This is a genomic window from Methanoculleus methanifontis (assembly GCF_030464365.1).
Classification (GTDB): Archaea; Halobacteriota; Methanomicrobia; order Methanomicrobiales; family Methanoculleaceae; genus Methanoculleus; species Methanoculleus methanifontis.
This window is the reverse complement of record NZ_VCYI01000001.1, coordinates 221,744-274,653: the sequence shown is the minus strand read 5'-3', so window position 1 is coordinate 274,653 and position 52,910 is coordinate 221,744. Positions and strand designations below refer to the sequence as shown.

41 protein-coding genes, 1 tRNA gene and 1 CRISPR repeat array (1 of these 43 cut by a window edge) are annotated in these 52,910 nt (G+C 61.5%); of the genes, 16 read left to right on the top strand and 26 right to left on the bottom strand.

Going from position 1 to position 52,910, the window contains the following annotated elements; genetic code table 11:
• Nucleotides 1-1,015: 1,015 nt before the first annotated feature.
• The 3 genes from FGW20_RS01385 to FGW20_RS01375 are packed head-to-tail and all read right to left on the bottom strand — an operon-like array spanning nt 1,016 to nt 5,967.
• Complete coding sequence (locus FGW20_RS01385; RefSeq protein ID WP_301676317.1) at nt 1,016-1,768, bottom strand: segregation/condensation protein A; 753 nt, start codon at nt 1,766-1,768, stop codon at nt 1,016-1,018.
• Nucleotides 1,761-5,207: a chromosome segregation protein SMC gene (gene smc / locus FGW20_RS01380; protein WP_301676316.1), complete on the bottom strand. Its 3,447-nt coding sequence runs from the start codon at nt 5,205-5,207 to the stop codon at nt 1,761-1,763. The genes FGW20_RS01385 and smc overlap by 8 nt, the downstream gene beginning before the upstream one ends.
• A gap of 25 nt (nt 5,208-5,232) precedes the next feature.
• A complete protein-coding gene (locus FGW20_RS01375) occupies nt 5,233-5,967 on the bottom strand; it encodes a DUF7518 family protein (RefSeq protein WP_301676315.1) in 735 nt (244 codons plus the stop codon).
• Nucleotides 5,968-6,220: 253 nt separating this feature from the next.
• On the opposite strand from FGW20_RS01375, the gene glyA reads away from it, so the two are divergent.
• From glyA to cofE, 4 genes are read left to right on the top strand one after another with little or no spacing between them, the layout of a single operon-like run.
• Nucleotides 6,221-7,492: a serine hydroxymethyltransferase gene (gene glyA / locus FGW20_RS01370; protein WP_301676314.1), complete on the top strand. Its 1,272-nt coding sequence runs from the start codon at nt 6,221-6,223 to the stop codon at nt 7,490-7,492.
• Nucleotides 7,489-8,340 (top strand): bifunctional methylenetetrahydrofolate dehydrogenase/methenyltetrahydrofolate cyclohydrolase FolD, encoded by an 852-nt coding sequence (gene folD / locus FGW20_RS01365; protein ID WP_301676313.1) that lies wholly within the window; start codon nt 7,489-7,491, stop codon nt 8,338-8,340. The genes glyA and folD overlap by 4 nt, the downstream gene beginning before the upstream one ends.
• A complete protein-coding gene (gene folP, locus FGW20_RS01360; RefSeq protein ID WP_301676312.1) occupies nt 8,334-9,131 on the top strand; it encodes a dihydropteroate synthase in 798 nt (265 codons plus the stop codon). The genes folD and folP overlap by 7 nt, the downstream gene beginning before the upstream one ends.
• Nucleotides 9,128-9,934 carry a coenzyme F420-0:L-glutamate ligase gene (gene cofE, locus FGW20_RS01355; RefSeq protein WP_301676311.1) on the top strand — a complete coding sequence of 269 codons (807 nt, stop codon included), beginning with the start codon at nt 9,128-9,130 and terminating at the stop codon, nt 9,932-9,934. The genes folP and cofE overlap by 4 nt, the downstream gene beginning before the upstream one ends.
• Here the strand turns inward: cofE and cofC are convergent.
• Nucleotides 9,860-10,507, bottom strand: a complete 648-nt coding sequence (gene cofC / locus FGW20_RS01350) for a 2-phospho-L-lactate guanylyltransferase (RefSeq protein ID WP_301676310.1) — start codon at nt 10,505-10,507, stop codon at nt 9,860-9,862. The genes cofE and cofC overlap by 75 nt on opposite strands.
• Before the next feature lie 454 nt (nt 10,508-10,961).
• Between cofC and cofG the strand changes: the two genes are divergently transcribed.
• The 4 genes from cofG to FGW20_RS01330 all read left to right on the top strand — a co-directional run bounded on the left by cofG (nt 10,962) and on the right by FGW20_RS01330 (nt 13,448).
• On the top strand, nt 10,962-11,957 hold the full coding sequence (gene cofG, locus FGW20_RS01345) for a 7,8-didemethyl-8-hydroxy-5-deazariboflavin synthase subunit CofG (protein WP_301676309.1): 996 nt from the start codon (nt 10,962-10,964) through the stop codon (nt 11,955-11,957).
• 43 nt (nt 11,958-12,000) lie between these two features.
• The gene (purC, locus tag FGW20_RS01340; protein WP_301676308.1) at nt 12,001-12,726 is read left to right on the top strand and encodes a phosphoribosylaminoimidazolesuccinocarboxamide synthase; all 726 of its coding nucleotides are present in this window, start codon (nt 12,001-12,003) and stop codon (nt 12,724-12,726) included.
• On the top strand, nt 12,723-12,965 hold the full coding sequence (gene purS, locus FGW20_RS01335) for a phosphoribosylformylglycinamidine synthase subunit PurS (RefSeq protein ID WP_301676307.1): 243 nt from the start codon (nt 12,723-12,725) through the stop codon (nt 12,963-12,965). Before purC ends, purS begins: the two co-directional genes overlap by 4 nt.
• A 204-nt stretch (nt 12,966-13,169) precedes the next feature.
• Nucleotides 13,170-13,448 (top strand): ferredoxin-thioredoxin reductase catalytic domain-containing protein, encoded by a 279-nt coding sequence (locus tag FGW20_RS01330; protein ID WP_301676306.1) that lies wholly within the window; start codon nt 13,170-13,172, stop codon nt 13,446-13,448.
• A 592-nt stretch (nt 13,449-14,040) separates the two neighbouring features.
• Here the strand turns inward: FGW20_RS01330 and FGW20_RS01325 are convergent.
• From FGW20_RS01325 to ppsA, 7 genes are read right to left on the bottom strand one after another with little or no spacing between them, the layout of a single operon-like run.
• A complete protein-coding gene (locus FGW20_RS01325) occupies nt 14,041-15,690 on the bottom strand; it encodes an ABC1 kinase family protein (RefSeq protein ID WP_301676305.1) in 1,650 nt (549 codons plus the stop codon).
• Between the two features lie 43 nt (nt 15,691-15,733).
• Nucleotides 15,734-16,903, bottom strand: a complete 1,170-nt coding sequence (locus FGW20_RS01320; RefSeq protein WP_301676304.1) for an MFS transporter — start codon at nt 16,901-16,903, stop codon at nt 15,734-15,736.
• 5 nt (nt 16,904-16,908) lie between these two features.
• Nucleotides 16,909-17,520, bottom strand: coding sequence for an METTL5 family protein (locus tag FGW20_RS01315; protein WP_301676303.1), 612 nt, complete (start codon nt 17,518-17,520; stop codon nt 16,909-16,911).
• A complete protein-coding gene (dph2, locus tag FGW20_RS01310) occupies nt 17,517-18,470 on the bottom strand; it encodes a diphthamide biosynthesis enzyme Dph2 (protein ID WP_437178566.1) in 954 nt (317 codons plus the stop codon). The genes FGW20_RS01315 and dph2 overlap by 4 nt, the downstream gene beginning before the upstream one ends.
• Nucleotides 18,448-18,999, bottom strand: a complete 552-nt coding sequence (gene hpt, locus FGW20_RS01305) for a hypoxanthine/guanine phosphoribosyltransferase (RefSeq protein ID WP_301676301.1) — start codon at nt 18,997-18,999, stop codon at nt 18,448-18,450. The genes dph2 and hpt overlap by 23 nt, the downstream gene beginning before the upstream one ends.
• Nucleotides 18,992-20,089, bottom strand: coding sequence for a tyrosine decarboxylase MfnA (gene mfnA / locus FGW20_RS01300; RefSeq protein WP_301676300.1), 1,098 nt, complete (start codon nt 20,087-20,089; stop codon nt 18,992-18,994). Before mfnA ends, hpt begins: the two co-directional genes overlap by 8 nt.
• Complete coding sequence (gene ppsA / locus FGW20_RS01295) at nt 20,082-22,370, bottom strand: phosphoenolpyruvate synthase (RefSeq protein WP_301676299.1); 2,289 nt, start codon at nt 22,368-22,370, stop codon at nt 20,082-20,084. Before ppsA ends, mfnA begins: the two co-directional genes overlap by 8 nt.
• A 94-nt stretch (nt 22,371-22,464) precedes the next feature.
• On the opposite strand from ppsA, the gene serA reads away from it, so the two are divergent.
• On the top strand, nt 22,465-24,048 hold the full coding sequence (serA, locus tag FGW20_RS01290) for a phosphoglycerate dehydrogenase (protein ID WP_301676298.1): 1,584 nt from the start codon (nt 22,465-22,467) through the stop codon (nt 24,046-24,048).
• Between the two features lie 132 nt (nt 24,049-24,180).
• Nucleotides 24,181-24,254 (top strand) — tRNA-Val (locus FGW20_RS01285).
• A 345-nt stretch (nt 24,255-24,599) separates the two neighbouring features.
• A CRISPR array of direct repeats spans nt 24,600-30,183; the repeat unit is 32 nt; unit sequence ATTTCAATCCACGCACCCGCGAAGGGTGCGAC.
• Between the two features lie 291 nt (nt 30,184-30,474).
• Here the strand turns inward: FGW20_RS01285 and cas2 are convergent.
• The 12 genes from cas2 to FGW20_RS01230 form a co-directional block, all read right to left on the bottom strand.
• On the bottom strand, nt 30,475-30,765 hold the full coding sequence (cas2, locus tag FGW20_RS01280) for a CRISPR-associated endonuclease Cas2 (RefSeq protein ID WP_301676297.1): 291 nt from the start codon (nt 30,763-30,765) through the stop codon (nt 30,475-30,477).
• A 10-nt stretch (nt 30,766-30,775) separates the two neighbouring features.
• Complete coding sequence (gene cas1c / locus FGW20_RS01275) at nt 30,776-31,807, bottom strand: type I-C CRISPR-associated endonuclease Cas1c (protein WP_301676296.1); 1,032 nt, start codon at nt 31,805-31,807, stop codon at nt 30,776-30,778.
• Between the two features lie 67 nt (nt 31,808-31,874).
• Nucleotides 31,875-32,558, bottom strand: a complete 684-nt coding sequence (gene cas4, locus FGW20_RS01270; protein WP_301676295.1) for a CRISPR-associated protein Cas4 — start codon at nt 32,556-32,558, stop codon at nt 31,875-31,877.
• Nucleotides 32,555-33,406 (bottom strand): type I-C CRISPR-associated protein Cas7/Csd2, encoded by an 852-nt coding sequence (gene cas7c, locus FGW20_RS01265; protein ID WP_301676294.1) that lies wholly within the window; start codon nt 33,404-33,406, stop codon nt 32,555-32,557. The genes cas4 and cas7c overlap by 4 nt, the downstream gene beginning before the upstream one ends.
• Before the next feature lie 2 nt (nt 33,407-33,408).
• Nucleotides 33,409-35,298, bottom strand: coding sequence for a type I-C CRISPR-associated protein Cas8c/Csd1 (cas8c, locus tag FGW20_RS01260; RefSeq protein WP_301676293.1), 1,890 nt, complete (start codon nt 35,296-35,298; stop codon nt 33,409-33,411).
• On the bottom strand, nt 35,295-35,963 hold the full coding sequence (cas5c, locus tag FGW20_RS01255) for a type I-C CRISPR-associated protein Cas5c (protein ID WP_301676292.1): 669 nt from the start codon (nt 35,961-35,963) through the stop codon (nt 35,295-35,297). The genes cas8c and cas5c overlap by 4 nt, the downstream gene beginning before the upstream one ends.
• Nucleotides 35,964-35,967: 4 nt before the next feature.
• Entirely contained in the window at nt 35,968-38,160 is a 2,193-nt protein-coding gene (gene cas3, locus FGW20_RS01250) for a CRISPR-associated helicase Cas3' (protein ID WP_301676291.1), read from the bottom strand.
• A gap of 379 nt (nt 38,161-38,539) precedes the next feature.
• The gene (locus tag FGW20_RS13315) at nt 38,540-38,761 is read right to left on the bottom strand and encodes a putative dsRNA-binding protein (protein ID WP_367617910.1); all 222 of its coding nucleotides are present in this window, start codon (nt 38,759-38,761) and stop codon (nt 38,540-38,542) included.
• A gap of 342 nt (nt 38,762-39,103) precedes the next feature.
• On the bottom strand, nt 39,104-40,723 hold the full coding sequence (locus tag FGW20_RS01245) for a hypothetical protein (RefSeq protein ID WP_301676290.1): 1,620 nt from the start codon (nt 40,721-40,723) through the stop codon (nt 39,104-39,106).
• Nucleotides 40,724-40,790: 67 nt separating this feature from the next.
• Nucleotides 40,791-41,984 (bottom strand): hypothetical protein, encoded by a 1,194-nt coding sequence (locus tag FGW20_RS01240; RefSeq protein WP_301676289.1) that lies wholly within the window; start codon nt 41,982-41,984, stop codon nt 40,791-40,793.
• Nucleotides 41,985-42,102: 118 nt separating this feature from the next.
• Nucleotides 42,103-42,903 carry a hypothetical protein gene (locus FGW20_RS01235; protein ID WP_301676288.1) on the bottom strand — a complete coding sequence of 267 codons (801 nt, stop codon included), beginning with the start codon at nt 42,901-42,903 and terminating at the stop codon, nt 42,103-42,105.
• Between the two features lie 775 nt (nt 42,904-43,678).
• The gene (locus FGW20_RS01230; protein ID WP_301676287.1) at nt 43,679-44,809 is read right to left on the bottom strand and encodes an acyltransferase; all 1,131 of its coding nucleotides are present in this window, start codon (nt 44,807-44,809) and stop codon (nt 43,679-43,681) included.
• Between the two features lie 130 nt (nt 44,810-44,939).
• On the opposite strand from FGW20_RS01230, the gene FGW20_RS01225 reads away from it, so the two are divergent.
• Nucleotides 44,940-45,389, top strand: a complete 450-nt coding sequence (locus FGW20_RS01225; RefSeq protein ID WP_301676286.1) for a PPC domain-containing DNA-binding protein — start codon at nt 44,940-44,942, stop codon at nt 45,387-45,389.
• The gene (locus FGW20_RS01220) at nt 45,386-47,185 is read left to right on the top strand and encodes a YgiQ family radical SAM protein (protein ID WP_301676285.1); all 1,800 of its coding nucleotides are present in this window, start codon (nt 45,386-45,388) and stop codon (nt 47,183-47,185) included. The genes FGW20_RS01225 and FGW20_RS01220 overlap by 4 nt, the downstream gene beginning before the upstream one ends.
• A gap of 5 nt (nt 47,186-47,190) precedes the next feature.
• Here FGW20_RS01220 and FGW20_RS01215 read toward each other — a convergent pair whose 3' ends face one another.
• Complete coding sequence (locus FGW20_RS01215; protein WP_301676284.1) at nt 47,191-47,463, bottom strand: hypothetical protein; 273 nt, start codon at nt 47,461-47,463, stop codon at nt 47,191-47,193.
• Nucleotides 47,464-47,485: 22 nt separating this feature from the next.
• Entirely contained in the window at nt 47,486-47,773 is a 288-nt protein-coding gene (locus FGW20_RS01210) for an HNH endonuclease (RefSeq protein ID WP_301676283.1), read from the bottom strand.
• Nucleotides 47,774-47,973: 200 nt separating this feature from the next.
• Here FGW20_RS01210 and FGW20_RS01205 point away from each other — a divergent pair, with 200 nt between their 5' ends.
• From FGW20_RS01205 to FGW20_RS01195, 3 genes are read left to right on the top strand one after another with little or no spacing between them, the layout of a single operon-like run.
• On the top strand, nt 47,974-48,660 hold the full coding sequence (locus FGW20_RS01205) for a TIGR00266 family protein (protein WP_301676282.1): 687 nt from the start codon (nt 47,974-47,976) through the stop codon (nt 48,658-48,660).
• Nucleotides 48,661-48,691: 31 nt separating this feature from the next.
• A complete protein-coding gene (locus FGW20_RS01200; RefSeq protein WP_301676281.1) occupies nt 48,692-49,723 on the top strand; it encodes a DUF2117 domain-containing protein in 1,032 nt (343 codons plus the stop codon).
• A gap of 2 nt (nt 49,724-49,725) precedes the next feature.
• On the top strand, nt 49,726-50,874 hold the full coding sequence (locus FGW20_RS01195) for a hypothetical protein (RefSeq protein WP_301676280.1): 1,149 nt from the start codon (nt 49,726-49,728) through the stop codon (nt 50,872-50,874).
• Nucleotides 50,875-51,013: 139 nt separating this feature from the next.
• Here the strand turns inward: FGW20_RS01195 and FGW20_RS01190 are convergent, their stop codons facing one another.
• The gene (locus tag FGW20_RS01190; protein ID WP_301676279.1) at nt 51,014-52,660 is read right to left on the bottom strand and encodes an ATP-dependent DNA ligase; all 1,647 of its coding nucleotides are present in this window, start codon (nt 52,658-52,660) and stop codon (nt 51,014-51,016) included.
• 104 nt (nt 52,661-52,764) lie between these two features.
• Here FGW20_RS01190 and FGW20_RS01185 point away from each other — a divergent pair, with 104 nt between their 5' ends.
• Nucleotides 52,765-52,910, top strand: partial view of a hypothetical protein gene (locus tag FGW20_RS01185; RefSeq protein WP_048114358.1) — the 5' portion only. 88 nt of this gene lie beyond the right edge of the window; 146 of the gene's 234 nt are visible here — the first part of the coding sequence; it begins with the start codon at nt 52,765-52,767; its stop codon lies off the right edge, out of view.

The following is a 52,910-nucleotide window of genomic DNA, read 5'->3' as shown; positions in this document are numbered from 1 at the left end:
AACTTGGGAGGAATTAGCGGTTACTGAACAAATTTCCGCATTGCCAATGCCAACGTCAGAACCAACCCGCGTCACGGCACGGTCGTGTTGGTTCCCCATCAACAGGAAAACAATGTTTATTTTACAAATATTTAACACATGTTTCCTGTATCGGATCCGAGAACGAGTCTCGAACCTTCATATCCGTTTTTGAATACAGGGAATGCTGACCCGAACAAGGCCAAAGGATTTCACCCGTGCAAGGATTAATGTTTGTGCTTCAACACATATAAACATTCTCCCCCGCCCTGGAATCCGTCCCGGAGATCCCGAGAGGATCTCCAGCCCGATCGAGGAACTGCCCGGAAATTTGCGTTCCGGGTTCCCGGATGCTTCACCTGTGCAGGAACTTATGTTTGCGAGTCATCACATATAACCATTTGTTCCCACCCAGATTCCAGGCCGGAAATCAAACACATATTCCCGACCCGATCGTCCCGATACGCCCGCATCGCGGGCACACAGGGACATCCTGCGAGAATATATATTGGATCTCCCGACATATAAACATTGTCAACCCGTATCAGACCCGACTCGATTGTCGGGCCCTCACAGCGGTTGAGGGGACACGAGATCAGACCGCCCTTGAAGGGCTGCACGAACCGACGTCCTGACAACACAGCCTTACTATGTTACCATCAATGCCATATAAACATTATCCTGCTTCGTCGGATCCAAGCACCCGGCTTCGACCCCCATAACCGTTGAGATATTCGGACATTCTGCACATTCGTGCAGAATTCGCACGGATTTTGCTCTCAACCTGGCTACTACATGTTAACGGCGGAGGTATTTATACATTTACCCCACACCCGTTCAAAAAAGTGGAATCGCGTCGCGAAATCACCCGGATTAACCACTCAGAAGACTTCACCGGAGGCCCGGAGCGCAGGAACATCCCATGCGCGCACCACCACCGATCCTGTATCCGGCAGAATTGTCGCGAAAAAAGGGATAAACGGCCTCATCCAGCCGTTTACAGATCCTGGCCGGCCTCTCCGGCTTCGTTGTCGGGGATATGCTCGCCGACATAGATCTCACCGAAGAACTCGTCCTGCCAGAGCGCGAGTTTGCCCTCGAGCATCAAGAACAAGAGCGGGATGTAGACCTCACGGCGGCTCCTCCCGATAGCGCCGGAGAGATCGTCAAGCGTCAGAATATCGCCTTTCTGGGCGGCGCGCTGAAACTCCTGCATGACGACATCGACCGCACCCCGGTATCCCTCATCGTGCGCCACCGCCACCACGTCTCCGGCGCTGAGATCGAGCTCCGGCTCTCTCGCCACAGGAACCCGTTTGCGCTGCCTGCGGCGTTGCTCCTTCTCCGCAGTCTTCAACTGCTTGATGAGTTCATAGAGCGTGACCGGCGGGCGTTTCCGCAGCTTCTTCCGTCCCAGGCGACGCTGGATCTCCCGCTCCAGGCGATCCATCGGCTCCAGATCCCCGGCAGACTCGAAGTCGAACCCGAGATCCTCAAACGATTCATCCTCATCGTCGGCAAACGACTCCTCGTCCTCTTCTTCGCCCCAGCCGTCAAGGTAATCCGACTTCAGGCGTAGCAGGCACGCGGCATAAAAAAGCGTCCTCCCCGAGATCCGCAGGTCGAGTTCCTTCCTCCGGTCGAGTTCGGCGAGGAACCGGTCGGTCACGTCCACGATATCGATGTTCCAGGGATCGACCTCCCCCCGCTCGGCCATGCCGGCCAGGATCTCGACAGGCTCCTCATCCATTGTTCTGCACACCGGTCACGTAGGTGCTCTTGTCGGCGCGGATCGTCACGCCCACGATGCGGTCGGCGCGCTCGATCATCGGTTTTCTAAGCGACACGATGATCGACTGCGCATTCCCCGAGAGGTCGCTCATCATGGCGGCAATGCGGCCGACGTTGTTCCCATCGAGGAACATATCCACCTCATCGAGCGCGTAGAACGGCGCGGGCATGAACTGCTGGATAGAGAAGATGAACGCGAGCGTGGTCAGCGACTTCTCGCCTCCTGAAAGCGAAGAGAGGAGGTGAACCTTCTTGTCGCGCGGCTGCACCGCAAACGTCATGCCGCCGGCGAAGGGATCCTCCTCGTTATCGAGGATGAGCCTCCCGCTCCCGTCGGTCAGGCGCGCGAAGATATCGCGGAAGTTCGTGTCGATCGCAGTAAATGCGGTCATGAAAGCATCATACTTCATCTTCTCGTACTTCTCGATCCGCTCGAGAAGCATCATCCGCTCCCGCGAAAGCACCTCTTTCTTCCCCGTCCGCTCCTCCACACGGGCAGCGACCCGGTCGCACTCCTCGATCGCGAGCATGTTCACCGCACCGATCTTCTTCAACGCCCGCTCGGCCTCCGCAATCCCGGCGTCGATGGCAGCGAGATCGAGATCGGTCTCCACGTCGCCGGCCTGCTCCCGGAGCACCGCAAGTTCCGCCAGGAGCGACTGTTCCCGCTCGTTGAGCGCATCGATCTGCATCCGGATCCGCTCCATCGCGCCCGAGAGTTCGAGAGCGCGCTGGTCGAGCACCCGGATCTCCGTAAGGATCCGGTCGCGTTTCTCATGCAGACCGGCAAGTTCGTCGGAGAACTCCTTCTGGCGCGCCTCGAGCTGCACGATCAGACGGTGCTGCTCCCCAATCTGCTCCTCCGTGGCCGTGATCTCACCGTCGATCTCCCGGTTCTTCGCCTCCAGGCGGCCCCGTTCCGCAGAAAGTTCCTCGATGCGGTTCGCGAAGTGCTGGCGTTCGCGTTTCGCGTCGGTGATGTCGGCGTCCTTGTTCCGGAGCCGCCGCTCGATATCCTCGACCGCCTTACGGATGCCCTCGTACCGCTCGGTGAGCACCGGAACCTCGGTGTTGTCGAGTTTCTTCTTGAGATCGTCGATCTCCGCCGAGACCTGCGCGATCTCGCCGGTTATCCGTTCGAGATCATCCTCGAGTCGCGCAAGTTCCTCGCCGCCGTTCTTCGCGGCATCAAGCATCTCGCGCAGACTCTCTTCGAGCGTCTGCTTCTCGCCGGAAAGCACCTCGATGCGCTTCTGGTACTCGTCCACCAGCATGCGGTAGCGCGCAACCTGCTCTTCGATCGAACTCCGCTCAGCCCGCTTCGTCTCCGCGGCCACGGCAAACCGGCCGATGGACGCCTCGATCTCGCCTGCCTCCGCCTCGAGTTCGGCAAGCTTCGCGCGGACCTGCGCGATCTCGTCGTCGACCGCCACCCCGAACCCGCGAACCTTCTTCTTTCCCTGGGACCCGCCGGTCATGGCACCGCTCCTCTCGACGAAATCACCCTCCAGGGTGACCATCCTGTACCGGCCCATCAACCGCCGCGCCCGCTCGATGGTATCCACCACCACCGTCGCGCCGAAGACCACCCGGAACGCGCGGTCGAACGCCGGGTCAAACTCCAGGAGATCGACCGCGTAGCCGACGATGCCCGGATCGGCCTCGAGCGGCGAGAGGATCGGGGGGCGGAGTTTGTTGAGCGGCAGGAACGTGACTCGTCCAAGCCGGTTCTCTTTCAAGTAGCGGATTGCATCGGACGCAACCGCATCGGTATCGACGACGACCCACCTGAGCCGGCCCATCGCCGCCACATCGAGCGCGGTCGCATACTCCGGCGGCGCCCGGCCGAGCTGCGCAACGGCGCCGTGAACGCCGTCCATCCCGAGCACGAAGTCCATCGCCTTCCCGCCGGCATCGCCGTGCGCCTGCTGCTGCGCCTCCAGGCGCATCAGGCTCTGCTCGTTCTCCCGGATCTCCTTCTTAAGCCGATCGAGCGCCGACCGCCGCGCAAAGAGCGTACTCTCCGCCTCGGAGAGATTTCGTTCGACCTGGCGTTTCTGCGCCTCGCAGTCGGCCATGCAGGAAGAGTACTCCGCGACCTGCTCCTGCTTGTTCGTGAGTTCCTCCTCGATCTGGACGATACGGGCGTCCAGGCGTTCCCGCTCCGACGTCCGCATCCGGCTCTTCTCGATGAAGAGGTCCTGTTCACGGAGGATCTTCGACCGGAGTTCCTTCTTGCTCTCGAGATCCTGCATCTTTGCGAAGAGCTGGTCTTTTACCCCTTCGACCTCCTTGCTCTCGCTCGCGATACGCTCCTCGACCTTCTTCATCTCGTCCTGCTGCGTCGCGAGTTCCATAGCAAGGTTTGCCCGGTCGATCGAGAGGTTGCGGATCTGCGCGGCGCATTCCTCGACTTTCGCCTCGGCGCGTTTCCCGTCAAGGTAGATCCGCTGGACAGCCTCGGCATTCTCGTCCCGGTTGACCTTCAGTCGCTCGATGTTCTTCTCGCCGAGCTTGATCGCGCTTCGCGCCTCTTCGAGTCGTCCGACGAGTTCGAGATACTCGGGACCGCTTTTGCGGTTTATCTCCTCGTCGACAGCCTGCTGGCGTCCGCGCGCCTCCTCGATCTCGCGTTTGACGGCCTCCACCTCGCCTTCGGTGCGTGCGACCGCCGCTTGCTGGTCGTGCATGAGACCGTGAAGGGTGCCGAGCTCCTGCTCTTTCTGCCGGACGAGCGCCGACCCCCGGCACTGCCCGAGGTGCTCGAGTTTCTCCTGCCACTGCCGGTACTCCATCGCCTGCTCGCGCTCGTGCTGGAGCGCGTCCAGCCGCGCTACGAGCTCGTTTAAGAGGAGTTCCTCGCGCTCGAGCCGTTCCCGCACCACCTCAAGCTCCGAGAATGCCTGCCCACGCTTGTGATCGAACTCGGCGACACCCGCTATCTCGTCGATGATTTTGCGCCGTTCACCATCGGTCATCTCCATGATGCGGGTGATATCACCCTGCATCACGACGTTGTAGCCTTCCGGCTTGATCCCGATCTTCGCGAGGAACTCGATGACGTCGGCCTGCTTGCAGAGACGGTTGTTGAGATAGTTGTAACTGTAGTATCCCGTCGCCGTCCGCTTGATCCGGCGGCGGATCGTCGTGCCGTCCGAGAACGTGACCGTCACCTCGGCGGTGTTCTTCCCGGAATTGACGTTGATGAGATCCGTCAGCTTCTCGGCCCGCAGCCCCCGCGCACCCGAAAGGGCCAGGACGAAGAGGATACTGTCGATGATATTGCTCTTTCCGGAGCCGTTCGGACCCGAGACGACGGTAAATCCTTCAAAAAAAGGAATTTTCGTCTTTCTGGCGAAAGACTTGAAGTTGTCGATCTCAAGCTGCGTGATATACAAGGACGGGACTCCCTTAACCTACCGATCAAAGGTCGACCGTGTCGTCCTCTTCAGCCTGGATGACATCATCCACCGGCCGTTTCTTCTGTTCGACGAAGAGCTTGCGTTCAGACGGCTTGCCGCCTTTCCCCCGCCCCTTCGTCGGTACGCCCCTCGAACCGGTGCTGGCGACGATGTACTCGGAGGACCTCCTCGGCTCCGGTTTCAGCGTCCCGTCATTCTGCATGATGAGTTCGAGATCCCGATCATCCTCCGGAGCGGGCGCAGGCGGTTGTTCCTCCACCGGGCGCGCAGGGGTCTTTCGCTCCGCGGCACGCACGGGGCGTGGTTCTGCCGCAGGACGGGGTTCCGCCTCGGCGCGCGGTTCCGCCTGGAGCGAAACGGGGCCCTTCTTCGCTTCTACCGGCACCGGCGGCTTCCGGCACTCGTCCGCATCCCGGGCGAGTTTCATCACGATCGACTTGATGTCCAGGATCTCTTCCGTCAGACCTTTCACCACGGCTTCGAGCTCCCGCACCTTCCGCTCAAGGTCGCGCAGGCGCTCGTCCCCCGCCTCTGGCGCCCGGGACTGCCCGCGATCTTCTGCCAGGCCCCTCATCATGTCCTCGAACTCCCGCACTTTCTGCTCAAGGTCGCGCAGGCGCTCGTCCCCCGCCTCCGATACCGGCGGCTGCTCTCGCTCTCTCATGGTCTCCATCTCCTTCTCGCGCTCCGCAAGTTCCCGCTCAAGAAATCGTATTCTTGCATCTTTCTGCGCCATTATCTCCCTCAAACTAATCCTTGATAATAATTACGTAATAATATTACTATAGATTCCCCAAATGAAGAAGTATTACATTTAATTCAGGATGCCGCCGGGGAAATCCCGGCACCCGTCACGCCTGAACCCCGCAACCATCACCCGCCCGGGCGCATACCCGCGCCTCCATAGGCCGTACAACGACTTCCAGGCAGCCTTGAGAAGCCCCCTATAAAGAAAGCATATTACCTCAACGGAGCAACCCTTTTTCTGCATGTCTAGTCTGGCAAACTTCGATCCTGAAGTCGCAGGCCTCATCGAGAAAGAGCGCCTGCGTCAGATCAACGGGTTGGAATTGATCGCCTCCGAAAATGTCGTCAGTAAGGCGGTTCTCGAGGCGATGGGTTCTATCATGACCAATAAATATGCCGAGGGATACCCCGGCAAGCGTTATTACGGCGGTTGCGAGTTCCATGATGTCGTGGAGAATCTGGCGCGCGACCGGCTCTGCGACCTCTTCGGGGCCGAGCACGCGAACGTCCAGCCCCATTCGGGGAGCCAGGCGAACCAGGCGGTCTACTTCGCCTACCTCGGCTACAAGGACAGGATCATGAGCCAGAGCCTCACCCAGGGCGGCCACCTCTCTCACGGCTCACCGGTCAATATCACCGGGCGCTGGTACTCCATCTTCCATTACGGTGTCGATTCCGAGAGCGAGACGCTCGACTACGCGGCAATCGAGGACCTGGCACGGACGGTGAAACCCCAGATGATCGTCTGCGGCGCGAGCGCCTACCCGCGCGAGATCGATTTCAAGGCCTTCCAGGAGATCGCCGATACCGTCGGCGCGAAGTGCATGGCCGATATCGCCCACATCGCCGGACTCTGCGCGACCGGACACCACAACTCCCCGGTCGGGGTCGTCGACATCGTGACGACGACGACGCACAAGACCCTGCGCGGCCCCCGCGGCGGCGCCATCATGTGCAGCAACGAAGACGCCCAGGCGATCGACAAGTCCATCTTCCCGGGAATGCAGGGCGGCCCGCTGATGCACACAATCGCGGCGAAGGCGGTCTGTTTCAAGGAAGCCCTGACCCCCGCGTATAAGGACTACTGCGGGCAGGTCGTCAAGAACGCAAAGACGATGGCCGACGTCCTCGCAAGCGAAGGGCTCGATCTCGTCTCCGGCGGCACCGACAATCACCTCATCCTGCTCGACCTGACCGGGGTCTCTACGAACGGCGAGCACCTCACGGGTCTTGCGGCCGAGGTCGCGCTCGGCGAAGCCGGCATCACCGTGAACAAGAACACCATCCCCCGCGAACAGCTCAGCCCCTTCGTGACGAGCGGTCTCAGGATCGGTACGCCTGCCGTCACCTCCCGCGGTATGAAAGAGGAGGAGATGAAGCAGATCGCTCACTGGATCGCCCGGGTCGTCAAAGACATCGCGCAGGACAAGACCTCTAAGAAGGCGATCACCGAAGTGAGAGAAGAAGTTATAGCCCTCGCGAGCAAGTATCCCCTCTACCCTGAAGTAGCATGATACTCGACGGCAAAGCAGTCTCGGAGAAGAGGCTCGAGATTCTCAAGGAGAAGATAGACGAGTCCGGGCTCTACCCGCGCCTCGCGACCGTCATCGTGGGCGAAGACCCTGCGTCGCAGATGTACGTCCGCATGAAGCACCGGGCGTGCGAGCGCGTCGGGATCGGATCGGTCGGGATCGAACTCCCGGCGGACGTCACGACAGAGCGGGTGCTCGAGGCGGTCACGCGCCTCAACAACGATCCCGATATCAACGGTATCCTGGTCCAGCTCCCGCTCCCGGCCGGGGTCGATACCACCCGCGTCATTGAAGCGGTCGCGCCCGAAAAGGACGTGGACGGGTTCCACCCCTGCAACCTCGGCAGGCTGTTTTCCGGAACCCCGCTCTTTGCACCCTGCACTCCGCAGGGGATCATGACGATCCTCGACGAATACAAGATCCCGATCCGCGGCAAGCGGGCGGTTGTCGTCGGCCGGAGTATCGACGTCGGCCGGCCCATGGCCGCCCTGCTCCTGAACGTCGATGCGACCGTCACCATATGTCACTCGAAGACCGAGGATCTCGAAGCGGAGATGAGAAACGCCGATATCCTGGTCAGCGCGATCGGAAAAGCGAAGTTTGTCGGATCAACGATGGTGAAAGAAGGCGCGACGGTGATCGATGTCGGGATCAACCAGGACGAGCAGGGCAAACTCTGCGGCGATGTCGATTTCGAGGCGGTGAAAGACCGGGCGGGAGCGATAACCCCGGTGCCCGGAGGCGTCGGCCCCATGACCATCGCGACGCTGATGGAAAATACGTTCATGGCGGCCAAGTTGAGGACATGCGACAATACCACTGTATGGTAAACCGTCTCCGGATCGGCGCCGGCGCCCCTGTTCGCCTGATGGGCGTCATCAACTGTAGCCCCGAGTCGTTCTATCGGGGCTCCTATATCCCGGCCGGAGAGGTACACGACCGCGCACTCGCCATGGTGGCGGCGGGCGCCGATATGATCGATCTCGGGGCGCAGAGCACGGCCCCGGGCTCTTCTCCCATCACCGTCGCCGAGGAGGCGGCACGGGTGGACGCGGCTCTCTCGGAACTCGATGGAACCGGGATCACCCTCTCGGTGGACACCCGGCACCCGGAGGTGCTCGATGTCTGTCTCCGCCACGATGTTCATGCGGTGAACGATATCTCCGGGCTCACCGACGAGCGCTACGCGCGAGCGGTCGCCGACTCCGGGCTGCCGGTCTTCGCGATGGCGAGTTGCCGCGAACCCGGCGATGCCGCCGGGATTGCCGCCACAAAGAAAGCCCTCGAAGCGGTTGTTACGAGGTGCGCGCGCTTCGGGGTCGAGGAATACGTCCTCGATCCCGCTGTCGGACGCTGGACCCCCGGCCGAACGAGCGAGCACGACTGGGAACTCTGCCGGAACTTCTCCTCGTTCCTGGAGTTCGGCCGCCCGGTGCTTGCCGCGATATCGAGGAAGACGTTTATCGGCGACCTGCTCGGCCGCCAGCCCGAGGACCGGCTCGCGGGAACCCTCGCGCTCACGACGATGCTCGTCGACGCGGGAGCGGCCGTCGTGCGGAGCCACGACGTCGCGGAGACCGCCGACCTCCTGTGGGTTCATGCAACAATGAGGCAGACATGACAACACCTTCATTCTCGGTATATGGTCTTGCGACCCCCCTGCTCCGCCCCGGCGACGACGTCGCGGAGCACCTTCTCTCGTCCGTCGAACGCTCGGCCGTCCGGGGGTTCGAGACGGGCGACGTCGTGGTCGTCGCGGAGTCCGCTCTCGCCACCGCCGAAAACCGGGTCGTGCAGCTCGCCGATGTCGAACCGTCGGCAAAAGCCCTCCGGTTCGCCGAAGAGTTCGATATGGATCCCCGCCACGCCGAGGTGGTGCTCCGCGAGAGCGACCGGATCGTCGGCGGTATTCCCGGGTTCCTGCTCTGCTTGAAGAACGGGACGCTCCTGCCGAACGCCGGGATCGACGCTTCGAACGCCCCGGAGGGGTCGCTCGTCCTCCTTCCTCTCGATCCGGACGCATCCGCGGCGCGGATACGTGCCACGATCGCGGAGCGGTCGGGTGCCGACGTCGGGGTCATCGTCATCGATTCCCGGACGCACGCGATGCGTCTCGGGTGCTCCGGGGTCGCGATCGGGTGCTCGGGCATCCCTTCGGTGGTCGATGAGCGCGGGAAAAAAGATCTCTTCGGCCGCGAACTCGAGGTCACAAAAAGGGCGGTGGCGGACTGTATCGCGTCCGCCGCCGAACTCGTGATGGGAGAGGCGGGGGAGTGCGTCCCCGCGGCCGTGGTGCGGGGCGTCGGGCTTGTCGTCGGCGATTACACCGGGGTCGCCACGATCGACGCTTCAGAGTGCCTCTTCATGGGGGTGGCGCTGCACACCGACCCGTCCCTTCTCGTCAAGGACAATCGAGAATCCTGAGTTCTCCAGGTACTCTCTGCTTTTTCTCCCTTTTCCGTGAATGAGGATCTCGACCAGGTCCTCTTTCTCGTCGATATCGGTCGACATCCGAAACGAATCGATCACCTCGACGGAGAAGCCGCACTCCTCTGCGATCCGCATGTGGTCGAGGAAACTCGCGCCGTAGTAGTCGGCGCGGAAGCACTGCGGCTTTTTGAGGAAGATGATGTTCGTCCCGCCGCCCCGGCCCGGCACGATGGCCATGTCCTTCTCGGTGCGGATCAGCCGCTGGATGCCCCCGGCGGTCACCAGGGGGATATCAGCCATGATGATGAGCGCCGGGCAGTGGAACTGCTTGAGCGCCCAGTTGATGGCCTCGTTGAGCGGCTCCGTCCGGACGGCGATGAGGGCGTTCTCGTGTTTGAAGGAGTGAGTGCAGAGGAGGGTGGCGCTGCACCCGGACTTCTGCACGGCGGCGATCACGTCTTCAAGCATCGCCCGGGCGAACGCTTCCCGTTCCTCCTGGTTGAGGATACAGGAGAGGCGCGTCTTGGGGTTTACTGGCTTAAAGGGGATGAGCGCGTGGAAGTACATTGAGAAACGGTTGTCGGGGCAGTATCAAAAAGGCATCGTTTCCCGTGCGGTGGGATAAGGCCGGCCCGGGTTAAATCGAAAGCTCCGTCTCTCACCTATGTGGTGTTCACGCTTCGGTTCTCGCACTTCGAAACCCTTCGGGTTTCTCATGCTCCTGCCATTCTGCCAGTCGCACTTCGAACCTGGCGGTGCTCATGCTCCTGCCATTCTGCCAGTCGCACTTCGAACCTGGCGGTGCTCATGCTCCTGCCATTCTGCCAGTCGCACTTCGAAACCCTTCGGGTTTCTCATGCTCGCTACGCTCGCACTTCGCACCTCCGGCTATCTTGACGATCTGCTCACGCGAAGACGCGAAGTCCAATATAGTTGCCTGAAACTCCCTTCGCGTTCTTCGCGCGAGGCCATGTCACCCTCACGACCGAAAGTTCATGTGAGACGATGCCGACATGTACCCATGCACCGCCGCGTGATCACCTTCTCAAAGAACGCGTTTCTCCCCTTAACAACGGTCTGCGCAAACCGCTGCGGCTACTGCTGTTTCCGCACTCCCGTGCGGGAAGGGTGCGTCATGCCGCCCGACGAGGCGATCCGGACGCTGGAAGCGAGCGCGGCCCTCGGGTGCACGGAAGCGCTCTTCACCTTCGGGGAACGGCCCGGCGCGGTGCCGGGCTTTGGCGAGATGCTCGGTCGGCTCGGCTACGCGGATATCCTCGACTACGTCTACGACCTCTCCCTCGCGGCCATCGACCGCGGTCTTTTGCCGCACACCAACGCCGGCATCCTCACCTACGAGGAACTCGACCGGCTCCGTAAGGTGAACGCGAGCATGGGGCTGATGCTCGAGACGACCGCGGACGTTCCAGCGCACAGGAACTCGCCGGGGAAGGACCCGGAGGTCAGGATCGAGATGATCGAGAACGCCGGAAAACTCTCGATACCGTTCACGACCGGCATTCTGCTCGGGATCGGTGAGACGGCGGACGACCGCGAGGAGTCGCTCCGGGTCATCGCCGACCTCCACCGGCGCTTTGGCCACATCCAGGAGGTGATCGTCCAGAACTTCTGCCCGAAACCCGGGACTGCGATGGAAGGCGCACCGGTTCCCGGCACCGACGAGATCTGTGCGACGATTCGCCTCGCCCGGGAGATCCTCCCCTCAGACGTGGCGGTGCAGATACCCCCGAACCTTGCGGACGCATCGCACCTGATCGGGTGCGGCGTCAACGATCTCGGCGGGGTCTCTCCGCTCACCATCGATTACGTCAACCCCGAGCACCCCTGGCCGCAGATCGACGAACTCCGGCGGATCGCCGGGGACGCCGAACTCCGCGAACGGCTCTGTATCTACCCGCAGCACATCGAGAAGGGCTGGTACCCCTCCCTGCTCGAACCCCTGATCCGGCGGCTCGCGGAGAGGATTGCCATATCGGGCCGGGGCGGGGGTGCATAACCTCATGACGAATCCCGGACAACACATATCAGGAGATCGGGCCATGAAACAGGTTGACCTCCTCTACACGGGGAAGGCTAAATCCGTCTATCGCACCGACGACCCGGAAGTATACATCATGAAGTTCCGGGACGACATCACGGCGTTCGACGGCGAGAAGAAAGACACCCTGGAAGGAAAAGGGAGATACAACGCGGAAGTTTCGACTTTCATCTTCAGGTACCTGGAAGAGCACGGGATCCGGACGCACTACCTCTCGAGCATCGAGCCTGGCGTCATCACCGTGCGGAACCTTACGATGATCCCGCTCGAGGTGATCGTGAGAAACGTCGCAGCCGGGTCGATCGTGCGCAACTACCCGTTCCGGGAAGGAGAGCCGCTCGACCCGCCGTTGATCATCATCGACTACAAGAGCGACGCACATCACGACCCGATGTTAAACGACGACCTGATCTTCGCTCTCGGTCTTGCCACGCCCGAGGAACTCGACCAGATCAAGGCCCTGGCGCTCGCGATAAACGAGCTCCTCAGCGAGTACCTCGACCTGCGCGGCATCACCCTGATCGATTTCAAGATGGAGTTCGGCCGGTACAACGGTGAGATTGTCCTCGGCGACGAGATCAGCATGGACTCGATGCGGCTCTGGGACAAAGAGACCGGAACATCCCTCGACAAGGACGTCTACCGGTTCGGCAAGGGGGACGTCATGGAGACTTACGCTGGCGTCGCGAAACGAATCCTCTCCCCGCCCTGGGGCGAGCCCGCATGAGGTATACCGTAGTCATCACCATTGAACTCAAAGAAGGGATGCTCGACCCCGAGGCGCGTGCCATCCGGCACGCCCTCGCGAACCTGATGTTTCCGACCGAGGACCTGACCACGGCGCGGCTGGTGCGGATCAAGCTCGATGCACCGGATGCTGTGGCGGCACGGGAGGAGGCGGCACGGATGTGTGAGCTGCTCCTCGCGAACCCGATCATCCACGACTACACGATTGAGGTCGAGTGAGGCATGCGGTTTGCCGTGGTGCAGTTCGGCGGGCTGGTTCTCGCCTTGAGAGCAATCCAAACGGCTCGACGGAGAAGATCGCCGGTGTCCTCTCCGCGACCCGGAAGGTGCCCAGGTCGGATGACGATGTCACAATCTTTAACTCAATGATAACCAATATCGAAGAGTACAGGCGCCGGTAGGTTAGACAATTGGAGTTTTACTATGAGTGAAGAAGGGATCGAAGAGGCACGGGCCAGAGTAAAGGCATACGCGAAAGAGAAAGGGTTCATCTTAAACGTCGACGAGAAGCAGCTCGAAGCCGTCCTCCGCGGGCTCGCCCGGAACAAGGAGCGGTTCGGGGAGGCATACTGCCCCTGCAGGCTCCGGAGCGGCGACCCTGAGAAGGACCGGATCATCATCTGCCCCTGCATCTACCACGAGAAAGAGATCGAGGAGCAGGGAACCTGCCACTGCCGACTGTTCTTCAAGAAGGGCGAATAACTTTTTTCCCGTCCCGGCAGCCGTACTGCGCAAATCCGGCCTGGTGGTGCTCGAGTTCCGAACCTCCAGGAACGGAATTATCCAACGCTCGTGTTCCCGCCCTTCAAATCTACTGATTCTTTGCAGTTACAGAAGTTGTCCCAAAACGCTATTACCGGGAGGGGGGACACCCACTCGAAGACCTTCGGTCTTCTCAAGCTTCCTCCGGTCGTACCTCCCGGGACCCTCCCCCGGTGTGGGTATCCACTGGAAAGCCGTTTCACCCTTTTTGCTCAGAATGCGGCCCGGTGGGCGAGGTTGTCCCAAAACATCACTACCGGGAGGGGGGACACCCCTCCCGGACCCTCCCCCGAATGGCGATACTCTATGAAAAGCCGTTTCACCATCTTTGCCCTGGATCTGGTTCGGGTGGTAGAAACTTTGGATGTAAGCGCTCCGAACAGGGCGTACCGCAGGTTCAGAGATCTTTTTGGGACGACCTCACACATAGCACGGCTTCCGTGGTGGCTATCGCTACGCGGGGGTGGGGCTGACGGGGAGGGGGCTCGCCCCCTCCCCTGTCTCCATTGCTCAAGGAAGCATGTCCCGTCGCTTACCTCCTCAGTCCCCGGCTGTACCTGAGGACGTTGTAGACCGCATAGAACCCGACGGCCACCGCAAAGACGTAGCCCAGCGTGGCGAGAATCGAGACGTATCCGGGAACGGGGATATCGGCAACCCGGAGCACCAGCGACGAGCCCACGACGATCGCGGCGACCACCAGCCCGACGATGACCTTGTCGCTCGTCCGGTCGATGACGCCGACGATCTCGTTGAGGTCGCGGTTCTCCAGTTCGATCGTGACCGTCCCTTCCGAGAGGGTCTTTAAGGTCTCGTTCACGTTCCCGGGGATGGCAAGCAGGCCCTCCGCCGCGTCCACGATCGATCGCACCGCGCCCGTCACGTTCTCCGGGGATAACCGCTGCTGTGCCGCGATCTCCAGCAGGTACGGCCGGATCCTCTGGTCGAAGTTGAACGTCGGGTCCAGCCGGATGCCGACGTCCATAACCATGACGATCACCTTCATCATCAGCATCAGCGTCGACGGCACCCTGATGTGGTAGCGCCGAAGGGTGTCGGTCAGGCCCCGGATCGCGATCGCGAAGTTCACCCGCTCGAGTTTCATCTCCCGGTAATCCAGCATGACAAGGTAGAGGTCGTCTTTTACGGCGTCGAGGTTCGCCGGGCTGATACGCACGTCGAGTTTCCCGAGCGCGGCGATCACACCCGCGACGTCTTCGCGGGTCATCGCGAGGAGGAGGTCGACGAAGACCCGCCGTCTCTCCGGGCGGAGGACGCCGACGATGCCGTAGTCGAGGAAGACGATCTCCCCGAGTTCGGTCACCAGGAGGTTTCCCGGGTGCGGATCGCCGTGAAAGAACCCGTCGACGAAGATCTGCTGGACGTAGGCGGCGAACCCGGTGTCGGCGATCTCTTCGGGGAAGAGACCGAGACCCCGGATGGCTTCCACGTCGTCGATCCGCACCCCTTCGACGTAGTCCATCGCGAGCAGACGGGGACCGGAGATCTTCCAGTAGATCCGGGGGATCTTCACGCACTCCAGTCCCTCCAGGTTCCGCCGGAGCCGTTCCGCGTTCGCCCCGTCCTGGGAAAAGTCCAGTTCACGCCGGATCTGGGCCGAGAACTCGTCCAGCATGCCCTGCAGGTTGTATACCCGCATATCGGGGAAGATGGACTCTGCTCGCACCACGAGCGAGCGCAAGATGACGAGATCGGTCTCGATAAGGTCGGCGATCCCCGGACGCTGCACCTTGAGGGCGATGACGCGGCCGTCTTTCGTCACCGCACGGTGCACCTGCGAGAGGGAAGCCGCCGCGACCGGTTCCTCCTCGATGATGCCGAAACAGTCCTCGAGGTTCGGGCAGTACTCCATGATCACCGGCCGAATATCCTCGTACGGAACCGGGGCAACCTGGTCCTGCAGCCTCTGTAGTTCCTCGATCAGTTCGGGCGGCAGGAGTTCCCGCCGGGTGCTCATGATCTGGCCGAACTTGATGTAGGTCGGCCCCAGCTCCTCGATGGCAAGCCGGATCCGCTCGTAGACCGATTGTTTCGTTGCGGGAGGTTTTTTGAAGGCCCGCAACCGTTCCGCCCCGGGGATAACTTCCTCGACGAGGATCCCGAAACCATACTTGACCAGCACATCCGCTATCTGGCGGTAGCGCCGGAGCCGGGTGACCATCGGGGATGAATCCGCACTCCCGGTACTTAAGGAATGGGGCGGGTCATCCCCGGGAGGGGCGCCGACCCCGGGCAAGAGTCTTCCAGGGGTAGGGGACGAGGAGGAAGAGCGGCACGGCGAGGATGATCGCGAGCGGGATCGTCGCGAACCCGATTGTCAGCGTGGTCATATCGGCGATCCAGCCGGTGACCGAGACCCCCATCCCGCCGACACCGACCGCAAGCCCGAGCATCAGGCCGGAGACGAGCCCGACGTTGCCCGGGGCGATCTCGTGGGCCATGGCGACGGTGACGGCGAAGGTCGACCAGAGGATGAACCCGAAGACCATCAGCGCGACGAGCGAGAGGATGCCGCCGGTGGTGAGGAATATGACGAACGGCGGAATGGCGGTAACGAGCCCGATGATCGTGAACTCTTTGCGGCCGTAGCGGTCGGAGAGCACGCCGCCGACCACCTGCCCCAAGACCCCGGCGATGAGCGTGGCCGAGACCAGGATGTTCGCGGTCACGAGGTCGAACCCCCGCATGGTGAGGATGGTGGGGAGGAAGGCGACCGAGCCGAAGATCGCCCATGCCCGGAGGCCCGAGGCCGCGATCAGGAGGCCGATCGCCCGGTAGGAGGGTTTGGCGGCCGGGGCGATGGGTTCCGGGACGGCGGAGCGGTCGGGAGCGGGCAGGATGCGCCGGAGCACCACCGCCATCACGAGGCCGGGGACGGCGAGGATGGCGAGGCCCGGAAGGCCCATGAGGCCGACGGCGACGCCCGCACAGATCGGGCCGACGGCGTAGCCCAGGTTGCCGCCGATGACGAAGTAGGAGGTGATCCGGCCCCGGTTTGCGTCACTGGTCAGGCGGCTGACAGTGCCGAGCGCGCTCGGGTGGAAGAAGGCGTGCCCGAGCGCTGCGACGGCGACGGACGCGAGTACAAGGTAATAGTTGTCGAGCAGCCCGACGATGGAGATGAAGATCGCGCTTATGGCGACGCTCGTGCCGACGTGGACGGCAAACCCACGGGTATCGAAGACCCAGCCGACGAGCGGCTGCACGAACGACGACGTGAGGTTGTAGACCGTGACGATCAGCCCGGCGAGGAAGAACGAGTAACCCTGGTCCGCGATGAGGAGCGGGAGGATTGCAGGGAGAACGGGTGAATAGAGGTCGGTCACCAGGTGGGCGGCGGAGAGCCCCCAGACCGGCTTTGTATCAACAGTCACGATTGTCAGATCCTCTTTAGGCGTATGACCTCAACCGTGATATCGACTCGGTCTTTGCGGTGGTGCGCAAACGTGCGCCGCATGGGAAACGCGCACCGGATAACCTCTTCGATCGTCGCCCGCCCTTCCGTGTAGGCGGCGACGAACGGGGTCGAGCCCTCGTTGAAGATGCCGTAGACGACTTCCCCGAGTTCGAGCGCCCGGTCGATGAACGGCCGGTCGGCATGCGCTTTCTGCGCCCCGAACGGCGGGTTCATCACGACAGTGTCGCAGGCGAGGGCTGCCCGGTCGAGATCGGGGTCGCGGACGTCGGCAACCAGGAACTCGACGGTGACGCCGAACGTCTCCGCGTTCCGCCGGGCGACGGCTATCGCGGCCGGGTCGATATCAAGCCCGGTCACGCGGGAGGCACCGAGGAGGGCGGCGCCGCAGGCGAGGATTCCCGTCCCGCACCCGAGGTCGCAGACCGCCCGTCCCTCGATCGCGCCCTGCATGGCAGCGTGGTGAAGGAGACGGGCCGCCACCGGCGCCGGGGTCTGGTACTGTTCGAGCCGGGCCGTCGGCCGCTCGAATCCCTCCAGGCGTTCGAGCCGCATCTCAAGTTGCCGCAGGTTCATGGCGCGAGGTACTCGTCGATGGTATAGTCGTCCCAGTCCCGCGCCCCGCAGAGGATCTCGAACTCCGGCGGGGTCAGCACCGGGACGGGGAACCGGATCTGGTCGTCGTAGGCGAGCCGGGGGCAGGCAGTGTTCACGTAGGCCCCAAACCCGAGGTCGAGCATCTCGGCGGGCGAGACCTCCCGCATCGCGACCAGGAACGCCCGGTCGGAGAGGGCGGCGAGCCTTCGCGCGAGGTTCATCCGCTGCTGCCCGCTCTTGGTACTGACGATGATCCCGTAGTTTGCGGCGTCCCGTGCCTTCTCCATCACCGCGGCGCGGCGGCGAACCAGGCGGTCGGCGTCCACCTCCTGCGTTTCGCCGGTGTAGGGGTCGACCGCCACCACGCGGGCCCGGGTCGCGAGCCGGATCCCGATGGGGTGGAAGACCCCCGTTCCCACAAAGAGGATCTCGTCCGCTCCCGTGGCCCGTGCGGCAGCGAAGTTGCACCCGAGCACCTGCCCGGGGATCGGCGTCCGACCGTCGCCAGGGGCGACGACCGCCTCAATACCGTGCTCGGCCAGATAGGCCGCCATCACGCCGAGCAGGTGAACGTGCTGCACGGTGGTGACGAGGCCGATGCGCCGGCCGGTAAGGAGAGGAAGGGCTTTCTCCAGCACGTTAATATCGAAGTCGAACCGGACCGGTTCGTAGAGCACGTTCGACCGTTCTTCAACCGGAGCGTGACCGAAGTGCACCAGGACGTCCGCATACCGGAGGGCGTCGAGCGCGAGGTCGCAGGCCCCGTAGCAGGGGTCGCCGCTGACGATCACCTCGAACCCCTCGCGGCGGAGAGCGGCGGCCGTTCCCGGGGCTTGCCGGGCGAGCCCGGCGGGGAACTGGAGGGCGACCGACCGTGCCCCGCGCTCGCGGAGTCTTCCGATAAGGTCAGAGACAGGTATCAACGACACGCACCTGCGTCTCGGAGACCTCGATCTTCACCAGGGTCTTGAGCGGTCGGCCGATATCCTCGTCACCGCGAGAGATGACGACACAGATGTCAGCGATCTCGGCTCCCGTCTGCTCGATCGCGTCTACGAGGGCGCGGAGCGTCCCGCCGGTGCTGCAGACGTCGTCGATGATCACGACCCGGTCGCCTGCGGCGACGCCGTTCAGGTAGAGCTCGCCCTTCGAGTAGCCCGTCGCCTGGTGCACCGCGACCTCGCCGGGGAGGCCGTAGGGGCGTTTCCGGACGACCACGAGAGGAATATCGGTCATCATCGAGAAGGCGACGCCGATATGGATGCCCATCGCCTCGCAGACGACGATCTTGTCGACATCTTTGAGGTCGAGGTTCCGCACCATGGCGCACCCGATCTCGCGAAGGAGCGCGGGCTCGAGGAGCGGCACCCCGTCGGTGATCGGGTTGATGAAGTAGTTGTACTCTCCCCGTTTCATGATCGGAGAGGTTTCCAGTGAATGAATCAGGCGTTCAAGCATCAATATCACCCATATCTACGAGGAACCGCTCGACCACGTCGCGGGTGACGTGGGGCATACAGACGATCCGCATATGCCCGTTCCGGGTCGTCGAGACCCGCCAGCCGGGAGGCGCACGGTCGCAGGAGAACGTCGCCACGTTGACGTCCGGGGTCACGGCTCTTTGGTAACCGAGCGTCTCCATCCCTTCGATCAGCCTCCGGCTGTTCTCCATGCACCCGGCGACCACCGCCCGCATGCCGTCCATCCCCAGGTACTCGAGGACGGCGACGGCCGCGGCCACCGACGCTCCCGGCCGGGTGCCGGCGAGGGTGCACTCCCGCTTCACCGTCAGGTAGGGGGTGTCGACGTTGAGGCACGCGAACCATTCCGGGTTCCGCGTGAGGAGGCAGCCCGCCGGGATGGTGCTCATCCCCATCTTGTGGGGGTCGACGGAGATGGAGGAGACGCCGGGGAGGCTGAAATCGAACGGGACGGGCCGGTCGAGGAACGGGACGACCATCCCGCCGAACGCGGCGTCGACGTGGAGGAAGACGTCGCGGTCGAGGGCGATCTCCGAGAGCCGGCTGATCGGATCGACCATGCCGTACTCCGTCGTCCCGACGACCCCGACGATCGCGATCGTGTTTTTGTCCACAAGACCGTCGACCGCTCCGGTGTCCATCCGGAACTCAGCGTCGAGCGGCACCGTCCGCATCTCGAGCCCCAGGATGTCGCAGGCCTTCATGAACGAAAAATGGCTCGACGCCGGGACCACCACGTTCGGGGACTTCGCCGACTTGAGCCGTTTTGCAATCCGCAGCACCTGGATGTTCGATTCCGTTCCACCGCTCGTTGCGTATCCCCCGGCGTCCGCATGGTGCATCAGGGTGCCGAGCCGCTCGACGAGGAGATCCTCGAGCGCGGCCGTCCCGGGGAAGAGCCCGGGGTCGCCGAGGTTGGTCTCGAGGAAGATCGCGTGCGCCCGCGCCGCGACCGGGTGGGGCGGGGTGCACATCGAACTTAAGATATTCCGGTAGCCGAGATCCTCCCGTCGCTTTGACGAGAGGAAGGAGAAAAGGTCTTCCTCAGGGCAACCCACTTCACGCATTTCTTCTCGCCGCATCAAGAAGGATCTGCTGCTCTTTCCGCGCTACGGCCTCACGAATGCGGGGGACCGCATCGATGTTCGCCGAAACGCTGGAGATGCCGTGCTCGACGAGCCACGTGACCATGTCGGGGTCGGAGCCGGCCTGGCCGCAGATGGAGCACTCGACGCCGCTCTCCCGGCAGACGCTGATTGCGTAGTCGATCAGCCGGAGCACGGCGGGGTGTTTGGGCTGGTACATCTCGGCGACGTGCTCGTTGTTCCGGTCGATGGCGAGCGTGTACTGGATGAGGTCGTTCGTCCCGAAGGAGGCGAACCGGATCCCGGCCCGGATGAAGTCCTCGACCAGGATGGCGCTGCTCGGGACCTCGATCATGACGCCGAGGGTCGCGGTCTCCACGTCGACGCCCCACTCCTTCATCATCGCCCGGGCTTTGATGAACTCGCCGGGGTGGTTGACCATGGGGAACATCACGCCGAGGTTGTCGTAACCCGCCGCCCAGAGCCGCTTGAACGCTTCCACCTGCAGGCGGAACTGGTCGGGGCTCCGGAGATCCCGGCGGATGCCGCGCCAGCCGAGCATCGGGTTGTGCTCGATCGGCTCGTCTTCGCCGCCTTCCATGTTGCGGAACTCGTCGGTCGGGGCATCGAGCGTCCTGACCCAGACGGGTTTCCCCGGGAAGGCGTCGAGCACCGTCTTGATGCCGCCGTAGAGTTCGGCGATGAACGTCTCTTCCTCACCGTTCTCGATGTACCAGCCGGGGGTCTTTGAGAGACCGAGGATGAGGTGCTCGATCCGCAGAAGGCCGACGCCGTCGGCGCCAGTGGCGGCGGCACGCTGTGCGGCTTCGGGCAGGGAGACGTTCACCTTGACGAGGGTGCCGGTGATGACCGGAGCGGCCGCTGCCGCCGCCGGTGCGGCTGTCGGTGCCGCCGGTGCCGGGGCCTCGACGGCTCCCTCGTAGATGATGCCCTTCTCGCCGTCGACGGTGACGATCTGGCCGTCTTTGAGCAACTTCGTCGCTTTCTTGGTTCCGACGACCGCAGGCGTCCCGAGCTCGCGGCTCACGATGGCCGCGTGACAGGTCATGCCGCCTTCGTCGGTGACGATGGCGCTCACCCGGCGCATCGCCGGCACCATGTCGGGGTTGGTCATCTTGGTGACCAGGATGTCACCGTCCTTGACGTCGCTTGTGTCCTTGACGTCACGTACGATGACGACCCGGCCGCTCGCGACGCCGGGGGAAGCCCCCTGGCCTTCGAGCAGCACCACGCCGAGCGTGCCTTTCTGCTGCCCTGCGGCCCCGCCGTGCGGGATCTCCGGGCGCTTGATCGTGGTGATCGGCCGGGACTGGAGGATGAAGACGTCGTCACCGACGACCGCCCACTCGACGTCCTGCGGGACGCCGTAGTGGTCTTCGGCAATCTTGCCGAGCGTGGCGAGGCGCGCCACCTCCGCGTCGGAGAGGACCGGCGCAGTTCGCTGTTTCGCGGAGAGTTTGACGGTCTTCGTCCCGTGCTTGCCCTCGGGAATGATCATGATCTCCTTCTCGGCGATCAGGCGGTCGACGACCCGCTCGGAACGCAGGTCGAAAACGTAGTTGTCAGGGGAGACGCTCCCCGAGACGACGGCTTCCCCGAGACCCCAGGACCCCTCGACGATCGTCAGGGGTTCGCCGGTGACGGGGTGGGAGGTGAACATGACGCCGGACTTCTCCGAGCCGATGAGTTCCTGCACGACGACGGCGATATTCACGCTCCGGTCGTCGAACCCCTGCTTCGCCCGGTAGTAGATGGCGCGCGCGCCATACAGCGAGGCCCAGCACTGCTGGACCGCGTCAAGGAGGTTGCTCTCCCCGAGAATGTTGAGGAACGTCTCCTGCTGACCGGCAAAACTGGCATCGGGCAGGTCTTCGGCGGTTGCGCTCGAACGGACGGCGACGACCGTCCCGTCGGCCCCCATCCGCTCGTACGCGTCGACGATCTCCTGCCGGATCTGATCGGGCATCTCGGCGGCAAGGACGATGTCCTGTACATCTCTCGCGACCGATTCAAGCGCTCCGTTGTCATCTACGTCCAAACGCTCCAGCCTGCGGAAGAGTTCTTCTTCGATCCCGGCTTCTACAAGAAACCTTCGGAACGCCTGGGCGGTCACCACAAACGCCTTCGGCACGGGCAGGCCGATGGCCGTCATCTCGCCCAATGAGGCCCCCTTTCCACCTACAGAATTAATATCTTCCTTTTTTATTTCTTCGAGCCATAGAACGTTGGGCATTTCCTTCATGCTCGCACCACACATATACTTCTCACCATTACATAAAAGATTTCGGAGGAAAAAGCATCAATACATATGATGTTGAACTAGTATGGGTTGAACCGTGAAATATAGAGTGCTGGTCAGCGACCCGCTGGCAGAGGAAGGGATTGACATCCTGAAAGAATTCTGCGATGTGGATGTCAACACCGGGCTGACCGAGAATCAGCTCGTGGATATTATCGGAGACTACGATGCCCTGCTGGTGCGCTCGGGAACCGAGGTCACAGCGCAGGTCATCGACGCGGGAGACAAGCTCAAGTTCATCGGCCGTGCCGGCGCCGGGGTCGACAATATCGATACGGAAGCGGCGACACGCAGGGGCATCATCGTTGCGAACGCCCCGGAAGGCAACACCCTGGCGGCCACGGAGCACACGATGGCGATGATGCTCTCGCTCGCGCGCAATATCCCCCAGGCGACGGCGTCCCTGAAGAAGGGCGAGTGGAAACGCTCGAAGTTCATGGGCGTCGAATTGAACGATAAGGTTCTCGGCGTCATGGGGTTCGGGCGTATCGGGCGCGAGGTGGCGAAGCGTGCACAGGCAATGCAGATGAAGTGCATCGCCTACGATCCGTTCATCACGAAGGAGCGGGCCGCAAGCCTCGGCGTGGAGATGGTGCCGCTCGACGAGCTCTTCAGGCGGGCGGACGTGATCACTGTCCACACGCCGCTGATCAAGGAGACGCGCCACGTCATCAACACTGAGTCGATTGCGACGATGAAGGACGGTGTCCGGCTGATCAACTGCGCCCGCGGCGGAATTATCGACGAAGAGGCGCTCGCGGAAGCGGTTGCGAGCGGCAAGGTCGCCGGTGCGGCGCTGGACGTCTTCGAGAGCGAGCCGCCGGCGGGCTCGCCGCTGCTCGATACGGATAAGGTGATCGTCACCCCGCACCTCGGCGCGAGCACGGTCGAGGCGCAGAAGAACGTTGCGGTCTCGGTTGCGAACCAGTGCATCAGCGTGCTTGAAGGCGGATCGGCGAAGTATGTGGTGAACGCGCCGATGATCCCGGCGGAGCAGCAGGCAGTGGTCGAGCCCTACGCGATGCTTGCGCAGAAGATGGGCAGGCTCCTTATCCAGCTCACTGAAGGGCGGCTCGAGTCGCTCGAGATTACCTACGGCGGCGAGGCTGCTGAGCTCCCGAACACGAAGTTCGTCACCCGGGTTATCCTGAAGGGCATGCTCGACCCGATCCTGCAGGCGCCGGTCAACATGGTGAACGCGGAGTTCGTGGCAAAGGAGCGCGGTATCCGGATGAGCGAGACGACGACGGAAGAAGCGCAGGGGTTCAAGAATATCATCAGCATCGCCGCGAAGACCGACAGGATGACCGAGTCGGTGAGCGGGAGTGTCTCGGGCCCGGACCACGCGCGGATCGTGAGTATCGGCGGATACATGACCGACCTGACCCCGACGGGCCACGTGGTCATCTCCCGCCACACCGATAAGCCGGGCGTCATCGGCAAGGCCGCGACGATCCTCGGCCGGGCGAACGTGAACATCGCGGGGATGCAGGTCGGCCGCCACAAGCCCGGCGAGGAGGCCCTGATGGTCCTCACGGTCGATTCTGTGGTGCCGGCCGACGCGATGGACGAGATCAAGAAGATCGACGGCATCCACACGGCAAAGCACGCCGAGATCTGATCTGTCCGATCACCACCCCATTTTTCCCGGGTGCCGACCCCCGATGCGGCGGATCCGGGACAGGACGGTTTTTTGCGCGTGACAATAATTTTATACCCGGAGCACCAACCTTATTGATCGTCGGGCAGACACGGGCTCGTGGTCTAGCTGGTTATGACGTCGCCTTGACATGGCGGAGGTCCTGAGTTCGAATCTCAGCGAGCCCATCACTGTTTTTTGAAATGAGTGGTTTTCTGGAATTATTGTTGTTGAACCATATTGCTTGAAAGGGGCGATCAATTCGACAGAGTTGTGCTGCCGATACGTTAGTCCTCGTGCCATCTCCCAGACGTGGTCTCCAGTCCCCTGCCTTTCCGCACGATTCGTCTCTGAAGACCACACGCGCATTTTCAGAACTTTTCCACACAATCGGTGTCGCCTCCAGCGTCCAGGGCATTTGTGCGGGCGGGGCGGTTAAACGTCGCACGTTTGGCGGGGAACTGCCATGGAGTGCAACCGGGAGAGCAGGCCGCACCTGACGCGGTTTTAAGCCTCTCGCGGGTTTTCAGTTGGTTTCAATCCACGCACCCGCGAAGGGTGCGACGCAAGGGATATTGGACTATCCACGCATCGGAGTTATTTCAATCCACGCACCCGCGAAGGGTGCGACGCGACACCAAGGGTTGCCACCGTCCGGCGACGTGGATTTCAATCCACGCACCCGCGAAGGGTGCGACTACCGGAGATTTGGAGGTTGTCGAAGGATGCTTGGAATTTCAATCCACGCACCCGCGAAGGGTGCGACGGTCTGAGACCGGCACGAACCTCACGATCTCGGCATTTCAATCCACGCACCCGCGAAGGGTGCGACGGTGCAGCGGGCGACCCAGTGGGTGATCGTGCAGACATTTCAATCCACGCACCCGCGAAGGGTGCGACGATTCGAAAGGAGAGGAAAATCCCCGCAAAGCGGGATTTCAATCCACGCACCCGCGAAGGGTGCGACTCGATTCCCGCCGACGGCTTTTTCGAGGAGACCGCATATTTCAATCCACGCACCCGCGAAGGGTGCGACCTTAAATGCAAGATCCCTGGAGGCAAGTATGGAAAATTTCAATCCACGCACCCGCGAAGGGTGCGACGGGAACTACGAGGACGCCTACGCCACATTCGTCAAATTTCAATCCACGCACCCGCGAAGGGTGCGACTCCTCATTGATGCACTCGGAGTTGGGTACCCCTATTTCAATCCACGCACCCGCGAAGGGTGCGACGACGAGGCTGGGGTGGAACTCTCGCAGACAATCACCATTTCAATCCACGCACCCGCGAAGGGTGCGACTATGTCTGGGATGCCAAGGCGCAGCAGAAAGGAATTTCAATCCACGCACCCGCGAAGGGTGCGACCCGAGAGCGCCGGGTTGTCATCCAGCTCAAAGTGATTTCAATCCACGCACCCGCGAAGGGTGCGACTGTAGGATACTGTTATCAGACCGCGACCGGATTTGATTTCAATCCACGCACCCGCGAAGGGTGCGACGCCCGGCTCAAGGAGGCACAGCTCCTCGTCGAGGCATTTCAATCCACGCACCCGCGAAGGGTGCGACATTTCAGGCTGGATGTATCATGTGGGAGTATATTCAATTTCAATCCACGCACCCGCGAAGGGTGCGACTAGTGTGTTAGATGATTATAGATTATTAGGGTTTGATTTCAATCCACGCACCCGCGAAGGGTGCGACCCCCCGAGCGGAATATGAGCGGATCATCGCGGAGGAATTTCAATCCACGCACCCGCGAAGGGTGCGACCGGACCTATATGAGGGTGCGCGGCGCGGGGGGTATTTCAATCCACGCACCCGCGAAGGGTGCGACATTGCATCCATTAAACTGTGACACAATTTCTGGTTATTTCAATCCACGCACCCGCGAAGGGTGCGACGGGGCACGATGCTCACGGAGTTCGGGCTCGGCACCGATTTCAATCCACGCACCCGCGAAGGGTGCGACCGACGACGCGATCACTGTCCGCAGGCTCTACGAATTTCAATCCACGCACCCGCGAAGGGTGCGACACGAATCGCGGGGTTCTCGTAGAGATACTTCCGCCCATTTCAATCCACGCACCCGCGAAGGGTGCGACGCGCGGGTTTCCGGGCGGATTGTGGCAGAGTTCTGATTTCAATCCACGCACCCGCGAAGGGTGCGACACGAGCAGCCCCGAGACGAGGGCCGCGACGATGGCATTTCAATCCACGCACCCGCGAAGGGTGCGACGAGTTTCTTGAGGCTTCTCCGCGCCGCAATGAGATTTCAATCCACGCACCCGCGAAGGGTGCGACAATCACCTGATGGTCTTGTCTCCGACGCCCCGCACATTTCAATCCACGCACCCGCGAAGGGTGCGACTGTGTCACCTCAGGAACGAGATCCCCGGTCCCTTGCCATTTCAATCCACGCACCCGCGAAGGGTGCGACGTTGTCAATCGTGACTTCCGGGCTGACGAACGCATTTCAATCCACGCACCCGCGAAGGGTGCGACAGCAGCGGAGAGCGGATCTCCCCCGCTCGCAGCCTCATTTCAATCCACGCACCCGCGAAGGGTGCGACACGCGGCACGACGGGATATGGGCGGTGCGACGCTGCAATTTCAATCCACGCACCCGCGAAGGGTGCGACCGGGGGTTTTTGAGGTCGAACGCATAATCGATGCCATTTCAATCCACGCACCCGCGAAGGGTGCGACTGTGGGGCGAGAGCAAGCCCGGCGAGGCGGAGGGATTTCAATCCACGCACCCGCGAAGGGTGCGACTGGCGGAGCGCATCGCCGTAGGTCCGCGTCGCCCCGAATTTCAATCCACGCACCCGCGAAGGGTGCGACGCCGGAGTACGTGGAGATTGGGGCGGCGCGCAATGTATTTCAATCCACGCACCCGCGAAGGGTGCGACATCCTGGAGCAGCGAATACCCGCACAACTCCTGATTTCAATCCACGCACCCGCGAAGGGTGCGACGCGCGTCTGTGCGTTATCCAGGAGGGCCGGGAGGTGATTTCAATCCACGCACCCGCGAAGGGTGCGACAAGTCGCTGGTGTCCATCTGAGTCTTCTGCATGACATTTCAATCCACGCACCCGCGAAGGGTGCGACACCGGAGGGAGTCATACGGGCACCTCGCCGAAGGAATTTCAATCCACGCACCCGCGAAGGGTGCGACGATCCGTTCCTGCGCTTTGCACTCGACGCCGAACGGATTTCAATCCACGCACCCGCGAAGGGTGCGACGATCGAGATCCACGATACCAGTAAGGAGTATCAGGGATTTCAATCCACGCACCCGCGAAGGGTGCGACGTTCGGATCTTGACGTGACCGGTGCTCGGGTTGGTATTTCAATCCACGCACCCGCGAAGGGTGCGACCCGGTGCTCAACCAGGTGCGGATCACCGAGCCGATTTCAATCCACGCACCCGCGAAGGGTGCGACGACGCTCGAAGAGGTGGAGAAGGCGCTCGAAGAGAATTTCAATCCACGCACCCGCGAAGGGTGCGACCTGAACCGGGGCAATTTTTCCCACTGCCCTGTGAGATTTCAATCCACGCACCCGCGAAGGGTGCGACCACTCATCGCACATCACCCCCACGACGACTGCCTTATTTCAATCCACGCACCCGCGAAGGGTGCGACGGCGGAACCGAGCCGAAACTGGCCGCCGTAGACATTTCAATCCACGCACCCGCGAAGGGTGCGACGTGTGCCGCGGTCTCCAGGCTGCCCGTGAGGAGGAATTTCAATCCACGCACCCGCGAAGGGTGCGACTCGATGGCAGACTTGCCCTTCGGTTTTACGAGGATATTTCAATCCACGCACCCGCGAAGGGTGCGACTCGGCACGCCCGGGTGATGGAACGTGACCTGGAGATTTCAATCCACGCACCCGCGAAGGGTGCGACTCGGCACGCCCGGGTGATGGAACGTGACCTGGAGATTTCAATCCACGCACCCGCGAAGGGTGCGACAAGTGGGCCTCAAACCCTCCATAAAATGGAGATCCTATTTCAATCCACGCACCCGCGAAGGGTGCGACGCGCCGTCGGATAGTCGTAGTCGAGGGAGAGGGTATTTCAATCCACGCACCCGCGAAGGGTGCGACAGCAGGCATCACGTAGTATCGCCCCCCGAACCAGGGTATTTCAATCCACGCACCCGCGAAGGGTGCGACGTTCGTGCTTGCCGATGTGCCGATGGACCCGACGCCCATTTCAATCCACGCACCCGCGAAGGGTGCGACGAGTTTATGAGTTTTATGAGTTTGTTTCCCAGTTATTTCAATCCACGCACCCGCGAAGGGTGCGACTTTAGCCACCCATGATATGCCCCCAGGGACCCCAATTTCAATCCACGCACCCGCGAAGGGTGCGACTGTCCGGGGCGCCGGCGCACATCTGGGATAATCTGATTTCAATCCACGCACCCGCGAAGGGTGCGACCTCGGTGACGTGATGCGGTTGGTCGCCGTCCTCATTTCAATCCACGCACCCGCGAAGGGTGCGACGCGGTTGGTCGCCGTCCTCGAACGCGGCGACGTAATTTCAATCCACGCACCCGCGAAGGGTGCGACAGCGCAGGAAGCGATCGCACTCCCTGCCTGGTGATTTCAATCCACGCACCCGCGAAGGGTGCGACCCCCCTCATGTCGTCGATCGTGCAGGCCCGCGCCAGATTTCAATCCACGCACCCGCGAAGGGTGCGACCCGGATACTTGCTGACTCCCCCGGCGGCTGAGGGGATTTCAATCCACGCACCCGCGAAGGGTGCGACTATGTTGCCGGCGCCAACGATGAGCGGGCCGAAGAATTTCAATCCACGCACCCGCGAAGGGTGCGACTCTTTGCGGCAGTGAGCACGGTCCCGGACCCGCAATTTCAATCCACGCACCCGCGAAGGGTGCGACTCGATGGCAGACTTGCCCTTCGGTTTTACGAGGATATTTCAATCCACGCACCCGCGAAGGGTGCGACTCGCCCAGGCAATGACCCCGAAGATGAACGGGATCGGATTTCAATCCACGCACCCGCGAAGGGTGCGACCTTCTTCCGCCGCGCGACGGACCTCACCCTGCATATTTCAATCCACGCACCCGCGAAGGGTGCGACGATATGGTTAATCGATATCCATGCAACCCCAAGCAATTTCAATCCACGCACCCGCGAAGGGTGCGACACTGCTCCCGGCACCACTCCCGGTACGCCTCGGCATTTCAATCCACGCACCCGCGAAGGGTGCGACCATCCGGGGGTGCCCGCGGAGCTGCTCCGCGGATTTATTTCAATCCACGCACCCGCGAAGGGTGCGACCACGCCGTCAGGAGCGCCGCCAGCACGTCCGACCGATTTCAATCCACGCACCCGCGAAGGGTGCGACGCGGCGGGACGCTGACCCATGAACCCTCTGCCGCCGATTTCAATCCACGCACCCGCGAAGGGTGCGACGCAAGGACAACGGCGACATCGAGCGCAAGTTCTGATTTCAATCCACGCACCCGCGAAGGGTGCGACGGCGTATATCCCGCTACGGACGGACTGGATGCCATTTCAATCCACGCACCCGCGAAGGGTGCGACCCGGCAGATCTGGTACTACGAAGATGGGCAGAAATTTCAATCCACGCACCCGCGAAGGGTGCGACTATATACTGTCTGTCGTTTGTCATGGTTACCTCAGATTTCAATCCACGCACCCGCGAAGGGTGCGACCGACCGCCAGGGCCTCCAGCGGACCGCCTCCGGTCATTTCAATCCACGCACCCGCGAAGGGTGCGACACCGACCCGGTGCTCGCCGGCGACGAGACGCACGAATTTCAATCCACGCACCCGCGAAGGGTGCGACTGAGCAGGTCTTCGGCGACCTCACCGACGACATATTTCAATCCACGCACCCGCGAAGGGTGCGACGAAGCGGGCGGAGGCCGCGGGGGGTGACGCGGACGCATTTCAATCCACGCACCCGCGAAGGGTGCGACCCGCTCATCAGCGGGCCGTCTCCGACCTACAGAAAGAATTTCAATCCACGCACCCGCGAAGGGTGCGACGGTTTCAGGATACTCCTCCTGCGCACCGACCTCCGATTTCAATCCACGCACCCGCGAAGGGTGCGACTGCAAGACAACCCGGATCATCCTCACATCCCTTCAGGAGAGACAGGACAATCCGAATTACAGCGGTATTCAATCGGCAGACAGATAAATGTTCTTTTCAACCAATTCAGCGGACCGATAAAAATACGCTGCCGAATATATTAACTTAAAAATAGTTCTCGTAAAGCAGTTTCCTCTTCAGGGGGACACCCAACACGTCAACCAGAGCAGCCACACCGCAAGAAAGAAATAACAGTTGAGAAATTTCTCCGCGAACCCCCCGGGAATCACTGTCCACTTGAGGTTCGCAGAGTCATGTCACTAATAAACCCTCCGGATCGTATCCTCCCTTTGCACCGAAGTGCTCCACCCGGTTTTTCCAGTTCTTCCCCAGGTAATAGAAGCGGAGGCTATCTCTCTCGTCATCGATCATTCCACATAAGGAGTGTTTAAGCTTCGCAAACTGGGCAGGATCGACGAGACATTCAAATACGGAGTTCTGAACCCGCTGCCCGTAATTCACACACTCCTTCGCCACCCTGCGAAGCCGTTTCTTTCCATCGGGAGTCTCGGTATTGACATCATACGTGACCAGAACCATCATCCAGAACACCTCAATTCATGAAGAACGGTGGATAACCGTCGATGTCTCCCCGCAGAAAACGAGCCATCAGCATCGCCTGCACATACGGAAGCAGCCCAATAGGTATCTTCTCGTTCAGGTACGGATGCATAATCGTGTCCTGCTTACGCTTCTGCCATGCTCCAATGACCGATTTTCGCCCCCCATCCGTCAGAATAACCCCACCATTCTCCTTCTTCAGAAAGTCGCCGCCGCTGATCTGCTTCATGTTCACAAGATTCAGTGCAAGGCGGTCGGCCATAAACGGCCGCAGTTCCTCCATCATATCAAGCGCCAGACTCGGCCGTCCAGGTCGGTCGGTATGGAAGAACCCGACGTAGGGGTCAAGCCCCACCGTCTCCAGAGCAGATTCAACATCGTGAGCAAGGAGCGTATACAGAAAAGAGAGCAACGCATTCATATTGTCCAGCGGCGGCCTCCGGTTCCGTTCAAACAGGTAAAAATCATCCTTCTGTTTGAGGATCAACTCGTCAAGAGTGATGAAATAGAACTTAGCACAGTTCCCTTCAACCCCCCGGAGCGTATCGGCAGAACCGCAACCCTCAACCTTCAAGAGGTTCTCGATCAGCAAAGCATCCACCGCTCGAACCTTATCGGAATCGATAACAGCGCCGTGGTCACGGATGCCCCGCCCGAGGACTGTCCGGCAGTTCACGATCTTGCCGATGATGAAAGACTTCGCGATATCCAGCGACGCATCGCAATTATCCGCTTTCCGGAACTGGATCCGCCGCAACAGAACGTTGCCGCGCACCCGACCGTTGACTCTTCCCAGAAACTTCCCGGACGGCGTTAAAAATGACAGGGCGACATTGTTATCGGAACAGAGCCGCATCAGGTGAGGGCTCGCCCCCATGTAACCGAAACAGACGATCCCCTCGAGGTTGTGGATCGGAATACGGAATTTCTCCTTGTTATCGACTCTGACAACGACATTCTCCCTCTCGCGGGTCAGGTAGGACTCCGGCGTCGTCACGTACAGCGTATTCAGCAATTTCCTCATCCACAGAGCCTCCTGGCAAACGGGGTCAATCTCTTGGGGTGCACATGCCGCTCAATTCCCTCAGGACTCAGACATCCTCTACACAAGCCTCTTTGACGTGTTTCTGTAGATATTTACGAACAGAACGAGGCTTTTTCGTCAGTTTTGGCATGCAGACATTTTGGAGAGAACAGAGGTTGCACTTCCGCGAGACCTCGGCCGCGGGTGTGACGCCTCTGGCGAAGAGAACGTGCATCTCTTCTGATAACGTGTAAACCCGCTCTCGCAATTCATCAGAGAGTAGCAGCGGCACTCTCCGCCGGATCTCGTTATAATAGAAGTCACCCCGGCCGATACGGGTATCAAGCATCTCTTCAAGGCAGAGCGCCTGGGCGCACAACTGAACCTCATCGCGCTCATCAATCTTGGGTCTCCCCCGCTTGTACTCCACCGGCCTCATCGCCCAGAGACCTTCACGACCCGGAAGAGAGACGCCATCCTCCGAGCGGATGCACTCGACCACGTCGGCCACACCATAGAGGCCAAGGCCGTATGAGACGAGCGGAACCGCCCGCGAGACGATGACATCGCCGCGGCTCTCAGTGAAGAACGGGTCGTCCACCCGCTGGTGGATCAGGCGGCCTTCCGCCGTCCTGAGGTTCTCCTCCCACTGGCGCTCGACGTGGATGAGCGCCCACTGCCGTGGGCAAAAGCAGAAGTGCTGGATGCCCGACAACGCCAACAGTTCTTCGTCGGTATACCTCTTCCTCATAACTTTTCGATTACCTCAACGCCGGCGGGCACGTTTTTGTCGATAGTGACCCGGTAATCCCCGAAGGAACGCGGAGGCAGATCACCGGAGGTGCGGTCCACTTTGATCTTATCGAACAGGAGATGGGACTGGCAGCACCCCAGCGCCGTGTCGTGCTTGAAGACGATAAGTTTCCGGGCGGACAACTTTCCTCTTGAGGCCGAATGGTCGTGCTCGAACATATTGACAAGGCCTTCCCAGAAGAGTTCCAGGTCTTCCTCGGAGAACCTCGTCGTCTTCTGGGCGAGGTGAGCGGAGATATAGCCCTCGGTGCGGTAGAGCGCGTACGGGACAACCTGCTTCTTCCCCATCGTCTGGCCTTTCTCACTATCCCTCTCGTTCGCGACCGCCTGGCGGGTAATCGTAATCTCCTGCTGGAAGATCGGATCGATGCTCCGGCCGAAGTTGAGTTGCACAGGTCCCCTGACCTGCCCGCAGTTCACTTCCGTGGTCATCACGGCACCGAACGTCCGGATATCAAAGAAGTTATCGCACATGAACCTTGTCAGCCGGTCATCCTTTGGTTTTTTTGCACTGGGCTCGATGCCAAGATAGTCGTACGCCTTCTTGTGCTGTTCGTTCAGAACCACACCGGATTGGACGTAGATCCCATAACCGGGGACGCTACTCTTCACCAGATCAACGTAATCCCGGATCTTTCTCTTGAGACAGACATCAGTCACGATACCATGCCCGGTCTGCGGATCGACCCGCGGCATGTTTCCCATATCCGGATCACCGTTTGGATTCCCGTTCTCGACATCAAACAACAGTACAAACTCATATCGGTTTTCGATGGGTTCACTCATAATCATTCACCTTCGCTTGCAATTTCCTCTTTCTTTTTGAAAAACGCCTTCCTCTGGTGGTAATAACCAAGCATGAACATACCCTGTTCCTCCAGGGTCAGATACGCAGGGAACTCGTTCACTCCCTGCAGCGTTTCTTCAATACCCTGGGATATCTTGAATCCCCAGTCCGACTTGGCTATGTGGTGCTGTGCGAGTTTCAGCAGAACAGGGAAGACCACCGCCGGCGTCGTCGACGCGCTGCTGAAGTACTTGCTGTTGATCGTGCTCTTCATCTCTCGGTTCGTATCGGCCTGCGCCTTCTCAAGCACCGCAAACAGCCTTCCAAGGCGATACGGCACGTTCTGGTTCTCTTCGTTTAGACTCACGCTAATCATATCCTCCTGTAAATTCGTCAAGCCGGCTCTCGCAAGCCGGAGCAGGTAGGCCTTGATAAAGCCCGCCCTGACAGAGTTAATCGACCGCTCAACCTTCGCTCTACTGAGAATCGCACTGTACATCTGAACCGGATAGGGCGTACCGTTCAGGATCGACCTCATAAGGAGACCGCCGATGAGTGGCGAGGCCGCTGTATTATCGGAGCTTTGTGCAACGGTCTCCTTGAGCAGGCGATATAGCGACACGTATTGCGGATCGTAATCACCTCTGACGATCTCCATGTCCAGGTGGTGCCGTGCCGCTCTCACGACGAAACTGCCAAAGGTGTCAACGTGCCAGAACCGCACCGCGAGTCTCGCATTGTTTGGAGCCAGACCGAGCATGTAGAAATTCGTCTCAGGGTCCGCCCCGACATCCTCGATATGGATCTTCCGGCCCGTCCGAACTTTGTCGAGAACATCCCCCATCAGCTCGATCTTCCGCCAGTTCTGCACCCTTGCCGGATCAGAGGGATCTTCATCTGTATTTCCCTCTGTACCCTCATGAGGATCGAAAAAGAAGTTTACAACCTCCTCGCAGGCGGTACCATTCGTTTCTGCCCAGAATACAACCGTTGTATCGGCAATCCGCATTCGATAGTCCTGACGGGCAAGGAGGTAGTTCAGGGTGGTGGTGTACTTGAACACCGACGACTCGCTAACCGGAGCATTAAAACTCTGCTTTTTTCCGTACGAGCAGAATGAATCGTCATTAAAACCGACAAGTGAAGCCCCCGACATTTGAGCGCCAGAAACGCCCTTAAGGTGCTGATGTATGCGGGCTATCGCACCCAGTTCTCCGGTCACAAGGCACTGAGCAGTAAAGGTATTACCGTCTCTATTATTGGAGTGGTACTGCTCCCAGGCCTTCCTCACCGAAGGTTTCGTGTGCAAGAAGACCCCATCGCATTCGAAGATGCAGCTCCCCCCGCTGAGAAGAACATCCATATGTTCTACGATCTTCGGATGCCAGGTAAAGGCCTCGGGGTTCCAGGTATCCAGAAAGGCAAAAAGAGCCCGGATGCCGGGATCGTCAAGTGAATCGAATATCTCATGCTGACGGGCCTTAAAGGCTTCAAAATAGTCCCTTGAGCGCTGATGAACCACAACGACCTCTTTATCGCTCTCAGCCAGAACCCTGTACTCAGGAGACGGGGCCTCACTGGAAGGTTTCAGGAACTTCTTTTCAAATTCGTTTCGCTTGAATTTCTCAACACCAAAGACATATTTTGCGTTGTCACACAGGACGTAAGGCGCTATGCCTGCTGCACGGGTAGCCTGTAGCGGCACATCCATAACCCGTGGTCGTGGTTTTTTGTCGTCACTCCTGAGATCGACGATATACGACAACTCCCCTTCGGGACTGAGAACCAGCGCAAACGACACCTTTCCACTGCTGTAACCCGGCCGGGAGATCGTTACGTCCTCATCCTCCGCCAGAATGTCATAATAACGACAGAGGGACTGGATGATCATGAGACGCCCCCGAAAGCGAGGCAGCGCTGCACATCGATGATGCCGTCCACCATGACCGCACGGTAAAATATGGCCTTCATATCATCGGCAAAATCGATGTCGTAGAGCATGAACCCAAGATCTTTCTCTCCGGTGTAGCAGGACTTCGGCATCTCTCCTTCAACGAGTTCAAACCGGACCGGGAACTCGCGGCAGCCGAAGTAAGGCTGGTAGAAGCACTGTCCCTTTCGCATCCTGCGGAGCATGATGTTGTAATGTTTCTCGACAGTCTCGTCGGGCCCCGCCTCGTCGGTCAGTTCGAAATGCGCTTCAATCCCGTAACAGACATCACGCAACAGCAGAGATGCCCGCTGAACAGCTCCCTGGGATTGATCTTGGAATAGAGCAACATCCTTCCCGCGAAGCGCGCTCTTCACCTTCGCCGCCGGGATCTTACCCCCCCTCTCGTTTCGGCGGATATTGTCGAACTTTATCGGGTTTAAGACATGGATCTTGTCGATTTTCCAGCAGATGGCAGGTTTCCAATGGATTGCTTCGAGGATGCCCCGTGCAGCCGACGGCGTCATCACATCGTAACTCACCCGCTCCGTCTTCATCTCCGGTCGGGTGAAGCAGGCGTAATCACCCCAGACCTTCAGTCGTACTCCATAGCCAATAGCCGTCACCTCCCTAAACAATCAGTAGTGATCCCTCCCCACCAATACCTTTTCTATTTATAAGTCCGGTTTCCTCGGAGTATTTGCTCATATCGTTCAGCACATAGAATCTATCGCCGAAAAGAGCGATTTCATCTGCGCGCTCCAGCTCCCGGAACTCATTGGGATAGATGTTGATCGTGTACCCCTGCAGGCGTCGTGCATACCGCCACGGTGATTCACTGGATCGGAGTTTGTCCACGAGTGATATCCCTTCTTCATCATAGGGAACAACAAGATCCTTCGTTCCCTGCTCGATGATGCTGAACTTCCAGCCGACATCCTCGAACGGAAATGCAAACTCACGAGCCCTCTTCTCGAATGACTGCAGTATCCCCTCCCGGTCGAGACCTTCGTCACCCTTATACGAATAGAGTCTCTGGAAGTAGGCCTCGACGGCCGGAAGGGAGAGCGGGTCGTCATGCGCGTCCATGACCATCCTGCCGACCTCCGCAGTCAGACGCTGCCAGCTGGTGGCCTGACCATACCTCTCGGTCGACCGGAAGACATAGACCTCGCCCCGGTCCGCCTTCCCCTCGCGGTTGCACCGACCGGCTGCCTGAGCGATAGAGTCAACGCCGGTAATCGCCCGGTAGACAACAGGGAAATCAATATTCACACCGGCCTCGATCAGCTGGGTCGAGACGACACGGCACTCTGCACCCGCTCTGAGCAGACCCTTAATTTCCTCCAGTTGCTTCCTTCTGTGAGCAGGGCACATTCTGGCGCTCAGGTGGTAGCACCTGCCGTGTTCCGAGAGTGCGGCATGCAGGTGCTGTGCATGTGCCCGGGTGTTGACGATGCACAGAACCTGGCGATGCTTTTGCAGTCCGGCAGTGAGTTCTCCGTCGCTCAACGATCCAAGGTCGTTCACGCGCACCCGCCGAAACGCCTCGTAGAGTTCTGCAGGCGACCGCATGATCTCGACGGGCCTGATAGATTCGTCCAGAAGATTGCTGAGTTTCGGCTGGGTTGCCGTGCAGATGACGACTGTGGAACCGTAGTTCCGGACGAGTTCAGAGAGGGCCTGGAGGCAGGGGCGCAGGAAGTCCGTCGGCAACATCTGGGTCTCGTCGAGGATGATCACGCTCCGGGCAAGGTTGTGGATCTTGCGGCATCTCGACCGTTTGTTCGAAAAGAGCGACTCAAAGAACTGGACGTTCGTCGTCACGGTGATCGGCATATCCCAGTTCTCGGCCGAGAGTTCAAGGAGACGCTTCACGGAGGCAGTGTCGTCATCGGATACGGCCTTCGGGTCGAAGTTGCTGTGGTGCTCCAGCACGTTCCGGCTCCCGAAGATCTTCCTGAACGTAGCGGCGTTCTGTTCGATGATGCTCGTATAGGGGATTACATAGAAGATCCTCTGTAGATCGTGCTGTTTCAAGTGGTCAACCGCAAACGCCATGGATGAGAGCGTCTTCCCCCCGCCGGTCGGAACGGTCAGGGTAAACATCTGTGGAGGGAGGGCTGCCTTCTCTCTGCACTGCTGGTATATCTCCCTCCTCTGCCTGTTGATCGGAGTCTCGTCGGCGCCCGAGAGGAGTGCGGCCATATGCTCATCGAACCTCCGGGAGAGGGTCTCGAACGATTCGTATCGCCCCCGGACAGAGGCCGAGCCGGGGTCTGCAAAACCTTCGGTATCGAGGGAATCCCCATCGACAAGGCACGAGTAGAGCATGCGCGTGAAGAAACCTATTGAGAATCCCGTCTTTCTCTGAACCGGCTGCAACCTCAGGCGGAAACTCGCGAGATCAAGGATTGAGATCTCATCCTGGTATGTCGAGTAATCCGGCAGAAGCTTCTTTTCCAGGCGCTCCTCAAGCCCGCTTTCACTGCTGCCGTAATTCAAGAGGCCGCCGTGGTGTCCGGTGATGATATACTCCAGAACGCGGCTCAACTGCCAGTGATACAACCCCCTTGCCTCCCGTGCACCGGCAGTCGAGTGGTCGACCCGCATGTTTGCTCCTTCGAGGCGGCGCTGGAACTCAGGCGAGTACTTCCCGATATCGTGCAGCAAGCCACCAGCATAGCCAAGGTCACCGGCACCGAAACAGCCTGCGAACTCCGAAGCAATGTCAGCCACGTTCTGCAGGTGGACTCTCAGCAACTGCCAGTCACGCTTATCGGGATCGTCTGTAGAGTGAGCATAATACATCGAACCAGTCACCGATCTAACAGTTCGATGAAGGGATAATAAATGCAGACGTTTCGTCTTCGGCGCCTTCCTGCCGGGATTCCCGGAAAAAAAGCCACACCAGGAACCAACCCTCAGTTAGAGAGCGCAGCTGCCGGGCGTTGAAGGGGCATAGTCGCACCTGCTATTAAACGAGAGACAGGATCCTCTCCGACAAGGGTGGGACTGCTACCCCTCTTCACCCCCCGGGATGTATATCACAGTTCACAGAGCCGGGCCTTCCTTCTTCGTAAAACTCTGGATCGAGCACTGCACCGTCCAATCTCTTCCACCATATCCTGGCCGGCCATCTCATCTGTTATGAGTGTGCACACGATGTCGCGGGAAAATCTCTGAAATCCTCTCGAAAAGGCTATTTGACGAGTATTTCCACTAGGGCCTTGCGTGCAGCATCCATTTCGGCTCGCTTTTTGGTGAACCCGATACCTTGCGCAATCTCTTCCCCGTTAAGACAGACTGTTGATTTCCAAACCTTTTTATGGCCGGGGCCTTCATCAGAAGGGCTGTATTTCAATATCCCTAACGAGTACCATTCAACATACTCTTTAAGTCTGCCTTTGCAGTTGCCTTTCAAGATTGAAGGTCTTGAGCTCTTCGACAAAATGTACCAAGAATAACCTTCCGCGCCTTTTCTATCCCTGCAGCATAATAAATTGCTCCAATAAACGCTTCAAATGCATTGGCAGTCATCTGCATCGTCGGCTTCCGGCATACAGGCATGCCTGCTCAAGAAGTTCTATCGGGAGCCGGGGATATCGATCTGCCCCCCTTCTAACGAGAGATCTCTGGAAAAACAATTACACCCCGGACCGCAAGCCTTCAGGCAGCCCTACCCCTAGCACCCCCGGGCCCTCAGTGCGCCCCTACCGCTTTCGGCCCTCCGGGGCACCCTCCGCCAAAAAGAAGAGGCGCCGGGTCAGTCATCCCCTGTTGCAGGAACGCAACTGACCCAGAGCCTGCCGTTCGGCGTACCCTCGCCGCCGGAAATGCGAAGGGCGAGCGAGAGCGGCGCCGTCTCATTCACCGGCAGGACTTCGGGGAGTGTCACCTCTTCCATCGGCCCGAAACCTACAGGGACGCCGTTGCTGCCGAGTTTAGCCAGGTACGTGACCGAGGCGTCAAGCCCCATATCGTCCTGGCTGACGATGACACGGATCGGCACGTTGCCGGTGTTCCTCACCGTCGGGTTCCGTGCCGTCCCGAACTCAGCGTCACCCTCGACCCAGGCATCGACACCCAGTTCAATCGTGCCGTAATCCACTGCGGCAAAGTCGATCTCGAACGACGCCGTCGGCAGGTAGGTGAAGATGCTCCCGAGCGGCTGATCGACCGGATCCGCCTCTTCAGAAAGAACCTGCACCGAGACCTGGTAATCTCCGGGCGCCTGGTTGAAGGAGAGGTCGACTTCACCCGCATAGATCGCTGCACCGCCCTCTTCCAGGGCGCGCACAGCCTCATTGAGGTCTGTATCGCGAGCGTAGGAGACCAGGCCGGCCACGGAGGCCTTCTCGAGCGCATCCACCGTGGCGTTCTGCCGGGTCAGGTTGACCCGCGAGAGGGGCGAACCGTCGGGCAGCGTCACGTCGGCAACGATCGGATACGACACCGTGCTCCCCCCGGCGACGACCGCACGGATCTGCACGGCCTTCGTGGCGCCGTAGGCGCAGGGCGGCAGGAACTGGCTGCCCGGCTCCACCGGATCATCATCGAGTGCACCGTCGGCAGTATCGAGTTGCTCCCAGATGCAGAGCACAGCCGCGCGAGAGGGGAGCGCTGCGGCCGTTTCGTTCTCAGCCGGCGGGTCGGTGGAGACGGACTCGTTCGTCACAACCCCGGGTTCGGTCGCCGTGGTGTTCGTCAGTGCCGGATCGTCGGGCACCGTGGTGTTCCCCGGCACCGGATCGTCGGGCACCGTGGTGTTCCCCGGCATCGGATCGTCGGGCACCGTGGTGTTCCCCGGCATCGGATCGTCGGGCACCGTGGTGTTCCCCGGCATCGGATCGTCGGGCACCGTGGTGTTCCCCGGCATCGGATCGTCGGGTGCCGTGGTGTTCCCCGGCATCGGATCGTCGGGTGCCGTGGTGTTCCCCGGCACCGGATCGTCGGGTGCCGTGGTGACCGGGTCAACCGTCTCCTCCGGCTCCGGCGTCACCGTACCGTTCTCGTTCTCGTTCTCGTTCTCGATCGGCGACAGGCCGTCGTCCGGTTCCTCCGGTGCGGGTGTCGCCTCAGAGGCATCGTCACCCTCGACCGGAGACGTATCGTCTACCTCGTCATCGGATGAATCATCCGAACCAGGCAGATCTTCATCCGGCCCCGAAGAATCGTCCTCAGGGTCGGCAGGTTCGAAAAGGGGGTCTTCGGGCGGCTGGCTATCACCGTCGATCGCTTCGGCGCCGGCCTCCGTCTGCTGATCGTTTCCCACGAGAGGATCCCCGGGGGTATCCACGGGCGAGCCCGCAAGTGCCGGCACGACGGAGGCCGAAACAAGAAGAATCGCAAGGATTACCGCGATTCTGCCCATAATTTTCATCATTTACTCCTCTCTTCATCCGGTGGCCCCGCCCGCGCAAGAACATGCAGCTCGCACGGGCAGGAACTGATCACCGGTTCTCGCGATGTCGCCTTCTCGCTACCAGGAGGCAGATGAACGCGAGTGCTGCGGCAACCGGGACCGGGGAAAGCGGCAGGGTCAGGCCCGACGAATCGGACTGAACCGTGAAGACCATATCCTTCGCCTCGGTCGTTTTGCCCTCGAAGACGGCACAGGTCTTCATCGTGTACTCCCCCGGCTCCGTCGGGGTGTAGTACGCGGTCAGGGGATCCTCCGAGAAGACCAGAACCGTCATCTCGTCGCCGGTGATGACATCGATAAGGCTGTCGCCCCGGTAGATCTCGCCCGAGAGTTTGGCTCTCGTTGCGATGGACCCCGAGTTCTTGAAGAGCCCGGTGATCTTGATCGGTTTACCGACGACAAGCGCCCCGTCGTAGTTGAGATCGACCAGTTCACCCTGCCGGGTCAGGGATCCCAACGGCAGAATTTCAAAGGTCCGGCCCTCATTGGCCAGTACCTCGCCGCGGAGCAAGACCGTAACGTCCGCCTGGCAGGTTCCAGCGGCAAGTCCCTCGTTGGGCCAGTGCACCACGATCTGTTCCGTAGTGCCGGGGCGAACCGGCGTCTCGGCCCAGGTCGCGGTGTCGATGACCGACCCGTCACGGGAGACGACGGCGGCGATCTCAGGGGTCACCGCGACGTTCCCGGTGTTCTTGAAACCGACCTCGATACCCAGCGGGACATCCACCTCGGTGTTTCTCACCACGATGCTCGTGACTTCGCCCGAGATCTTCTCGACATCAGTCACCGAGATCTCCAGGGCGGACTTCGCCTGGAGGATCATCCCCACTGAGCCGGGGATCTCTTCGCCGGGCACCGTCTCAACGACGACCGTTGCCGTATAACGGCCGTTCGCCGCATCGTCAGGAACCGTCACGTCCATCAGAACAGGGGTCTGGCCTTTCTCCGGGACGTAGACCTTCTCAATCTCCTCATCACCATCAACGGCAGAGAACCGGAGCCAGTCCCCTGCGGAACCTTCGGTCTTGAGGACCACCTCAAAACCCGTATCGGAGGGGTTGAAGACGGTCAACGACCGCTCGAAAGACCCTCCACGCAGCCCGTTCTCTATCGTCAGGCTGGAAGGTCCAACGGCTATGCCTGCAGCACTCACGGGCTGGCAGACGAGCACCGCCACCAGTACGATGGCAGCGACCGTCACCACCCTTCTTCTCAGATTCATCGCCTCTCCTTCTTCTCAGTTGTCTTGGGCTACGTTCTCGCAGCCATAAATGCCGGTTGTTGCGCCGCAGAACGGCGCAAGCCCGGCGGGATAGTCATAACCTGTACTGCACTCGATCTTACTCGAGAATCTCGTCGTCATCGCACGACGGAACAGCCCCAAGGATCATCGTGCCGGTCTTCTCACCGGTGGTTCCCTTGAAGACCTCGATGTAGAAGTCGAGCTCGTCCTGGTCGCAGAGCGTGAGGGCGTTTGGCAGGACGACGGGCTCGAAGGGCTCGTAGTAGGCCGCGTTGGCGTTATCGTTGCCCATGCGGGCGCCCCACTCGACGTTCCAGCCGTTCAGGCTCTCTCCAAGCTGCATGTCGTCCTGCTGGATGGCGACCTGCAGGTGGGTGTTGCCGATGTTGCGGACGGTCGGGCGGTTGTCACCCTCGCTGAAGACGGTGTTGCCTGCAACCCACTTGGGCACGTTGATGTTCACGCTGCCGTAGTTGACCGAGCTGAAGTCGATGTCAAAGGCGGTGACGGGCACGTACTCGAAGGTGTTGTAGAGCGGCTCGGCCCAGTTGTTGTTGTGGTCGATGGCGTTCGCCTCAACGCAGTAGTCACCAGCGGGAGCGCAGTAGCAGAGGTCAGCCTGGCCGACCCAGAGAGCGGCGGTGCCCTTCTCGAGGTACTCGGTGAGGATGAGGTTGGCGTCGTAGCCCTCGGCAACGGTCAGCAGACCGCGGTCCAGAGCCCGCTGGAAGAGCGTCACGGCCTGGTCCTGGTTGTTGACCTTCGTGCCCATCACCTGGTACACGAACGAGCCGTTGCCCCAGCAGTTCTCCGGCTGGGAGACATCCCAGGAGACGACGTTCACATCGCCGTTCTCCTCATCATCGTAGACAACAGCGTAATATTTAACAGTCTTCACGCCGTTGTACGTTACGGGGGGCAGGAACTGGCTTCCCGGGATAGCGTGTGTCGGATCGCCGTCTTCCCAGGATCCAGTGGTGTCAGATTCCCATTTGCAGAGCACAATGGGGACTTCTCCTCCCCCCGTCGCAATCTGGGCCAACGTTTCGACATCTTCTCCATCTACGGGGGTGCACATCGGCACCACTTCCGCCGACACCGGCAGGACCATGGCTGCCAGTATCATCATAACCGCGGTAGCGATACCTAGCGGTACTCGAACTTTCATCTCCAATCACTCCTTGGATTTGACTCCCGGGCGGTGGTTTACGAGACGGGTCGCCCGGCACAGTAGCATGACCGCTCTCCCGGATAACCGGGACGGCCCTGCCTCACCGGCCTGCCGGGCGCCCGTCGAGATTAACGTCTCCCCCCCCGGCTGGCCTCAGCGGCTACCGTGAGCAGGAGATATCCATCATCACATATATAGTTATCCCTGATCCAGGGTCCCGGAGGAATGTTGTGGACGGTTTTTAAAGGTTGTAGGGGGTGCTACGGGGATTGTTTATAAGCAACACATTATAAAAATAAATTTCACCGAATTGCCGGAATTATGGAAAAATCCGGGAGGGTTTGGTGTACATGGGAGGGAGGGATACCCGGGAAGCCGGATCGCCCCGGGATCTCGACTCACGATCCATTGGAGGGGCTGGTTTTGGAAACCGGAACGGATCACCCATTATTTAAAACCATACCTTTTTACTTCATGGGTTGCCGGCAACAGGGAGCTCCGGTTACGTGCCGCCGGAGCGCCCCGGCCTCCGCCGCACCCGCGGCTCCCCGAGCAGCCACCCGGCATACGGGACGCGGGAGAGGTGCCGCACCGCCCCGTAACTCACCACGGCCGCCGCGGCGAAGATCACCGGGTAGGTTTCCCAGTCCGCCCACGAGAGCCCCGTGAGGGAGGTCCAGGCGGCCGCACCGGCGGCGATGACGAGCGGGTGGACGAGGTATATCCCGTAGGAATGCTCCCCGAATAACCGGGAAGCAGCCGCACGCCGGCCCCCCCTCTCATCCAGCCGCCAGGCCGCGAGGACGAGCGCGGCGATGACGGGAACGTAGTAGAACGGCTCCAGGATCCGGTAGATGCAGAAGACCGCGAGAGTCGCGCCGGAGATACTCCCGTAGCGGAGCACGGTCGCCGCCCAGATGCCGCCGATGAGGAGGGCGCCCGCACCGGCCGCGGCGAGGATCCACGCCGCCGGGAGAGAGCAGAGCGCCGAGCGGCAGCCATCGGTATACCGGGCGGCGTGGATCCCGAGGACGAAGTAGAGGAGGTGCGACGGAAAGAGGCGGATCAGCACCGTGTACCACTCCGTGCCCGCGAACGCTCCCGCAAGGTGGGCGCCCGCGTTCCAGAGAATCTGGACGAAGAGGAGGGCGAGGAGGAGAAAGAGCGCCGCCCCGCTCCGGTCGAACCGGTCGTAGCCTCTCATGATCAGGGGGAAGAGGAGGTAGAGCTGGATGATCAGGACGAAGAACCAGAGGTGGTAGGCGGCGGTCCCGAGGAGGAGGGCTTCTGCCGCCATCTCCGGAGAGGGAACGCCGGCGAACCCGATCGTCCCCTCGACCGTCACCATGAGGTAGAGCGCGGTGAAGAAGAGGTAGGGAAGGAGGATCGTCCTCGCCCGGCGCCGGTAGAATCCACGGAGCGGGTAATCGCCGGAATACCGCGCCGCAAGCACCCAGCCGGATATGAAGACGAAGACCGGCACCGCGAAGTGGGCGGCGACGTAGATGAAGACGTTTACAAGCGCGAGCAGGTTAACGGCGGGGATCCGGGTGTAGTTCATGGAGATGTGGACGGCGACCACGGCGAGGGGCGCAAACCCCCGCATGTACTCGACCTCCCGGAACCAGACCACCGCAGCCACACCTCTCTATCGCCCGCAGGACAGAGGAACATTACCGGGAGGGTATATAACTGCCCGCACGCGCAACGGCCCAGGCACTAATAATACCAGACGACACCATCATATCCTGGAGAGTGAATCCATGCAGTACTCGGAAGGACAGGTCGGCAGGGTTTTTACCATCCGGATCGACAACGGAGAGGACTTTATCCGGGAGATCCAGCGGTTTGTCGCGGCGATGAACATCCAGAACGGCACGATCCAGTTCCTCGGGGCCGTCCGGTCGGCAACGATCGTGACGGGGCCCAAAGAGCCGGTCATCCCGCCGTCCCCCCGGGGCGAAGAGGTCTTCGGGGGCTGGGAACTCCTCGGGTTCGCGACCATCTACCCGGGGGAGGACGGGGCGTCCATCCACCTTCATGCGGCGGCAGGGAAGGGGATACGGTCGCTCGTCGGGTGCCTCCGCGAGAAGGCGGAGGTCTACCTGGTGATTGAAGCTATCGTCACGGAGTTCGTCGGCATCGCCGCAAAACGGCTCCCGGACGAGAAGACCGGCGTCGACCTCCCGGTCTTCGACCGGACGCTCCCATGACCGGCCAGCCAGAATACCTCCCGATGACGGTCGCGGAGGCGGAACGGCTCGGGATCGACCAGTTCGACGTCGTCCTCATCACCGGCGACGCCTACGTCGACCATCCCTCCTTCGGGACGGCGCTCCTTGGTCGGGTGCTCGTCAACGCCGGCTACTCGGTCGGCATCATCGCCCAGCCCGACTGGAAGAACGACGAAGATCTGAGGCGCCTCGGCGAGCCGCGGCTATTTTTCTCGGTCTCGGCCGGAAACGTCGATTCGCTGGTGAACGCCTTCACGCCGAACCTGAAACGCCGGCGTTCGGATGTCTACTCGCCGGCGGGGAGGCTTCTGCGGCCCGACCGGGCGACCCTGGTCTACACCGACCGCATTCACGCTCTCTTCCCAAAAACGCCCATCGTCATCGGCGGGATCGAGGCGAGCCTCCGGAGGTTCGCCCACTACGACTACTGGTCCGACTCCGTCCGGCAGTCCATCCTCGCCGACGCCCCGGCCGACCTCCTGGTCTTCGGGATGGGCGAGCGGCAGGTGGTCGCGGTCGCCGACCGTCTCGCCGCCGGGGAGACTGCGCGAGCCCTCACCGACATCCCCGGCACCGCTTATCGTGTCGAGAAGAAGACCTGGCGGGGCATCGACCAGTCCGGCTACGTCGTCATCCCCGGCTACCCGGAGGTGAAGGAGGACCGGTATGCTTACGCAAAGGCGTTTGCGATGCACTACACCGAGCAGGACCCGCTCCGGGGCAGGCCCGTGGCCCAGCCGCACCCGAAGACCGTCGTCGTCCAGAACCCGCCGGCGATGCCGCTCTCGAGCGACGAACTCGACCGGGTCTACGAACTCCCCTACACGCGCAGAGCCCACCCTTCCTACTCCGAACCCATACCCGCCCTCGAACCCGTCAGGTTCTCGGTTGTCACCCACCGGGGGTGTTTCGGCGCCTGTTCGTTCTGCGCCCTGACCCACCACCAGGGACGGATCATCCAGAGCCGGAGCGCGGACTCGGTCGTCCGCGAGGTGGAACGGATGGCGAAGATGCCGGAGTTCACCGGGGTCGTCCAGGACGTCGGGGGGCCGACGGCGAACATGTACGGCATCCACTGCGGCCGGTGGGAGACCGCCGGCACCTGCTCTGAGCGCCGCTGCATCGACTGCCCCGCACTCGACCGGAGCCACGAGGAACAGGTCAGCCTGCTCCGGCGGCTCCGGGAGATCCCGGGGGTGAAACGGGTCTTCATCGCGTCGGGAATCCGCTACGACCTGATCCCGGGAGACGAGGAGTATCTCGCCGAGATCTGCGCACACCACGTCTCCGGCCACCTCAAGGTCGCTCCCGAACACGTCTCGGAACGGGTCTGCGCCTGCATGGGGAAACCGCCCCGCAAGGCGTTCGACGCCTTCCGCGAACGGTTCGAGGTCCTCCAGGAGGGGAAGAAGAAACGCCAGTATCTCGTCCCCTACCTGATGTCCGGCCATCCCGGCTGCCGGATAACCGATATGGTCGAACTCGCCGAGTACGTCCGGGACACCGGGCTTTACACCGAGCAGGTGCAGGACTTCACGCCGACCCCGATGAGCATCTCGACGACCATCTACCACACCGGGCTCGACCCCTTCACCCTCGAAGAGGTCTACGTCCCGAGAGATCGGGAGAAACGTGTCCAGCGGGCGCTCATGCACTATCGCGACCCGGAGAACTACGGGCTCGTCCGCGAAGGGCTCCGCGCCGCCGGGAGGGGGGATCTCATCGGCAGCGCGTGGAAGTGTCTCGTCCCGGCGAAACGAAAGAAGAGAGCGTAAGGGTATCAGCGCAGGATCGAACCGGCGACAAACCCGGCGGCCATCGCGAGCGTTCGGTTCGGGATCCGGGGGATCAGCAGGGTCGTCACCGCGAGCGTGACCGCGAAGTTGGCCGTCGTCCCGGGGGTGAAGACGTCGCTCGCCATCCGCATCGTGCAGGAGCGCCATTCGCGGTGGGGCGATGAGGGGAGCGCGACCCGCTCCGCAAGGTCGCTCGCCTTCCGCATGGCCGTCGAGCGCCACGAACCCGTCTCCGATACACTCCGTCTGTAGGTCATGATAACCAGTGGGTGCAAAAGATTACTTATTCCTATGGTCGGCGAACTGCTTGCGGATCCGGCGCATGTGATTCCGGTGGCAGGAGGGGCAGAGGGCTGCAAGGTTCCCGAGGGTGTGGGGTCCGCCGCAGATCACCGGTAGCCGGAGGTCGAAGTATGTCGACCCGGCATCGAGCACGGCGCTGCACCCGGCGCACCGGTTGTCCTGCCGCTCAAGAACGGCCCGGACGGCCTCGTGCGTGAGATACGCGTCCCCGATCGGCGTATCGTCGGGATTGACCGCAACCGGGGTCCCTTGCCAGGATGTCACGCGGAGAAATTATTTTTCCGGACGATATACCTTACGGATGATTATGATTCGCAGCGAGCGGTAGACTATCCTTTCCCATATGGAGCGTTACGGCATCGGCTTTTACCAGGCTAGCCACTCCGTGATTCTCAAAAAACAGCCGCCGATCTCCGGTGAACAAAGAGAAAACATCAATTACCCAAAAGCGAAGATATTCCGGCATGCAGTACGAGATCACCGGAGACAACCTGCAGATGGTGAAACTCCGCCTCGCCCCCGGCGAGAAAGCCTGCGCCGAGGCAGGCGCCATGGTCAACATGAGCGGGAACATGCAGATGACCACCAATATGAAAGGCGGGCTCTTCAAGGGACTCAAACGGATGATGACGGGCGAAAGCCTCTTCATGACCGAGTTCACCCCACAGGATGGGGAGGGATTCGTCTCGTTCGCCGGGAACGTCCCGGGGAAGATCTTCACCCTCGACCTTAACGGGAACGAGTTCATCGCCCAGAAGGATGCGTTCCTCTGCTCCGAGCAGGGCATCGACCTCGATATCGCGTTCACGAAGAAGATCCGGTCGGGCGCGTTCGGCGGCGAGGGGTTCATCCTCCAGCGGCTCTCCGGCAGCGGGAAGGCGTTCCTCCACTGTTGCGGCGACATCATGGAGATGACGCTTGCGCCGGGCGAGGTGGTCAGGGTCGAGACGGGGCTCGTCGTCGGGTTCGAGAGCACCGTCGATTACAGCATCCAGCTCGCCGGCGGCGTGAAGACCGTCTTCTTCGGCGGGGAAGGACTGTTCCTGACGACGCTGACGGGGCCGGGCAGGGTCGTCCTCCAGTCGATGGATATCGCGAAACTCGCCTCCTCGCTGATGCCGTATCTCATCCAGAACTCATCGGGACAGTAACCTGATAGTCCGCGAGACCCAAGATCAGGGTATGATCCCGACGGCGGATATCGTCATGGTGGTGCACGGCCCGGAAGCCTTCGATGCCGGCGACGCCAGGCGGCTGATCGGGCTCCTCGCGCCCCGGCGGGTGCTGGTCGCCGGGATAATGGCCCGGACGGCCGCCGAGGAGTCGGGGCTTTCGGTCGTTTGCACGGACGAACGGCCGAGCGTGGTGTTCAGAGGGCTCTCCGGGCGCTCATGCCTGGTCAACCGGGGAAAGACCCCGGAGTCGGGGCGGATCTTCGGCGAGCTTGTCGCCGGCAGGCTCGGAGGGCTCGTCCACGTCGAGACCTCGAACGACACCGTCTACTGCTGGAACCGCGGCGACCGGGAACTCGCGGAGGAGATCGTCCGGCTGACGGGGTACGCCCTCGTCTGTGCGGAGAGTGACGGTGGCCGGCGGGAAGACGTGCGGGAGATCCGCGGGTGCCTGCCGGGGGAGGCAGTCTTCGTGAACGGGATCGTCATCGGGACAGCGACGGCGGAGACGGTCATCCTCGCAAGCGAGAACGGCAATCTCCGGGCCGTCTCGGGCCTCGATCCGAAACCGCACGGGTTTGAGAAACTCCTCCGGGCGGATCTTCCGGACATCCAGACGGCCTGGTGCAAGAGCGGGCCGGTGCGTTCGAGCCCGCCCCGGCAGGGCGAGCGGGCCCGCTGCGGGGGGAGGGTCGCGGTCATTGACCACTGCGGCCACACGCTCTACCGCGAGATCGGGGAGGATGTCTGCGGCGTCCTCGCGGTCGGCGACGATACCACCGCCGTCTGCGGGCATATCTGCTCGCATTCCGGTATCCCCGTCTTCGGCGTGGTCGACGGAGACGCCGACACCATCGTGAAGCCCGGGTACGCGCCCGGGTCGGTGGTGGTCGAGGTCCAGGACGGCCGCGACGACGATGTCGGGCGGGAACTTGCGGCCGTCCGGGACCTTGAAACCGACTCGTGGGAGGCGTGGGTCGAGGAGACGCTCCGCGTCCTCGCGGGGAGGGTGCGGGTCGTCCTCGATCTCCGGGGAGCATGAGCATGCGATGCGCCGAGTGTAAGGGAAGGGGGTTCTGCGGGCTCGAACGCTGCCCGATCATGAGCAGGTTCTACGCGCAGCTCCCGGTCCGGCAGAGCGACCGCTACCAGGGAGCCGCGCCGTCGGTCTTTGTGGGGAGTTACGGCTACCCGAAAGTCGCGGGGGGGCCGCTGATGATCGACGACGCCGACCATCCGCCGGACTGGGTGGCACGGGGCCTCGGGATCGAGGATATCGTGGGGCTCCGGGCCCGGACGATCCGCGGTGCCGGTGAGGCGAAGAACCTCTCCGGGAGCATCCGGGAGATCGCGCTCTCAAGCCTGCCGCTCGACGTGGAAGTCCGGTTCAACAAACCTGTCGCCTTCGACCTCCGGTTCGACGGGACGATCGCGCCGGTCGGGCTCACCGGCGCCATCAAAAAGATGGATGTCCTCGAGAACGCCCGGGTTGACCGTGCGGTCGACCGGGTGACCTCCGATACCGATCTCGGCGCGACCGACGCCTGCGAGATCCTCAACGCCTCGGGAACCGACGTCTACCGGATCACGCAACTCCTCACCGCCGGCCTCCTCGGGAGCGAGAAGAAGCGGCGCGTCGTCCCCACCCGCTGGGCGATCACGGCGGTCGACGACACGGTCTCAAAGCAGCTCAAGAAGAAGATCGCCCGCTACCCCCCGCTCTCCGGTATAGAGGTCTTCTCCGCCGCGCTCTACGGCAACCACATCGTCTGTCTCCTCGTCCCGGGGGACTGGAAGTTCGAGATGATCGAGGTCTGGGGAAAACAGTCGCTCTGGGGCGGCGGGAGCGAGACGATCGCCGTGGACGGCGAAGGGTTCACCAAGTCCGGCTACTCGCCGCTCGCGGGGGCATACTACTCGGCGCGCCTCGCGGTCGCGGAGTACCTGGAGAGCGTGCGCCGCTCGGCACGGGTGCTCGTGCTCAGAAACGTCACCGGCGACTACTGGGCGCCGCTCGGCACCTGGGTCGTGCGGGAGGCGACGCGGAACGCCATGCGGGGCGAGAAGACGGTCTGCGCCGACCTCCGGCAGGCGATCGGCGTTGCCTCCCGGCTGATCGGGTTTAACCACTGGCAGCCCCACAGCAGGCTCATCCCGGAACTCGTGACGCAGAAGACGCTGTTTGACTTTTGAATAATATAAGGTGCAAGTTGAGGAAGCCTGGGACCCTCACGCGAAGAACGTGAAACCGCAAAGGAGAGTCTGTCTTGGATAAACTGATCTTCGCGACTTCGCGTGAGATTTAATTGCTTTGCCTGCTGGCACGAGGTACCTACAGAGACCCCTGCCCATTCTTCTGCCGGGCGTAGCGCTCGACGAGGGTATCGAGGGTCTCGACCTCGTCGACGCTCTTGTCCTCGCGCACCCGGACGAACCGCGGGAACCGGAGCGCGTAGCCACTCTCGTAGTTCGGGCTCGTCTGGATCTCGGAGTAGCCTACCTCGAAGACCACCTCCGGCTCGAGCGTCACCTCCTTTCCGGAGCGGGCAATCACCCTGTCCTTGAAGAGCGCGTAGAGGTCGGCCAGCACCTCGTCCGTGATCCCGGTTGCAACCTTCCCGACGGGGAGGAGCCGGCCCTGGTCCTGCACCGCGAGCAGGAACGACCCGAACGTCCCGGCCCTCCGGCCCTCGCCCCACTCCGCCCCCACGACCACGAGGTCGAGCGTCTCGACGCCGGGTTTGACCTTCACCCAGAGCCGGCCCCGGACGCCGGGGGTGTAGGGCGAGTCGAGGACCTTCACCATCACGCCCTCGTGCCCGAGGTTCAGGGCTTCGGCGTAGATCGTCTCCGCCACGGCCGCATCGGCGGCCGGGAACTGCGGAGCGACGTGTGCACGGAGCACCTCATCGAGGGCTTTGCGCCGCTCCGCGAGGGGGCGATCCATCAGCGTCTCGCCGTCCAGGTAGAGGATGTCGAAGACCCTCGGCACAAGCTCGATCTGCTCCATCATCGAGTCCACCTCGTGCTTGCGCCGGAACCGCCGGATCACGTACTGGAACGGCATCGGCTTCCCGTCGCGGACGGCGACCGCCTCCCCGTCCAGGATGACGTCGTGATCGGTGGCTTCCAGGAGGAGGTTCGCGATGTCGGGGAGGCTCCCCGTGACGTCCTCCAGTTTCCGCGAGTAGATTCGGCAGACGCCGCCCACCTTGTGGAACTGGAACCGGCTCCCGTCGTATTTGTACTCGACCGCCACCTCGCCGTGATCCTCAAGCTGGGCGGCGATGGTGCCCGCCTGCGCGAGCATCATCTTCACCGGCCGGAACGGCTCGATCGTCACGCGGGAGAGCGCGTCGGGGTCGCGCCGGGCAAGGAGGGCGACCTCCCCGAGATCGTTCAGCGCCTGGTGGGCATGCTCGACCAGGCGGACGTCGACCTCGAACGCCTTCGCGACGGCGTCGCGGACGTTTCCTTCCCCCATCCCGATCCGGAGTTCTTCGAGCATCAGCCGCGCGAGGTAGCGGCCCTCGAGCGGCCGGGCGTTACCGAAGAGGCCCTCCGCCACGCGGAGTTTTTCCCGCTGCGACCGCTGCCCCTCGGCGGCCGCCATCCGCTCGAACTCCCGGTGGACGTCGGTGAGGTCGAGTTCCTCGATGAAGAACGACGTCTGCTCCTTCTTTGCAAGGAGCCCCTCGACGGCAAGGCCCACGTCGCCGGTCGTGTTGATCGCTTCGCGGACGGTCTCCCGCTTCGTCCCGACAACGTAGGCCACGGCGTCGTAGAGGAGGTTCGGGCCCACGCCGAGTTTTTTGGTGCTCCAGTCGGGGAAGACCCTGCCCATGACGAACCGGACGAAGACGGGGAGCTCCTCGTCGTCGAGCCGGGGGAGGACGGCGGCGACCTGCTCGATCATATCGAGGCGCCCGGGGGTCCCTTCAAGGCGCTCGCAGACTTGAGCGAACTCCAGAAACTGCATACCCATAATCTCCTGAAGTATTTCCCGGCGTGGCCAATCAACCCTTCTGTTCTGCCGCGGCCGGTTCGGCACGATTGATGTGGGAGCATCGCCTATTTGTATCCATGCACCAGGACGAAGAAACCAAAGAGATGCTCCGCGACCTCATCTGGCTCAACGCCCTGATAGCCACGGAGCTCATCCAGATCACCGAGAACACTTCCCAGATCCTCCGGAAGGCTGCTCCCCCGGAGTCCTGCATCGTGGAGCA

Coding starts and splice junctions, on each gene's coding strand:
- FGW20_RS01190 (WP_301676279.1), bottom strand. CDS start 52,660: ATGCAGTTTCTGGAGTTCGCTCAAGTCTGCGAGCGCCTTGAAGGGACC.
- FGW20_RS01245 (WP_301676290.1), bottom strand. CDS start 40,723: ATGATGAAAATTATGGGCAGAATCGCGGTAATCCTTGCGATTCTTCTT.
- cas4 (WP_301676295.1), bottom strand. CDS start 32,558: ATGAGGAAGAGGTATACCGACGAAGAACTGTTGGCGTTGTCGGGCATC.
- FGW20_RS01325 (WP_301676305.1), bottom strand. CDS start 15,690: ATGGTCACCCGGCTCCGGCGCTACCGCCAGATAGCGGATGTGCTGGTC.
- cofC (WP_301676310.1), bottom strand. CDS start 10,507: ATGTACTTCCACGCGCTCATCCCCTTTAAGCCAGTAAACCCCAAGACG.
- cas7c (WP_301676294.1), bottom strand. CDS start 33,406: ATGAGTGAACCCATCGAAAACCGATATGAGTTTGTACTGTTGTTTGAT.
- FGW20_RS01330 (WP_301676306.1), top strand. CDS start 13,170: ATGAGTGAAGAAGGGATCGAAGAGGCACGGGCCAGAGTAAAGGCATAC.
- cofE (WP_301676311.1), top strand. CDS start 9,128: ATGACAACACCTTCATTCTCGGTATATGGTCTTGCGACCCCCCTGCTC.
- purS (WP_301676307.1), top strand. CDS start 12,723: ATGAGGTATACCGTAGTCATCACCATTGAACTCAAAGAAGGGATGCTC.
- folP (WP_301676312.1), top strand. CDS start 8,334: ATGGTAAACCGTCTCCGGATCGGCGCCGGCGCCCCTGTTCGCCTGATG.
- FGW20_RS01200 (WP_301676281.1), top strand. CDS start 48,692: ATGATCCCGACGGCGGATATCGTCATGGTGGTGCACGGCCCGGAAGCC.
- cas2 (WP_301676297.1), bottom strand. CDS start 30,765: ATGATGGTTCTGGTCACGTATGATGTCAATACCGAGACTCCCGATGGA.
- cas1c (WP_301676296.1), bottom strand. CDS start 31,807: ATGAGGAAATTGCTGAATACGCTGTACGTGACGACGCCGGAGTCCTAC.
- FGW20_RS01385 (WP_301676317.1), bottom strand. CDS start 1,768: ATGGATGAGGAGCCTGTCGAGATCCTGGCCGGCATGGCCGAGCGGGGG.
- glyA (WP_301676314.1), top strand. CDS start 6,221: ATGTCTAGTCTGGCAAACTTCGATCCTGAAGTCGCAGGCCTCATCGAG.
- FGW20_RS01215 (WP_301676284.1), bottom strand. CDS start 47,463: ATGACCTACAGACGGAGTGTATCGGAGACGGGTTCGTGGCGCTCGACG.
- cofG (WP_301676309.1), top strand. CDS start 10,962: ATGCACCGCCGCGTGATCACCTTCTCAAAGAACGCGTTTCTCCCCTTA.
- FGW20_RS01205 (WP_301676282.1), top strand. CDS start 47,974: ATGCAGTACGAGATCACCGGAGACAACCTGCAGATGGTGAAACTCCGC.
- cas8c (WP_301676293.1), bottom strand. CDS start 35,298: ATGATCATCCAGTCCCTCTGTCGTTATTATGACATTCTGGCGGAGGAT.
- ppsA (WP_301676299.1), bottom strand. CDS start 22,370: ATGAAGGAAATGCCCAACGTTCTATGGCTCGAAGAAATAAAAAAGGAA.
- FGW20_RS01225 (WP_301676286.1), top strand. CDS start 44,940: ATGCAGTACTCGGAAGGACAGGTCGGCAGGGTTTTTACCATCCGGATC.
- FGW20_RS01195 (WP_301676280.1), top strand. CDS start 49,726: ATGCGATGCGCCGAGTGTAAGGGAAGGGGGTTCTGCGGGCTCGAACGC.
- FGW20_RS01240 (WP_301676289.1), bottom strand. CDS start 41,984: ATGAATCTGAGAAGAAGGGTGGTGACGGTCGCTGCCATCGTACTGGTG.
- purC (WP_301676308.1), top strand. CDS start 12,001: ATGAAACAGGTTGACCTCCTCTACACGGGGAAGGCTAAATCCGTCTAT.
- mfnA (WP_301676300.1), bottom strand. CDS start 20,089: ATGCGTGAAGTGGGTTGCCCTGAGGAAGACCTTTTCTCCTTCCTCTCG.
- FGW20_RS01220 (WP_301676285.1), top strand. CDS start 45,386: ATGACCGGCCAGCCAGAATACCTCCCGATGACGGTCGCGGAGGCGGAA.
- FGW20_RS01315 (WP_301676303.1), bottom strand. CDS start 17,520: ATGAACCTGCGGCAACTTGAGATGCGGCTCGAACGCCTGGAGGGATTC.
- folD (WP_301676313.1), top strand. CDS start 7,489: ATGATACTCGACGGCAAAGCAGTCTCGGAGAAGAGGCTCGAGATTCTC.
- FGW20_RS01375 (WP_301676315.1), bottom strand. CDS start 5,967: ATGGCGCAGAAAGATGCAAGAATACGATTTCTTGAGCGGGAACTTGCG.
- hpt (WP_301676301.1), bottom strand. CDS start 18,999: ATGCTTGAACGCCTGATTCATTCACTGGAAACCTCTCCGATCATGAAA.